Raw genomic sequence first — 57,671 nt, 5'->3', positions numbered from 1 at the left:
AACCTGCTCAACCAACAGCTTGCGGTCAATCGCCAGAGCAAATGCTTTGCGGATATTTTTGTTTTGGAACGGTTCCATTTTGGTATTCATGCGATAGTAATAGATTGAAGCCTCGGGAATTGATTTTGCTTCACCGGAGTCCAGCAGCCGTTTTTTCAAGTCGGGCGGAACTTGCTCAATCGCATCAAGCTGATTGGTTTGATACATCTGGTAGGCCGTATTGATCTCGGCAACGATGGACCAGTTCACTTCATCAATTTTAACGGCATCTTTGTCCCAGTAGTTCTCATTTTTGACTGCCTTTAATGATTGATCGTGTTTCCATTCCTTCAGTACAAACGGCCCGTTTGAAAGAATGGTGGGCGCATCCGCGGACCAGTTTTTATTCTTTTCCACAGTAGCCTTATGAACCGGGAAGAACGAAGGAGTTGAAACGAGGTCCAGGAAAAATCCGGTGGGCGCACGCAGCGTCACTTGTAATGTTTTATCGTCCAGAGCTTTTACTTTTACATCATCAACTGAGCCTTTGCCTGAGTTGTACGCTTCCGCCCCTTCAATGTAGTGGCCGAGAAATGCGGAAGGAAAGGCGTTATTCGGATCAAGCATCCGCTTCCAGGCAAATTCAAAATCATGGGCGGTGACCGGGTCTCCGTTAGACCATTTGCTGTCCCGCAACGTGAAAGTATAAGTTTTTTTGTCGGGGCTTATTTCCCATTTTTCTGCCATCGCCGGTTGTGGTTCGTGGTTTTTATCCAGACGGGTAAGACCTTCCATCACGTTATTTAAAATGTCGAACGAAACGCTGTCAAAACCTTTCGGCGGATCAAGGGACGGCGGCTCAGATCCCACTTCAAGATTCAAAACCGCATTCTGGGCAGTCCCGGAGCTGCTGTTCCCGCTGCAGCCGGCCAGAATACTGAATGCCATCAACACGCTTACAACCGCTAGTATGAGAAGCTTTCTCTTTTTCAAGGTGACTCCTCCTTATAATATGATCGTAAAATGCCAATTCAGACTCTTTCACTTCGTTTCAGCTGTCACGCGATCCGGCGGAAAAGGTTTCACCTCCTTCCATGACATACATCTGTGTGCGGTTACAGGGCGGCTTTCCTCTCACGGCGGAGGGTGAACTCGGTACGGATCGATCCGACTGATTTTCCGTTCATATTTTTAACATCCGGATTTGTATACGCATGCAAAGCTTCAAGTTCTCCGTCCGTACCGATTCCCAACTGGTACAGCACTTCATTCATAACGGCGTATGTTGCCCGTGCTCCGCCATCTTCGATTTTTACAGCGATACCAATTCCGCTCTGGCGGTCCCCGATACAGTAGACCGCTTCCGCACCCGCCTTGCCGATGATTTGCCCTTTAAACGCCTGCATCAAATCGGTGCAATACCGGTTGTGCCCCCCGACCATTTCCGGTGCCGCAACCATCGCATCCGTCACTCTCTGAACAGCTTCCCGGCGAACGGGGTTATCAAATACACTGGGGGTTGCCAGCCGGGCAAATGCCCACGCCAGGTTTACAAGCGGCAGCCGATGGGCCGGTACCCCGCACCCGTCAATCCCTATATGTATTTTATCTTTGGGATATCCTGTTACGTCGGCAACCGCTTCCAGAATGCGAATCTGTACCGGGTGATCCTGTTCATGATAAGTGTGCGGGTCCTCCCCCATATGTACAGCCGTCGCCACCATACCGGCATGCTTCCCTGAACAATTGCTGTAAACAGGTGTCAGTTCGCGTGATTCCTTTATTAACTGCCGGTAACTTGCTTCATCGCGGGGGACATGGGTTCCGCACTGCAAAACCGTTTCGCTTTGCCCGATTCGTGAAAGCATGGCTAAAACACGGGACCGATGGCGCTCTTCTCCGCTGTGAGAAGCACAACAAAGAGCCAGATCAGCTTCACTAAACGCAAACCGGTCGGCAGCCCCTGTCTCAACAACGGGAATCGTCTGAATCGGCTTCATGGATGATCGTGCATATGTCAGGCGATTGGGGTCTCCGTAGGAATATAATAAGGAGCCATTTTTATCCACAACGGCAACATGTCCAAGATGGGAGCTCTCAATGACGCCCCCGCGATAGACATTGGCAACAACATTTGACATTGAAACACCTCTTCCGCCAAATATTCATAAGCGGCTATGTGACATAAATCCTAACGCAAGAGAATATATACGCTCTTTCCCTAATTAGAAACATGTAAAATTTTTAGTTAATTGGGATATATCATACACCATATTTCAACCTATTTCAACCTATTATTTTTGTGGATAAACAGGATTTTATAAACATAAAAAATAGAGACGAATCTCCTTCGCCTCTGCCCAGTTTTATTTCATTTAGGGATGTTTCATCATTCCGGTCTCATATTAAACCATCGGTCAGTACAAGTTCTGATCAGAATCCGATGGATTGACAATATCAGCAATCGCAACATAAATATTCGGCGGATACTCGGCAAGCCGGTGGCACAAATACAGATACCATTCTGTTCCATAGGTCAGGTACACTCTCGCTTTAAAGTGGTCTTCCTTTAATTGTTTAAGCAAATCGGGGCGAATCCCGTAAAGCATTTCAACTTCTACATGTGGAAGAGAGAGATAGTCCCGTTTGTGCATCTCCCGGATCAGAGTTTCGTCATGGGTTGCAATGGATACAGCATGATTCGCCTGAACCAACAGATCAACAAGATGCAGATATCGCTCATTCAGATTTTGGGAGCGGGGAATCGTAACTCCCTCTGTCTCTTGATAAGCACCTTTTACGACTCGCACCTTTCCGGGATAATGAAGGAGCTCTTTCATATCAGTTACGGATCTTTCCAAATAAGCTTGAATGGTAATGCCTACATTTCGGTAATATTCCGACACCTTTTTATAAACGTCAAGTATTTTGTCCGTCTTCGCCGCTTCTTCCATACTTATCATGATCGAAACATTCAAGCGTTTTGCTTCTCTCGCCAGTTCGTCTATATGTTTATATGCCAGATCGGAATCGACAGAGAGTCCGATGTGTGACAAATCGAGAGAGACAGTGGTTTCTGTCAGTTGGGAACCGGCCTCTTTTATCAAGGCTAAAAATTCATTTTTGGCATAAACACAATCATCAATCGTTTTTGTGTTTTCTCCTATATATTCAAGAGAGACCATATATCCTCTGGCCGACAGCTCAAGGGCTTTTTTTATTCCTTCTTCTCTTGTTTCACCGCTTACAAAACGGTTTGCTGCGCGAAGAAGTAACGGATACAGGTCGGAAGATTGCTGAATATACTTTTTGATTTGTTGATCGCGGGCTATAGATTTTAAAGCATCGGCAGCTAAAAGCTCCTCATTTGTAAACATGGTTTCACCTCATTTTGAGTGCTTTTTTGATTTGGTATTTAAAATGACAGTTTGATTGTTGGTCAAATTTCTTTTGCCGTCAAGATTAAAACAGAGCCCCCTGCCTGTGGGGCTCTTGATTTCTGATACCTGATTAAGACATAAAGACACTTAAAACTCCCCAGGTGATGTTATAAGTGGCGTGGATGACCATGCTGACGACTGTGTTCAAACGCTTGCGAACAAACCCCAGGCAGAGACCGAGGAGCAGGACGACCAGAGTGGATAGGCTGAAGCCGTAATTGGCATGAACCATTGCGAACAGGAGAGAGGTGAAAATAATTCCGAAGCGGGGCTGAAGGGCTCCCCTGAAAATAATCTCTTCCCCTAAAGCGGCGGCCAGCCCTAATGTGAGAATCCCCGGGACGGAGTTAAATAAGGAACCGAGCATCTTTTCTGTTAATTCTTCCACATGGGGGTCACCTGCGACTCCAATCAGGGCGGCGATCCATTGGATAATCAATACAACAATGACCAGGGCGATGCCTGAACCAAAGCCGATGAGCAGCTGAATTGCAGTCGGTTTGACCAGTCCCAGACGTTTTAATGATTCAGATCCGTTTCTTCTCGTCAGCCAACCCACTCCGATCAATCCCAGCAGGGCGAGCAGGATATCCTGGGACCAGAGAAGGGCGAGAGTCCCGGCTTCGCTTGCTTGTCCCTGTACCTTGGTCAATGTTTCCAAACCAACTCCCAGTGTCACAAACAGATTGAGTAAGATTAACATGCTCATTGAGAGGGCAACGGCATGTGTACGCCGAAATGGATCGATTGGGATAAGGACGCTCAAACCCCTGCGGATCACAGGAATAAACATCAGGATGGCGAGAAGGGATGGAACCCAGAGGCCAAGCCCGATATTTTCAACCCGGGGGAATACCTCAGCCAGGCCGGACGGTGATTGCTGCAGACCTTCCGGAGCAGGGCCGTTTGACAACACCTGCATCAATTGTAAAATCTGTTTTCCCTGGAAGTGAAGAAGCAACCCCACCATCAGGGTAAACGAAAACCCTAAAATGACCAGAGCATAACTGATAATGCCCAATTCTTTTCCTTTCCCGGGGTTTTCCAATGTCCGGTCCCGTTCGGACAAGTTGACGAGAAAGAATAGAAAAATAATAGGCGCAAAGGTGATAATATTATTAATAATATTGATAATGACTTCTAGCATTATAAAAATCCCCTTAGTTTGGTTTAAATGAATCATACTCTCTTATCATAACATCTGTATGAAACAGATGTCCCGGATTTCTTCCAATTTCGTACTGTGATATGATACAATCATATGACGTGTGTATTTAAGTGGAAATCGATGTTCAGGAGATAAATCGCATAGAGGCTGACTTCATCCGGGCCATCATGTGGATTTGCTATATATTCGGCCCGGAGCTGACCTGAAAATGTGGTAAGCGGAGCAATCCTGTTTCCGGAGACTTGGCAAAAGGGAAGCAAGCGGGTTGATCCTGACTTCTTCATAACTGCATAAGCTATTTTGGAAATCACCCGCAGAGTAGAATGGGAGTGAAGAAATATGCTGGAACGATTGGAAGGGATACACCAGCGCTATGAAGAGCTCAGCCGGCTGTTGTGTGATCCGGAAGTGATCAATGATCCCAAAAAGCTGAGGGCTTATTCCAAAGAACAAGCCGGCCTGGAAGAGCAAAACCAGGCTTATCTGGAGTATAAACAAGTAGTTGATCAGCTTCAAGACGCCAAAACGATGCTTGAAGAAAAACTGGACGATGAGATGCGGGAACTGGTAAAGCTGGAAATCGAGGAATTGACCGCGCGAAAAAAAGAGCTGGAAGAACGGCTGAAAGTCCTCCTGCTCCCCAAAGATCCCAACGATGATAAAAACGTAATCGTTGAAATTCGGGGTGCGGCAGGCGGTGAGGAAGCGGCACTTTTCGCGGCTGACCTTTACCGCATGTATACACGTTTTGCGGAGCGCCAGGGCTGGAAAGTGGAATTGCTTGAAGCAAACGCCACCGGGCTTGGCGGCTTTAAGGAAGTGATTTTCTCGATTCAGGGACACGGGGCGTACAGCCGACTGAAGTATGAAAGCGGAGCGCACCGGGTCCAGCGGGTTCCCTCAACCGAATCCGGCGGACGCATTCATACCTCAACCGCCACAGTGGCGGTACTGCCGGAAGCGGAGGAAGTTGAAATTGAGATTCATGATAAAGATTTGCGCATTGACACATTTTGCTCCAGCGGGCCGGGCGGACAAAGTGTAAATACGACCAAATCGGCGGTCCGCATTACGCACTTGCCGACGGGAATCGTTGTTTCCTGCCAGGACGAGAAATCGCAGAACAGCAACAAAGATAAAGCGCTGCGCGTGCTGCGTGCCCGTCTCTTCGATATCAAGCAGCAAGAGGAGATGGCGAAGATGGCCGACGCGAGAAAGAGCCAGGTAGGGACCGGCGACCGCAGTGAACGGATTCGCACCTACAACTTTCCGCAAAGCCGCGTGACGGACCACCGGATTGGTTTAACGCTGCACAAGCTGGATTTTATTCTTGACGGAGATCTCAACGAAGTGATTGATGCATTGATACTAAACGAACAGGCAGAGTTGATGAAAAAAGCAGAATAACCTTCCAAGAAGTGCTGAGAAGGGAGCAACAGGATGGGATCAGTTTGTACAATCAGGCAAGCCTGGCAGTGGGCTTCCTCTTTTTTACAGGAAAAAGGAACCGCATCCCCTGAATTTGAAGCAGAGCTGCTGGTGCGCAGGTGTTTGGAAGTTGACCGGGCCCGCTTTTTTACGATGTGGAACCAACCCTGGCCGGCAGAGGTGCAGGAGCAATTGAGCGGTTGGCTGGAAAGGCGGGCTCAGGGGGAACCCATCCAGTATATCTTGGGGGATCAGGAGTTTTACGGACGTCTTTTTCAGGTCAATCCGTCTGTGCTCATTCCCCGGCCTGAAACAGAGATTCTGGTGGAAACTGTTTTGCAGGAGGCTGAAAAAGAATGGGGGGATCAACCCCTTCATGTTGTGGATGTAGGGACAGGAAGCGGAGCTATTGCTGTGACACTGGCAGCGGAACGCCCGCATTGGGAGGTGACAGCGATTGATGTTTCAAAAGAGGCATTAAACATGGCGAGACAGAATGCCCGACAGCATCAAGTGGAAGAGCGGATCATGTGGATTCATGGAGAGTATTTGACACCGCTTTTACAAGGAAAGGCCCCGCTTGATATACTGGTTTCCAATCCGCCTTACATCCCTTCGGCGGAAGTGCACGGGCTGGAAAAACAGGTGAGTCAATTTGAACCCCGTCTGGCCCTGGACGGTGGTGAGGACGGACTTGATCCTTACCGGGTCCTGACAAACCAGCTGGCTCAATGGAACCAGCCTGTCCAGCTGGTTTGTTTTGAAATTGGGGCGGACCAGGGCAAAGCGGTCTCAACATTGGTTGCCAACATCGCCGGACAGGGAGAAGTTTCTGTGCGGAAAGATCTGGCAGGGCTTGACCGGGTCGTTGCCGGATGGATTCGGCGTAAAGAAAGATAGCCTTGCCTGCCATCAGCCTAAATTTTGGAACAATTTGTTTAAACCTCCTCCACTCTGTTCATACTGTGAATAGGGACAAGAGGAGGGCTTAAACATGAAAGTTCGCACTTATTTTTTGCTGATCATGATCGCTGTCGGTGCCTGGTTGGGCTACACCGGCTCGGAGACCGGCCATATGCTGGCAGTACAGCAGTCAGCCAACCCTCATTCGGGCCAGAAGATACCTGAACAGGCCATCCGGCTTCGTATACTGGCCAACAGTGACCAGGTGAGAGACCAGTGGTTGAAAAGACAGATTCGTGATGAAGTGATTAAAGAGATGAAAACATGGGTCCACCAGCCTGAAACGATTGATGAAGCTCGCCGGGCTGTCAAAAAACAGATTCCCCGCTTTCAACAGATCGCTGAAGAAACCATTGCCCGCCACGGTTTTCATTATCCGGTGAAAGTTGATTTTGGACAGGTTCCGTTCCCGACCAAGCTTTATGGCGATCAGGTCTATCCGGCCGGGAATTATGAAGCGTTGCGTATTACCATCGGCGAGGGAAAAGGGGATAATTGGTGGTGTGTACTCTTTCCTCCTCTCTGCTTTGTAGATATGAGCAACGGGGATGCCGTACCGCAAAAAAACCAGAAAGTGCTGTCTGCATCCATTTCCCCTGAAAATCAAGTGCTGGCAGCTGCCGAGTCTCACATGGATCAATCAAAATCAAATCCGGTTGAAGTTCGGTTCTTATTTCTGGATCAACTATTTCAACTGTTTAAGTAAAAAGTCCGGCCAGGCCGGATTTTTTTGTTCTAGCAAAGCCTCCCCCTTCATAACGCTAATGAGAGGACAAGTTTGATTGGGGGAATCGTCAAGATGTTTGTGATTCGCCGCGCCGCGAAACGGGATATTTTTCAAGTGAGGAAATTGCTGAACGAAGCTGGCTTAAATGATCGGGGAGTTGACAAGCATTTGGAGCACTTCTTTGTAGTTGAAAGCCCGGGGGAAAATGGAAGTGCAGCGCGGATTACCGGGGCGGTGGGGATGGAAGTATATCGGCCCTGTGGATTGCTGCGCTCCTTTGTGCTGGAGAGAGCTTCATGGAACCCCAAAGTAGGATTGCAACTGATTCAAATTTTGCTTGCTTACGCCGGACACCTTCAATTATCCCACGTCTACCTGCTGGCAGGTGCTTCCGCCTCCTTTTTTGAACAAATAGGGTTTGCTGAAGTTCCGTTTGCTGATCTTCCTGAAGATATTTCGGGTTCCGAACACCTCGAGCATACAGGACCGAACGGAACCCCTATGGTTTATGCCTGCTTTCCAAGCGGACAACACTAGAGGAATTCCCTTGCCTGTTTGTGGTATGATAAGGCAACAAGAAGGAGAGTAGAAAGGGAATGTCAGTTGAAATCAAGAATGACCCGCTGGTTGGAAGTGCATGCCTCCATGGGATTGGACCAGGCCAAACAAACAGATGAATTGATTCGGGCCGCAAAATGTTTGCGTGAAGGCGGGCTGGTTGCTTTTCCGACGGAAACGGTCTACGGCCTCGGGGCCGATGCCACTTCGGAAAAGGCAGTTGCCGCCATTTTTGAGGCCAAGGGGCGCCCTTCGGATAATCCCCTCATCATACATATCGGAAGCTTGGATCAACTGCCTTTATGGGTAGCTGACCTTCCTGTTGCAGGCCAAAAATTGGTCAGCCGTTTCTGGCCCGGCCCGTTAACGCTCGTGCTTCCCCATCGCGGAAATATCGCTCCCAATGTGACGGCCGGACTGCCGACGGTTGCTGTTCGTATGCCTTCCCATCCCGTCGCCCTGGCCCTGATTCAGTTGGCTGAAGTGCCGGTTGCCGCACCGAGTGCCAACCGTTCGGGCCGGCCCAGCCCCACCGAAGCGAGTCATGTATGGAACGACCTGGCAGGCCGGATTGATCTTCTGTTGGATGGAGGAGCGGCAGGAGTAGGAGTGGAATCTACGGTGGTTGATGTAACCGGGAAGACCCCCGTGCTGCTGCGCCCTGGAGGAGTATCTGTCGAAGAGTTGGAGCAGGTGGCGGAGACAATTGTCATCGGCTCTAGTGAGCAGTATGAACAGGGTGTTCCCCGTTCCCCGGGAATGAAATATCGCCACTATGCTCCGCGTGGAGAAGTGTGGCTGTTGCAGGGCAAAGAGGAGAATGTACATGTGTGCATGCAGAAGATGGCCAGGGATGCACAAGGAGAGGGGCACAGAGTAGGGATCTTAACAACAGAGGAACATAAAGACAAATTTGACGCGGATGTCATTGTTGCCTGCGGCCGGCGCTCCGACCCTGCCAGTGTGGCCAGGGAATTATATCGTGCCCTGCGGGTTTTTGATGAGAAACAGGCAGATTTGATTTTAGCAGAAACCTTTCCGGAGCAAGGCATCTTTTATTCGGTTATGAACCGCCTGCGCAAAGCCGCAGACGGGAGAGTCATTCAAGTTTAAGCATGGTGAAGAATCAGGGGATTGAAGAACCTGGTTCTTTTTTAATTGGACGAGGCATACCATGTGACAACAAGAATGGACAGGGGAGGATAAGGCATGGAGCTTTCTATACCGCATTGGGGACAGTTCATTACCCTTTTGATGATCGCCGTTGCTCTGGGAATGGACGCATTCTCACTTGGAATCGGCCTGGGCATGAAAAGGCTCCCTTTGCGAAAAGTTGCATGGTTGAGCCTGTCCATTGGTTTATTTCACGTATTAATGCCACTCGCGGGGATGATGTTGGGGAAGTATTTAAGCGTTGTGATGAAAGATATTGCGGCAATGGTTGGAGGAGGAATGCTTTGCTTCCTGGGAGCCGGAATGCTGTATCAAGTGATCAAGGGTGAGGAAGAAGCAAACAAGTTCAATGTGAACTCATTTATCGGGGTTCAGCTTGTTTCTTTAAGTGTCAGTATGGATTCCCTGTCAGCGGGTCTGAGTATGGGACTATTTTCCGCAGATCTCTATCTGGCTATTTTTTTGTTTGGATGCGCAGGTGCTTTGATGGCTGCCTGCGGATTGTACCTGGGGAGATTTGTGGGCAATTGGCTGGGGAGTTACGGGGAGGCACTGGGCGGGTTTATTTTGCTCTTGTTAGGGAGTAAGTTTTTATGGTGAGTAGTCTGCCGGAAGCCGTTATATATAGTGCATGGACCGGAGCATCCATCTTATTGGGAACCATACTCGTTCTTTTTTTCTCTCCCACAAGAAAAACGGTCGCTTTTTCTCTGGGAATGTCGGGAGGAGTAATGCTTTTCGTCTGCTATCTCACTTTGCTTCCCTCTGCCTTTAAACACGGCGGTTTCCTCCATCTTTTAACAGGAATGGGTACAGGTACGCTCTTAATGCTATTGCTCCATCATCTTCCTTTCAGTAAAGTAGGAAGTAAAGGGGAATCCTCTCATCTCACCAGACTGGGTTTTTTGCTGGTGATCGCCGTGGCGGCACATAATGCCCCGGAAGGAGCGGCGCTTGGGATCGGCTTTAAGACGGGGGACCATGTCGGGCATACACTGGCGCTTGCGATGGCGGTTCATAATATTCCCGAGGGAATCGGCCTGGCAGCCCCTCTGGTTGCGGCAGGGCGCCACCCGCTTCTGATCGTGTTTCTCAGTTTGTTATGCGGAGCCACATTGCCGCTGGGAACCTGGATCGGCCTTAAATATCTGACCGGATCACCGGATATTGTATCGGCAGGGCTGATTTTTGCGGCTGTGACGATGATCTGGGTTGTCATTTGCGAGATTTGTCCCAGAGCTTTTACTTTGCATAAACCGATTGCATGGGTTGGTATGGGATTTGGAGCCCTTTTTATGTATATCATCCATCTGTTCCACTGATACTGAAAACAGAAGAAATGAGGTGAGCGATTGTGTTGCGTGTTTTGTTTGTGTGTACGGGAAATACATGCCGCAGTCCGATGGCTGAAGCCATTTTGAAGAAAATAGCCGGGGATAAGCAGCTAGAAGTAGAAGTTCGGTCAGCAGGAGTATCTGCGGTCAACGGATCGCCGGCTTCCGGTAATGCCACCCGGGTGTTAAAGGAAAAAGGGATTGATCATTCTCATCGCTCACAGATCGTGGAAACGGAACTGGTGAACTGGGCTGATCTCATTCTTACAATGACTCGCAATCATAAGATTTTAATCATCAGCGATTTTCCGGAATGTGCTGATAAAGTGTTTACTTTAAAGGAATACGCGAGTTCAGGCCCCGACAGGACAGAGCTTTACCGCCGGATTGACCGGCTGCTCACCGAGATGGAGGCAAAAAGGGCAGAGGTTCAGTCGCGCTTTTCCTTGAAAGCGGATGATGAGTGGCATACCGAAGCGATCGAAGCGCTGCAAAAAGAGATACAGCCACTGCAACAGGAACAGAGCAAATTGTTGAAACAACTTGAGGGAGAATCGTCAGACCTGGATGTCAGCGACCCTTTTGGCGGCTCTGTCGAGATTTATCGCCAGTGTGCAGGTGAATTGGAATCTGTGATCAGGCAAATCGTGAAAAAGTGGAAAAAGGAGTCGGACAAAGAGTTGTAATGGCAAAGCAAAACCTTCATAACCTGGGGACATCACCCAGGGATGAAAGTTAAATCATCCGGGGAATCAGAATTCTGCCTTCCCCCCTTCAGACACACACTTTCACAGAAAAAAATACAGGGGAGTTTGATCATGCGAATATTGTTAGGATCGGATCATGGCGGAATCCGCTTAAAAGAAGAGATTAAAAACCTGCTGCGTGAAATGGGCCTGGAATATGACGATGTCGGGTGTGATTGTGAAAGCTCCGTGGATTATCCGGATTATGCAAGGCCGGTCGCGGAAAAGGTGGCACAGGGTGAGTATGACCTGGGAATCTTAATCTGTGGCACCGGAATTGGCATGTCGATCTCGGCCAATAAAGTCAAAGGGATTCGTTGTGCAGTGGTGAGCGACGAGTTTTCCGCCCGCATGAGCCGTGAGCACAATAATGCCAATATCCTGGCGCTGGGTGAACGTGTGATTGGCCCGGATCTGGCAAGATCAATTGTTCGTACCTGGCTGACTGCAGAATTCCAGGGGGGACGCCATGCCCGCCGTGTGGCAAAAATTCATGAGCTGGAAGGAAGCGGCGTGAAGTGAGCTCCCCGATACAAATTCAATCAGAGATAAAACAGGTGATTGAACAACTGCTGGAAGCAATGCCGCTCACCGACAAACATGTCCTGGTGTTTGGAGTTAGCACCAGTGAAGTGGCGGGCAGAAGGATTGGAACGGGTGGAAGTGAAGAGATTGCCGCCGCGCTGTTTGAAGGTATCTGTGAAGTCCGGCAAAAACACGGATTTCACCTCGCCTTTCAGTGCTGTGAACATCTCAACCGGGCCGTGGTTGTCGAGAGAGTGACGGCTGAAAGATTTGGCTGGCCGGAAGTGACGGCAGTCCCGATTCCTCATGCAGGCGGTGCAATGGCTGCTTACGCTTTCCGCAACCTGAATGATCCGGTACTGGTTGAACAGATCCAAGCCGATGCCGGAATTGACATCGGCGATACATTAATCGGAATGCATCTAAAGCCGGTGGCTGTTCCCGTACGCCCGCGCTGCCTGAAGGTGGGGGAAGCCCATGTGACAATGGCCAAAACCCGCCCGAAATTGATCGGCGGTGCCCGGGCCGTATATCAAATCCAGTCACCTGTACGGGAATGAGTTTGCTAGAATAGAAGTTGTTGCATCATTCCTGCCTGTTCCGGGTACGATCCGTTTTGTGAGCCGCTTTGCCCGCGGGGCTCAAAGAGGGACAATGATTGGAAACCGTTCAGACAAAGGATTGCAACAGATTCGCAAATAGGTCGAGTGGACTTACACAGAGGGGGAGAATGGTATGGAACAACTGCGACAAAAAGATCCGCAAGTGGCTGAAGCGATCGCCGCAGAGCTGGGGCGGCAGCGAAATAAAATTGAGTTGATCGCCTCGGAAAACTTTGTGAGCGAAGCGGTGCTGCAGGCGTTGGGAACCGTTTTAACCAACAAATACGCCGAGGGTTATCCGGCTAAGCGCTATTATGGCGGCTGTGAATATGTAGATGTGGTGGAAGATCTGGCCAGAGAGCGGGCAAAGAAATTATTTGCCGCCGAACATGCCAATGTCCAGCCTCATTCCGGTGCCCAGGCCAATATGGCTGTCTATTTTGCCGTGCTGGAGCCGGGGGATACGGTACTGGGCATGAACCTGGCTCATGGCGGGCACTTAACCCATGGAAGCCCCGTCAACTTCTCCGGAAAATTGTACAATTTCGTCGCTTACGGAGTGGATGCCGAAACTCATCGCATCAACTATGATGAAGTGCGCCAACTCGCTCTTGAGCACAAACCAAAATTACTGGTGGCAGGGGCCAGCGCCTATCCCCGGATCATCGATTTTGCCCGGTTGCGGGAGATTGCTGACGAGGCCGGCTGTCTGCTGATGGTGGACATGGCGCATATTGCGGGCCTGGTGGCTACAGGCCATCATCCTAACCCGGTTCCGTATGCCGATTTTGTGACCACCACCACGCATAAAACACTGCGCGGACCCCGCGGCGGCCTGATTCTTTGCAAAGAAAAATATGCCAAGTTGATTGATAAATCCATTTTCCCGGGTGTACAGGGCGGCCCGTTGATGCATGTGATTGCCGCCAAAGCAGTCGCTCTGGGAGAAGCGCTTTCCGAAGAATTTAAAACCTATTCGCAACAGGTGGTCAACAATGCCGTCCGTCTGGCAGCAAGACTGAAACATAACGGTTTTAATCTTATTTCGGGCGGAACCGACAATCATCTGGTTCTGATCGATGTCCGCAACCAGAACCTGACAGGGAAGAAAGCGGAGCATCTGCTTGACGAGGTGGGGATCACCACCAACAAAAATGCCATTCCGTTCGATCCGGAAAGCCCGTTTGTCACCAGCGGAATCCGTATCGGAACAGCTGCCGTTACCAGCCGCGGCATGGATCTCGAAGCGATGGATGAAATTGCTGATATTATCACACTCACCCTGAAAAATCCGGAAGATGAAACAGCCCATCAGGAAGCCCGTCAACGTGTGGCTGTGTTAACGGAAAAGTTTCCGCTGTATCCGGGCCTCATATATTAAGCGAAAAAGAGAAGATACCAAAGTGAATATGTAAAAACAGACCACGATTCCCGTTAGGGTGAATGAAAAAGGTCCAAATCGAATCAGAAGGCTTGTCCCTGCCGGCAAACAGGGAAGAGATCCCCAGAATCAATTCAGCTCTCGTCGCCGCCGGAATCAATGTATCTGCCATTCAAACAGCAACCCAGTCGCTGGAAGAGAAATTCCTGCAGGTAACAAGCAGGGAAAATGCAGGGTAATCCGGCGTTAAAAGAAAAAGTCTGGAATCCGCAAAAGAGAGGGTTCCAGACTTTTGTTTTTTTGACAGAAAAGCCTCATGACTTGCCGGCACAACCCAGGGATGAAAGTTTAATCATGCCGGGGAGGCAAAATTCGGGGAGCGGCCATTTCTGCTTCCTCGCAGGGCGCCAATCGGGAGCGAGTCAGAATTCTTCCCTCCCCCGATGACACACAACACTTTCGCAGAAAAGCTTGTAGGGCATCCGGTTATATGATTATATATCATTTGGGTAAGCTTAGATAAAAAAGCAAATATTAAGAGGTGAACATCGTGGGAAACGTATATGTATTTGACCATCCGCTCATTCAGCACAAGCTGACTTACATTCGCGACAAAAACACGGGAACAAAGGAATTCCGCGAATTAGTCGATGAAGTGAGTACCTTGATGGCCTATGAGATTACCAGAGATATGCCGCTTCAGGATGTAACGGTGGAAACACCGGTAGCCACGGCAAAATGCAAAGTCCTGTCCGGGAAAAAACTGGGTCTGGTCCCCATCCTGCGAGCAGGTCTTGGCATGGTGGACGGGATCTTAAAATTGATTCCGGCCGCTAAAGTGGGGCATATGGGCCTTTATCGCGATCCAGATACACTGGAGCCGGTCCACTATTATTCCAAGATGCCCACAGATATCGGGGAACGCGACCTGATTGTCATTGATCCCATGCTCGCTACAGGGGGTTCCGCCTCGGAAGCGATTCGCTCGTTAAAAGAACTGGGTGCAAAAAGCATTAAGCTGATGTGTTTAATTGCCGCGCCCCCCGGAATTGAACGAGTCCGGAAAGATCATGGTGATGTTGATATCTATGTTGCTGCCGTCGATGAAAAATTGGATGAAAAAAGCTATATCATACCGGGACTGGGTGATGCAGGGGACCGTCTTTTTGGAACAAAATAGGCATAAAATCATAGACTTGCTCATGTAATGGAACTAGACGAATCCATCACCGAAATGGGAAATTCTGCTATTTGGGAAAATCTGTATTTATTGCTTTTGCCATGCTAAACTTACATGAGAAGTATCTAAAACTCTTTTTCCTGAGGGTGATAGAATTTTCTTCACAAATTCAACAGTGTATAAATGTGACGAATTGTTCAAATCTCAAGTTTGGGAAAGCGTTGACAACAACTATCATGCTTCGTTACTATAGGCAGGGGAAAGACATGTACCCATCAACCAATCACCTCTTCGTTTAACCCCTCAGTTTGATCCTTTCCTCAACTAAAAAATTCCAATGGGGGATTTTTGTGAATAAACAAAAAGGGAACCCTTGGCAAATGGTTGCTGTGGTTGGTTCAATGGGTATGGAGGTAATTCTCCTGACGATAGGCGGGGCATGGTTGGGCAGATGGTTGGACACTGTCTGGCAAACCAAACCCACCATGCTGATCATAGGAGTGCTGGTAGGAATCGTACTGGGATTTGTCAGTGCGGCCTACACATTAAAAGCATCATTAAAGGAATGACTCCTCATGGATCCCATGAAATCCATTTGCCGTCGAGTTTTGGTCTTCACTGTTGGACTCATTATCGCGTTATTGATCTTATGGTTTTCAACTTCTTATCAACAAGCAATAGCAGGGCTTATTCTCGGAATCCTGGTCAGTTTGTACAATGTTCTTTATCTGGCCAGAAAGCTCCGTATCGCGGGTGAATATGCAATAGCCACTGGCTCTCCCAAAACTCCGGGCGTTGGCATGTTAAACCGGTTTCTCATGGTAACCCTGGCTGTTATGATTACTGTCAAATACCCGGGAACATTTGATTTCAGGTCAATGGTGTTGGGGTTGCCGGTTTGCTATATACTTTCAGTTTTTATGTACTTTTGGTGTTCGAAAAGAGAAAAGAGATTGAACGAAGGGGGTGAACAAAGGGAATGGAATTAACACCAAAGGTGGAGTTTTTAGGCCTTACCTTTGATTTAACAGTAATCATCGGTTCACTTTTAACGGCTGTCATTGTGCTTTTAATCACAATCGCAGCGACTCGCGGTCGGAAAATGGTACCGACGGGATTGCAAAACCTTGTTGAAATGATTATCGACTTTTCCCGCGGGATGGCGCGGATGAGTTTTGATGACAAAACAACAGAAAAGTTTCTCGGCTTTACTTTTACCCTCTTCCTGTTTATCTTTGTGGCCAATCAGCTGGGTGTCATCATGATGGTATCTGCTGAAGCAGAACATCCGATCCCTGCGCTCGGGATTACGGAAGAGGCAATGAAAGAAGGAAACACAAGAGATGTGGCATGGTTAAAATCCCCGACTGCTGACATGAATGTAACGTTTGCGATGGCGATCGCGATTGCCTTATTCGCCAATTATATGGGGATCCGTGCCGGCATAAAAAAATACCTGGGGCATTTTTTCAGCCCGCTGGGCTTGTTGCATGTGATTGAAGAGTTTGCCAAACCGGCCACACATGCCATGCGTTTATGGGCAAATATCTTTGCCGGTGAAGTTTTGATTTTGATCATGTTAACAAAAGGTCCTATTTGGTTAACGGGTGCACCATTACTGCTTTGGATGGGCTTCTCGCTCTTTGTGGGTACCATTCAGGCTTATATCTTTACAGTTCTTGCAAATGTTTATATCGGACAAAAAATGGCAAGCCACTAAGCGGTGTTCCAAACAAATAAGGAGGATTTGATACAAATGGATTTGAACATTCTTTCAGGTGCAATCATGATTGCTTTTGCTGCTCTGGGTGCGGCGATCGGTAACAGTAACTTGTTCGGTAAATATATCGAAGGGATCACTCGTCAACCTGAGGCAAGAGGCGTATTGTTCGGACAGTCTATGATCTTGTTCGGTCTGGTAGAGGCCTTACCCATCATCGGTATTGCTTTAGGGATCCTGTTGCTCTTCGGTGTTATCGGCGGGTAAACGATTCTGCAAAGAGATGAGGCGGGGGAAGGGAATCAATTCTCCCCCGCTATTATTTTAAGTTTGAAGGGAGTGACTTGATTTGCTGGAGTTTCACTTGGGAACGATGTTATCTCAGCTAGTCATTTTTATAATCTTAATGCTCCTTGTTTCAAAATTTGCTTTACGCCCGATATTGGGGACGATGAAAAAGCGCCAGAGCCATATTGAAAATCAAATCTCCGAAGCGGAGAAAAACCGTGAGGATGCTATCAAATTAGTGGAAGAGCAAAAAGAAGCATTAAACAAGGCCCGCCTGGAAGCAAAGGAAATGATCGAACGGGCCAAGTCACAAAAAGAGCGTGAAGCGGAAGAAATTATCCAAAAGGCTCAAGAACGTGCAGAACGGATGATTCAAGAGGCGACGACTGAAATCCAGCGGGAAAAAGAGAAAGCGCTTGCCGATCTGCGTGATGAGATTGGTGCTCTGAGCGTTCAACTCGCATCCAAAATGCTGGAACAGGAGCTGGACCAGAAAGGGCAATCCAAACTGGTGGACCGTTACCTTGAACAGGTAGGGCGATTGCAATGAGCGGATCCGTTGTAGCGAAGCGTTACGCAAAAGCGATGTTTGAAGTCGCCATGGAAAAGAACCTGTTGGATCAAGTGGAAACAGAGCTGACACAGATTGTTGAAACCTTTTCCGCCTCCCCGGAGTTAATGGAGTGGTTCAGCCACCCCAATACAGACTCTGCTCAGAAAAAAGAATTGTTTTCCACCCTCTTTAAGGAATTGAATGAAATCACACAGAACCTGCTCTTTTTGCTGGCTGATCGTCACAGAGAAGGATATATCGGAGAAATCGCAGCTGAATACAAGGAATTGGCCAATGAAGCAAGAGGAGTGGCTGAAGCGATTGTAACCTCGGCCACACCTCTCACCGAAGAAGACAAGCAGCAGTTGACAGAGGTATTCCAGCAGATGGTCGGAAAAACGATTCACATCAATAATGTCGTCGATTCGGATATTCTCGGTGGTGTCATTGTCCAGATCGGTGACCGCCTGTACGATGGAAGCTTAAAAACAAAACTGGTCCGCTTTCAAGAGCGCTTGAAAGGATCAAGAGTCGGATAGAACAACGTGAAAGATAGGGGTGACATCACTTATGAGCATTAAACCGGAAGAGATCAGTTCGCTGATTAAGCAACAGATCGAAAACTACCGTACCGAAGTCGAAGTAACCGACGTCGGAACTGTCATCCAGGTGGGTGACGGGATCGCTCGCGTTCACGGTCTGCAAAATGCCATGGCCGGTGAACTTTTAGAGTTTAAGGGTGGCGTCATGGGAATGGTTCTGAACCTGGAAGAAAACCATGTCGGGGCTGTTATCTTAGGTCCGTACACCGAAATTCGTGAAGGGGATCAGGTAAAACGGACCGGACGCCTGATGGAAGTGCCTGTGGGTGAAGCACTGTTGGGACGTGTGGTGAACCCGCTCGGACAGCCGCTTGACGGAAAAGGTCCGATCGAAACCACCGAATTCCGTGCAGTTGAATCTCCGGCCCCCGGTGTTATTGACCGTAGATCGGTTCATGAGCCGTTGCAGACAGGGATTAAGGCGATTGACTCCATGATCCCGATTGGACGCGGCCAGCGTGAGTTGATCATCGGTGACCGGCAAACGGGTAAAACGACGATTGCGATTGACACGATTATCAACCAAAAAGATCAAAATATGGTTTGTGTCTATGTGGCAATCGGACAAAAGCAATCCACGGTTGCTCAGGTTGTGGAAACACTGCGCCGCCATGGGGCGCTTGAATATACGATTGTGGTTGTGGCAAGCGCTTCTGATCCGGCACCGCTTCTCTTCCTGGCGCCGTATGCGGGTTGTTCCATGGGTGAATACTTCATGTATAAAGGCGGGCACGTTCTCTGCGTGTATGACGACCTTTCCAAGCAAGCGGCTGCATACCGGGAGCTTTCCCTCTTGCTCCGCCGTCCGCCGGGCCGTGAAGCGTATCCGGGGGATGTATTCTACCTTCATTCCCGCCTTCTTGAACGTGCGGCTAAACTTTCTGATGAGCGGGGTGGGGGATCGCTGACTGCCCTGCCGTTTATCGAAACTCAGGCGGGAGACGTTTCCGCTTACATTCCAACCAACGTGATCTCCATCACCGATGGGCAAATCTTCCTGGAGTCTGACTTGTTCTACTCTGGTATTCGCCCGGCGATCAGCGTCGGTACATCTGTATCCCGGGTAGGGGGAGCCGCGCAGATCAAAGCGATGAGCAAAGTTTCCGGTACCTTGAAACTTGACTTGTCTCAGTACTACGATTTGGCGGCATTTGCCCAGTTCGGGTCTGATCTGGATAAATTTACGCTTGCGAAACTGGAACGCGGAAAACGGGTGATCGAGATCCTGAAGCAGGATGAGCATCAGCCGATGGCGGTTGAAAAACAGGTTGTTTCCATCTACCTGGTAACCAAAGGCCATCTGGATGATATCCCTGTCGAGGATGTCCGCCGTTTTGAAAGCGAGTTCCATGCGTTCCTGGATGCGAACCATGCTGACATCTATGCAAGCATCCGCGATAACAAGAAGATTGAAGAAGACAATGAAGAAAAACTGAAAAAAGCGATTGAAACCTTCAAAAAAGGATTTGTTGTCTCCGAGTAATGTGTAATTGCGTCTCCAACTCTGGCTGAACATCTGGCGGGCTGCTAAAAACGGGAGGCGGCCCGGACAGATGTCAGTGGATGAAAGGCGGTGAACATTCACATGGCACAATCGATGCGGGATATTAAACGGCGCATTCGTTCTTTTGAAAACATGAGGAAAATCACCAAGGCGATGAAAATGGTAGCTGCCGCCAAGTTGCGCCGTGCTCAGGAACAGGCAGAAGCAGCCCGTCCCTATGCGGATAAATTGCGGGAAGTGATCATCAATCTGGCCCAGGGAACGAACAGCAAACATCCGATGCTTATTTCCCGTCCGGTGAAAAAGACGGGATATCTGGTGATTACCTCTGACAGAGGTCTCGCCGGCGGATATAACAGCAACTTGCTCCGCATGTTGACGCAAACACTGAACAAGCGCCATAAAAGCAAAGACGAGTATGTCATTTTTGTGATTGGCCGGAAAGGGCGCGACTTCCTTAAGAAGCGGAATTATCCGGTGATTGCTGAAAGAACCGGCCTGCCGGACTCACCGGTCTTTTCCGATGTGAAGGAGATTGCCGGTCAAGCGGTCGGGTACTATGCGGAAGAAAAATTTGATGAGCTCTACATTATGTATAACCAGTTTGTCAATCCGGTTGTTCAGCGTCCGGTTGAGAAACGCCTGTTACCGCTGGAAAGTGATGATTTGCAGGAAACTTCCCCGGGAGTAAAAACATTTTACGAGTATGAACCATCAGAAGAGCAGGTTCTGGCGGAAATTCTCCCCCGGTATGCCGAGACGTTGATCTTCAGTGCTTTGCTGGACGGAAAAGCGAGTGAGTTTGCGGCGAAGATGACTGCGATGAGCAGTGCCACCGATAACGCGACGGAAATGATTGCTGATCTGACCATTCAGTTTAACCGTGCACGCCAGGCTGCGATTACCCAGGAGATCGCCGAAATTGTGGGTGGAGCAGCAGCACTCTGATTCACTTTTGTTAGGACTTATCTTTTCTTTGGACGGATCTATCAGCGATTTACTTATCTTTAATTAAGTAAGAGATGCAGTTAAGGAGGGAATTTGATGAGCACTGGACGTGTTCTTCAGGTAATGGGTCCGGTTGTGGACGTCGAGTTTGAGCGCGGACACCTGCCTGAAATCAACAATGCCATTAAAGTAAAACGCCCGGACGGCAGCGAGCTGGTTTTAGAAACAGCTCTCCATCTGGGAGATAATACTGTGCGTACGGTTGCCATGGCCTCTACCGATGGCCTGGTCCGCGGTATGGAAGCAGTGGATACCCGCGCCGCGATTTCTGTCCCGGTCGGACGTGAAGTGTTGGGGCGTGTATTTAATGTGCTGGGTGAACCGATTGATGAAGCCGGACCGGTAAATGCCAAGGTAAGACATCCGATTCATCGCCCGGCTCCGGACTTTGAACAACAATCCACCGCACAGGAAATGCTTGAAACCGGAATTAAAGTGATCGACTTGCTTGCCCCGTACGCCAAGGGGGGTAAAATTGGCCTTTTCGGTGGTGCGGGTGTAGGTAAAACGGTTACAATTATGGAATTGATCCACAACATTGCCCAGGAACATGGTGGCTTGTCCGTATTTGCCGGTGTGGGTGAACGGACCCGTGAAGGGAACGACCTGTACCATGAGATGAAAGACTCTGGCGTAATCAGCAAAACCGCGATGGTCTTCGGACAGATGAACGAGCCTCCGGGTGCGCGGATGCGCGTGGCTCTCAGCGGTTTGACCATGGCGGAACACTTCCGTGACGAGGAAGGCCAGGATGTACTTCTGTTTATTGATAACATTTTCCGCTTTACCCAGGCCGGTTCCGAAGTATCTGCCCTGTTGGGCCGGATGCCGTCTGCGGTAGGTTACCAGCCGACCCTCGCTACCGAGATGGGTCAATTGCAAGAACGGATTACCTCAACCAAAACAGGTTCGGTTACTTCCATCCAGGCAATCTATGTACCGGCGGATGACTATACCGACCCGGCTCCGGCGACTGCGTTTACTCACCTGGATGCAACCACCAACCTGGAGCGCCGCCTGACGCAAAAAGGGATTTTCCCGGCGGTAGATCCGCTCGCATCTACTTCCCGGATTCTCTCTCCGGCCGTTCTTGGAGAAGAACACTATCAAGTGGCCCGCGGCGTACAACAATTGCTGCAACGCTATCAGGAACTTCAGGATATCATCGCCATCCTCGGTATGGATGAGCTGTCCGAAGAAGATAAACAGCTGGTAGCACGGGCCCGGAAAGTAGAAAGATTCCTGTCTCAACCGATGCACGTTGCCGAACCGTTTACCGGCCGTCCCGGTGTCTATGTGCCGGTGAAAGAGACTGTTCGGAGCTTCAAAGAAGTACTCGAAGGAAAACATGATGATCTGCCTGAAGAAGCTTTCTATATGGTCGGGTCGATTGACCAGGTACTGGAAAGAGCCAAAGAACTCGGTTATACACGGACTATTTAATCATCCCAACAACAAAAGCTTGATCAGTTCCCCGGCAGAGCCGGTAAGGACACGGCTCTGTCAGGACTTTTTTTCAAGTTTTCCATTGTTGAGGTAGCATTTTACGAAAAAGAGGTGATGTCCGCATGAGTAAAATGCAGCTGGATATCGTGACACCGGAGCGGCTCGTCTACTCTGATGAAGTAGACATGGTGATTACACGTGCTGCTGCAGGGGACATCGGTATTTTGCCTAGACATGCTCCTCTCGTCAGCCCGTTAGGAGTCACAACCGTTCGTGTGAAAAAGGACGGACAGGAAGAAAAGATTGCCGTTTCCGGCGGTTTTTTGGAAGTTCGCCCGGATAAAGTAACTATTTTGGCGGAAGAGGCAGATCTTCCCGGCGAATAGATAAAAGTGCACATGCAAAGTATGGGCAGCTGTTCTTTAAGCCCGCAGTAAAGGCTACAAAGGGCAATTCCCTGACAGGATACCCGATGAACCGTATGAATGCAAGAAAGAACCGTTGATTAAAATTTAAAAGCACTCTTTGCGCAGATGACGCGAAGAGTGCTTTTTTACACCTGCAGAAGCACTTGATGGCGTATACTTCTCACAATTGGAAAAGTGGTGTATAATCAATCAATAGAGGCCGGATGATTTTTTTACAACTATTATTTGGTTTACTTTGCCAAAATATATCTTGCGTATCTAGCAGGGTTGGCAATAAAGCCGGGGGAAGCGGACAATCGTCGGCAACGGGCTCTCATGCAAAATGAACTTTTGATTGTAATGTTAAGAATTATAAAAAGCGTTTGGGTAATTTTATTGTACTTGAAAAGAATCGCCAAACTTGTCGGTTGGGCTTTTTTTCTGTTTACTGCACAATCTCTCGTCTGAAGCAGTGCTCTTTCTGCTCTCCTGTGCGGTGTTCACGAGCGGCAGCCATATGGACGGGGATGTTTAGTGAACTGTTTCATCAAGATTATTCTATTTAAACGCTTTATTACAGATTTTCCGCGGGTCCGCTGAACATGTAGCTTCCCTGTAGTCAATATGCCAAGCATAATCTGTAGGCGGAGGGTTGATTGGATGAGTCTGGATGCTAGTTTTGTAAGTATAGCGATCTTTTTTCTTGTTGGGATCGCCTTGCCGGTAGGGGCTTTAACTGCAGGACGTCTGTTGCGCCCTCACCAGCCATCTGCGGATAAGTCGATCACCTATGAAAGCGGTGTCGACCCTACCGGAGACAGCTGGATTCAGTTTAATGTCCGCTACTATCTGTTTGCTTTGCTGTTTGTCATCTTCGATGTTGAGACCGTTTTTCTGTATCCGTGGGCGGTTGCATATGACTCGTTGCGTGAGAGTATCGGTTTATTTGTGCTGGTGGAAATGCTGGTGTTTGTACTGTTTCTTGTCATCGGGCTCATCTATGCCTGGAAAAAGAAGGTGCTGGAATGGAAATAAACTTGGAGAATATTACACCGTTTGAAGAGCAAGAGTTGAACAGAAATGTGCTGACAACCAATTTGGAGATGATCAAGGCATGGGCTCGCAGCAACTCGATGTGGCCGCTTACTTTCGGTCTGGCCTGCTGTGCGATTGAAATGATGGGAACCGGTGGTTCTCATTATGATTTGGACCGTTTTGGAGTTATATTTCGCGCTTCGCCAAGACAGTCTGATGTTATGATTGTCGCCGGCACGGTAACGAAAAAAATGGGCCCGTTGCTCCGCCGTCTCTATGACCAAATGCCCGAACCAAAATGGGTAATTGCGATGGGTTCCTGTGCTACAGCGGGCGGACCCTATGTAAAATCATACTCAGTTGTGAAAGGTGTCGACCAAATTGTTCCGGTGGATGTTTATATCCCGGGCTGTCCGCCAAATCCGGCGGCTCTCATCTACGGTATTCATAAACTGCAAGAGAAAATCCGCTATGAAGCCAGGCACGGAAGGAAGGTGACCAATCAATGACAGACAAAGATGAGAAAAAGAAAACACCTTCCGGGGAGGAAACATCATCTTCCGTAGAAAAAAAACAGGTAAAATCTGAGCAGGACGGAAAAGAAGACGGAAGTGAAGCACCCCTCTTCGAAAAACAAACGTCTTCTTCAGCGGAGAAGTCCGGTAAAAAGCAGCAAAAGTCTGTTGGTTTTGACCCAGCCGGCGGGGAGAAGCCGGTACCCAGAGCTCCCCGTGCCGCCGCAGCCGGAAGAGCACGCCCGGCCGCCGGAACGAGGCCGCGTCCGGGGGCAGCCAGAGCACCCAAAGAGGAAAAGCCGGAAGAGCCTTCTCCGAAGCAGCCAGTACTTGATCGTTTTGTGGCGCTCATCAAAGAGAAAGCCGGAGCGGACTCTATTGAGGATGCTTATATTAATCGCCCCAATGCCCATCTGCCAACATTAGTCATAAAAAAGAATCACTGGTTAGAGGTAGCAACCTTGCTCAAAGAGGAACCTGCTCTTTCTTTCGATTATGTAAGAAATCTGTCGGGTGTGGATTACGAAACCCATCTGGAAGTTGTCTATCATCTGATTTCTTTTACTCACTCTCACCAAATTGGGATTCGTGTCAAAACGGACCGGGAACAGGCAAAGGTCCCAACCGTATCCCATCTGTGGAAAACGGCTGACTGGAATGAACGGGAAATCTATGACTTGCTCGGTGTTCATTTTGAAGGTCATCCCAACTTAAAGCGGATTCTCATGCCGGATGATTGGGTAGGTCACCCTTTGCGCAAAGATTACGAACCGCTGGATAAGGAGGTATAATCCTTGCTGCGAACAGAAGAAATGCTGCTAAACGTAGGCCCCCAGCATCCGAGCACTCACGGAGTTTTGCGCCTGGTCGTCAAAATGGACGGGGAGACGATTGTCGATGCAGAACCGGTGATTGGCTATTTGCACCGGGGAACGGAAAAATTAGCGGAAGACCTCAATTACACGCAAATTATACCGTATACAGACCGGATGGATTATCTGGCTGCCATGACCAATAACTATGCCATCGTGCATGCGACGGAAACGCTGATGGGTTTGGAAATCCCCGAGCGGGCCGAGTTTTTGCGCGTCATTGTGATGGAGTTAAACCGGATCGCCAGCCATTTGGTATGGATGGGAACATACCTGCTGGATATCGGCGCGATGAGCCCTTTTCTGTATGCTTTCCGCGACCGGGAGCAAATTCTGAACCTGTTCAATGAACTTTGCGGAGCCAGATTAACCTATAATTATATGCGGGTTGGCGGAGTCAAATGGGATGCTCCTCCGGGCTGGATCGAAAAAGTGGCAGGGTTTGTTGAGTATATGAAGAAACAGATGAAGGAGTATCACGGACTGATCTCCGGAAATGAAATCTTCATTCAACGGACAAAAGGGATCGGGATCTACGATCGGGACACGGCAATCCAATTTGCTCTGTCCGGAGCCAACCTGAGGGTGACCGGGATCAAATGGGATTTGCGAAAAGATCAGCCTTACTCGATTTACGACCGTTTTGACTTTCATATTCCGGTTGGAAAAACAGGTGACCTATATGAGAAATACCATTGCCGGATGCAGGAAATAGATGAATCGCTCAAAATTGTGGAGCAAGCTGTCCATCAGTTTCCTGAAGATGGGCCCACGATGGGGAAGGTGCCGCGTGTCCTTCGTGTACCGGAAGGTGAGGTATACGTAGGGATTGAATCGCCGCGCGGAGAACTAGGCTGCCATATCGTAAGCAAAGGGAAGGATAAACCGTGGCGGCTGAAGTTCCGTCGGCCCTCGTTCTATAATCTGCAAATCCTGCCTACTCTTTTAAAAGGGGAGAATATTTCCAACCTGGTTGCAATTCTGGGTGGTATTGATATTGTACTTGGGGAGGTGGATTGCTGATGAACCTCATCATCATCCTGGGCCCCGTTTTGTTGCTCCTTGTCGTGCTGGGTTTTGTCACCTATGCGATTTTGTTTGAGCGGAAAGTGATCGGTTGGATTCAAAACCGGGTTGGTCCGGTGCGCGTAGGGCCGTGGGGATTGCTGCAAACCGTGGCTGATGTTTTTAAACTCCTGATCAAAGAGGATATTGTCCCGAAAAAGGCAGATGAGGCCCTGTTTAAAATTGCGCCTGTCATCGCTTTTGTACCGGCGTTTGCCGTTCTCGCTGTGATCCCGTTTACGGACAAGATCAAATTTGCCGATTTTGCCGTCGGGCTTCTGTACTACATGGCGATCTCCAGCATCACCATCATCGGAATTTTGATCGGCGGCTGGGCCTCCAATAACAAGTATGCCCTTTTGGGAGGCATGAGGTCGGCGGCTCAGATGATCAGCTATGAAATCCCGCTCGTCATGTCTGTCGTAGGGATTATCATGAGTGCCGGATCATTAAATTTACACGAAATTGTGGCTGCCCAGGAAAAAGTCTGGTTTATTTTCCCGCAATTTATCGGGTTTGTTGTTTTTCTTATCGCCTCCATCTCGGAGTTAAACCGGACACCGTTTGACCTGCCGGAAGCAGAATCAGAACTGGTCGCCGGTTATCATGTGGAATATACAGGTTTTCGCTTTGCCTTCTTTATGCTGGCAGAGTATGTATATGTCTTCGCCATGGCCTCCTTAACTACGGTCCTTTATCTGGGTGGATGGAATGCACCGTTCGGGCTCACATTTATTCCGCCTGTGGTCTGGTTCATTCTGAAGTTTGGACTGATCGTGTTTTTCTTGTTCTGGGTTCGGGCTACCATGCCGCGGATTCGTGTTGACCAACTGATGCAGTTTGCCTGGAAGGTACTCCTGCCGCTCGCCCTGTTTAACATTTTTTTGAGCGCAGTTTTAAAAGAAGTTCCGATGATCGGCCAGCTGTATTAAAAAGGATAGGAGGGAAGAGAAGACATGTTTGGGTTAGTTAAAGGTCTTGGCATCACCCTGAAAAATATGACCAAACCGAAAGTGACCTACAGTTATCCGGATGAACCGTTAAAGATGCCGGACCGGTTTAGGGGGATCCAGTATTTTGACCCGGAAAAATGTATTGTCTGCAATATGTGCGCCCGGATCTGCCCCACTGATTGCATTACCTTAACGGGCAAGAAGCATCCGGACCCTGACAAAAAGGGAAAAGTCATCGAAACGTATGATATCAATTTTGAAATTTGCATTTTGTGTGATTTATGTACGGAAGTTTGTCCCACCGAGGCGGTAGTGATGACAAATAACTATGAACTGGCGGTTTACAGCCGTGACGAGCTGTTTAAAGATATGGAGTGGCTGCATGCCAATGATCAAAATATCCGGGTGGAGAATAACTCGGCGAAGCCTAAAAAGCCAGGAGGGAAGGCATCATGAACCTGACTGGTGAATTTATCGCTTTTTTCATTTTATCTGTGATGGCGATTGGCGGAGCCGTGTTTATGATCAACTTTACCCGCGTCATCCATATGGCGCTGGCTCTGGCCTTTACCTTTTTCAGTATTGCCGGAATCTACCTGCTCTTAAATGCTGAATTTTTGGCTGTTGTCCAGATCCTCATCTATACCGGAGCCGTTTCCATTCTGATGTTATTTGGGATTATGTTAACGAAGCATAAAGATGAGGATCAAGGCAGCATCCGGCCCATGCACTCCGTCCTCAGCTTTATAGGGGTAGCGGCATTTTTCGGTGTAGTGATGTGGATTATCTACCAAACGCCAATCGCCGGCGGAACGGCAGATCCTAAACTGTTTGGGGTTGCTAAACTGGGAGAAACAGTTTTTAAACAATATGTCATTCCGTTTGAGTTAGCATCCGTCCTGTTGCTCGTCGCCCTGGTAGGAGCTGTCATCCTTGCCAAAAAGGAGGAGAAATAGATGTATCTCACTTCTTATCTGGCACTGGCTGCTATTTTGTTCAGCATTGGATTGTACGGGGTGTTGACAAAACGGAATGCCGTCATTGTCCTCTTTTCGATTGAATTGATGCTGAACGCAGTCAATATCAATCTGGTTGCCTTTTCTAAATATGGATTGTTTCCGAACATTACGGGGCAAATATTTACTTTGTTCACCATCACAGTAGCTGCGGCGGAAGCGGCGGTGGGAATCGCCATCTTAATTGCTCTTTACCGCAATAAGGGAACGGCAGAAGCAGATAAATATGACTCAATGAAAGGTTGACGACATCTCAAAAAACATTTCGGAAGAAGGATGGGTAAACATGAAGGCTTTATTCATTCCCCTCTTTCCCTTGATCGCTTTTCTTCTGCTCACCGTGGGAAGAAAGGTGTGGAGTAAAGGAGCGTCTGCCCTGATCGGCATCATCGCCACCTTTATTTCCTTGCTCCTTTCGCTCCCGGTCTTATGGGAAAGTATAACCAACACCGGGCAAACTTACTGGAAAGTGCCCTGGTTTCATATTGATCAAACCGTCATCAATTTCAGCATCGATGTTGCGCCGTTAAATGTCTTGATGTTAGTGATCGTAAGTTCGGTCAGTTTTCTTGTCCAGCTTTATTCCTGGGGGTATATGAAAAAAGATAAGCGGTTAAATACCTTCTATGCTTATCTCTCTCTTTTCACCTTCTCCATGCTTGGGCTGGTGATCTCGTCCAACTTGCTTGGGATCTATATTTTCTGGGAGCTGGTGGGGGTTTGCTCGTTCCTGTTAGTCGGCTTCTGGTACTTTAAGCCTGAGGCAAAAGCGGCGGCGAGAAAAGCATTTATCGTAACAAGAATCGGTGATATAGGCCTGTTTATCGCGATCTCCCTCCTGTTCTGGCAAGCGGGAAGCTTTGAGTTGAGAGACCTTAAAGAGGCTGTCGCCGGAGGTGTGATCGAACCCTGGATGATCACATTGACCGCGATTCTCATATTTGTGGGTGCGGTCGGTAAGTCAGGCCAGTTTCCCTTACATACCTGGTTGCCCGATGCGATGGAAGGTCCGACTCCGGTCAGTGCTCTCATCCATGCCGCTACGATGGTGGCCGCAGGTGTTTATCTTGTCGCCAATCTCTTTTTCCTGTTCCAGGCATCAGAGACGGCCATGAGTGTGGTGGCTTATATCGGTGGCTTCACAGCGATTTTTGCCGCTTCAATCGGATTGGCTCAAAACGATATCAAACGGGTTCTTGCTTATTCAACCGTCAGCCAGCTGGGGTACATGATGCTGGCCCTTGGATCGGCCGGTTATGTTGCGGGGGTTTTCCATCTGATGACTCATGCTTTCTTTAAAGCACTGTTGTTCCTCGGAGCGGGAGCCGTAATTGTCAGCCTGCACCACGAACAGGATATTCGCAAGATGGGCGGATTGTGGAAGAAAAATCGATGGCTGGGCATCTGGTTTCTCATCGGATGTCTCTCGATCGCCGGTATCCCGCCTTTTTCAGGATTTTTCTCCAAGGATGAAATATTGCTGTCCGCCTATACCGATGGCCGGATGGGGCTGTTTGCAGTGGGAGTGATTGCGGCATTCTTCACCGCTTTTTATATGTTTCGCCTGTTTTTTATGGTGTTTACCGGGGAAGCCCGCGGAGATCATAAGGCGGATCGCGTTCCCTGCGTAATGATGATTCCAATCATGATCCTGGCTCTTTTCACCACGGTGGCCGGATTTTCAAATACCCCCGGGCATTGGCTGGAACACTGGCTGACTCAAGGCTTGTCGATCCATCAGGCTTCGCTTGAGCAAACGCCGCTGTGGATTCCGTTCCTGGCGATCGCGGTTGCCCTGTTGGGAATCGGGTTGGCCTATGTGATGTACGGGCAAAAACGAATTTCTCCTGCATCTGTGACCAGAGCAGTTCCCTGGCTCTACCAGCTGGTCTACCGCAAATATTATATTGATGAAGTTTACCATGTTCTATTTGTTTTGCCGCTGAAAGGGTTTGGCTGGTTTTTAAACGGGATCGACCGCTTCATTGTGGGTGGACTTGTCTACTTGAGCGCCTGGGTTTCCTCGGTGATCGGACAACTGGGTTCCCGCTTGCAAAACGGTCAGGCCCAGACCTATGCCCTGGTCAGTTTGATCGGGTTTGTCTTGTTGATTGTCGGCTTGACGGCGGGGAGGTTATTTGAATGGAAATGATCATGGATTGGTCTCCAACTTTGGTTACATTTGCGCCACTCATTGGTGTTTTTCTCATTCTCTGCCTTCCCCGGAAAAAGCAGGGGTGGCATCGTCTCACAGGCATCCTGGCTACCCTTCCGTCCCTGGCTCTGTCCGTCCTGATGTACGCTGCTTTTGATACAGGGCAAAATGGAATGCAGTGGCTGAAGTCTTATGTATGGTTTCAAGTCCCGTTCCCGCAGGCAAACCCGTGGGTTTTTCATTACAGTATGGGGGCGGACGGCTTGTCCGTGCCACTTGTTCTGCTCACCAGTATCGTAAGTACACTGGCAGCGGTGGCCTCTTTGTACATCAAAAAGAGAACGAAAGAGTACTATCTGCTTCTGTTATTATTGCAGACAGGGATGCTGGGAGTATTCCTTGCCCATGACTTTTTCTTGTTCTTTATCTTCTTTGAGATTACTCTGGTCACTACATTTTTTCTCATTGGGATCTGGGGGTATCTCGGTAAAGAAAAAGCGGCAAATCACTTTTTGCTTTACAACGGATTGGGATCGGGCTTTATGTTGTTTGCCCTGGTCGGTTTTCTGCTCCTGTTTGGATCGCTGGAGTATTCCGCGATTGAAAAGGGCATGAGCGAGATTATTGCTCAGGCGGATCTGTTGAACGACCAGTTTAAAGTGATGTTATGGCTGATCTTTATATGCCTCATCATCGCCTTTGGCATCAAATTGCCAATGTTCCCGTTCCATCCCTGGATGCTCCGCGTTCACACGGAAGCACCAACTCCTGTGGTGATGATCCATTCGGGAATTTTGCTGAAGATGGGAGCTTATGGCTTGATTCGTTTCGGGGTGGGCTTTTATCCGGCCTATATGAAAGAGGCGGCAACTGTACTTGCCATCCTCGGATTGATCAACATTCTGTACGGTGCAATTCTCGCTTTTGTAGAAAAAGAGCTGAAAAAAGTGTTAGCCTACTCCAGTGTCAGCCATATGGGGATTATCCTGCTCGGTGTTGCCGCACTTAATGGTACGGGCCTGCAAGGAGCTATTTTTCAGGCCATCTCACACGGATTGATTTCAGCGCTGCTGTTTTTCCTCGTGGGAAGCTTATATGAACGGACCAAAACGACCCAGCTGGATGAGTTGAGCGGATTAGCCAAATCGATGCCGCTCTTCTCGGGAATCATGATGGTGGCCGCACTGGCACTTCTCGGGCTGCCTGGTTTATCCGGATTTATCAGCGAATTTATGGCGTTTTTAGGGTTGTTTAAGGTGAAACCGGTTATAGCTGCGATTGGAACCCCTGGATTGATCCTGGCAGCTGTCTATACACTGAGGGCTGTGTTAAAAACTTCCTTTGGGCCGATTCGGGAACGGTTTGTACAACTTTCAGATATCCATATCAAAGAAAGTGTTCCCATGATGATATTCGTTGGGCTCATCGTCCTGATTGGTGTCTATCCGGATGTTCTGGGCAATCCGATGCAGCAAACATTACAACTTATCGTGTCAAGGATCGGAGGGTAGGCACATGGAACAATATCTGCTCGATTTTGATTTGAAGGTAATGGCTCCGGAGCTGGTCATCGTCTCTGCCGCCGCCCTTCTGTCAGTGATCGATTTAGTGTTGAAGGAATCGGTTCCGCGCAAGATCATCGGTGTTTTAAGCCTGCTGAGCGTTATTGCGGCCGGAGTCTTTGTCGGTATGGGCTTTGACCACCCAAGTTATCAAATTTTGGGGGATACCTATCGCATTGATCCCTACAGCTTAACTTTTAAGGGAATCATCCTTGCCGGAACAGCCCTTGTGCTCCTCTTTTCTCTGGGACAGAAAAAAGAAGACCCGGAAGCCAAAGAAGGAGAGTACTACTATCTCCTGTTAACCGCGGTCCTCGGTGGAATGATCATGGTTTCTTCCGCCGACTTGATCACCCTGTTCGTCGGGCTGGAACTATTAAGCCTTTCTTCTTATATTCTGGTGGGGATTCGCAAAAAAGAATTGCAATCAAATGAAGCGGCCTGGAAGTACGTTGTGCTGGGAGGCGTTTCCTCTGCTTTTATTCTGTACGGGATGTCATTTGTCTACGGATTGACCGGTAGCACCAATCTGTTTACGATCCAGCAGAGGATGATGGAGGCATTAAACGGCGGATATGAGCTTATCATCTTTCTTTCCCTGTTCTTGATGGTAGTGGGCTTTGGCTTCAAAATCGCCACTGCTCCCTTCCAAATGTGGACACCTGATGTCTACCAGGGAGCCTCCACTCCGATTACGGCATTTTTATCCGTCGTTTCCAAAACAGCTGCTTTTGCCTTTGTAATGCGTATTTTGCTGATCGCCTATGTCCCTCTTATCAACACGGGGGCCTGGGAAGAAGTGGTTGGACCCCTCTTGATCATCATCGCCGCCCTTTCGATGATAGTGGGAAATACAGTTGCTCTCAAACAAACCAACGCGAAGCGGCTGATGGCTTATTCCAGCATTGCACAGGCAGGGTACATTTTAGTTCCTCTTGCCACCCTGGGCTTGATGCCATTTTCAAGTATGGCGTACTATCTTCTGGTCTACCTGTTTATGACTATGGGCGCATTCTGCATCATTGATCTGGTAACCAGGGAATCGGAAAATGAAAAAATCAGTGCATTTGCAGGGTTGCATCGAAAATCGCCCTGGCTTGCTTTTGCCATGTCCGTCTTCTTGATCTCGCTGGCGGGAATTCCGGTCACAGCCGGTTTTTTCGGCAAGTTTTATCTTCTGACCAGCGCAGTCTCCAGCCAAAAATTCTGGCTCGCCGGCATTATGATTGTCACCACGATCATTTCTTATTACTACTATTTTGGCATCATTCGCCAGATGTATTTCCGATCAGCCCCCTCCGTCGCTGCCATCCCCGTCCCGTGGACAGCGGGTCTCGTTATTGTCATCGGCCTGGCCGGAACGATTGGATTGGGGATTTATCCCGATGCAGTTGTCCAGTTTTTGGGCAAAATCAACTGGGGCCTGGGATTGAGTCCCGCCGAAAATATGATGCAGCAATAAAGTTTTTGCCAGAAACAATTTCACCCCGCTCCTCCACATCAGGAAGCGGGGTATTATTCTACATGAAAAAAGGATTCTAAATCAGATTGATCTTTCACAGAAAACTCTCATGACCTGGCATGAAAGGTTAAATCATTCCTTCCTCACCACAATCCTAAACGATTCAGTTTTCAATATACAGCACATATGTACGTCATCATTGGATTTGATAAATATTCCTTTTTCTGTAAAAAAGTATGCTCCAGGCATCCCACAAGGGGATCAGGCATCCCACAAGGGGATCAGGCATCCCACAAGGGGATACCGAGTAAAGCTCACTTTCATCTACCCCATTAAAATAGGGAGTATGCTTGCAAGTCATAAAAATTTTTTTGCTCTCTACATCTTTTTCATGTACCATTGTTTCATGTGAAGAACCATTCAAAGAAGGAGTGCATATCATGGGAGGAGCGGCTCTGTTTGGATTAAACGCACTCATCAATATTTGTTTGTCACTGGTTTGCATCGTTGTTTGTTGGTGGGTATTGATGGGGATTCGTATTGAGATGGTTATGCGGGTCAAACGCACTGCCCAGGCCAAAGCGCTGATGATCATTTTGTCTATCATACTGGGCCATCAATTAGCCACTTTTTTGATTGATTATCTCAGCTGGTCGAGATCAATCAGTCAGCTGTTTACTTAGTCTAAATCGTATATTCTCTCCCCCATTTGTGAAAAATGGTAATGATAAAAACGAGCGGGAGAGGATATAATGAAGAAGTTGCAGTTATTCCAGGTTGGATTATGGATTTCTCTCAGTCTGTTTTTGGCAGGTTCACATACGGACCCGTCCGCAGAATCAGTTTTGTTGCGCGTATTTCAATCGGTGGGGGCAGATCCTGAGCAGTATGTCCTGCACCATGGAAGCCGTATCTCCAAACCTGTTGCCAGAGCACAAATGAACACCTTTGTGAAACGACTCCAAACATCTTTACAGCTTATGCCGGTAAACAGGCAAGTTAACAAAAATGCCATACAATACACAACTTCGGGACGAATTGGACGAAACTTAACGGCAGAATTAAACGTTATCAACGATGAGCCACTAAGAACGTGGAGTCAACCTTATATTTCCATTCAAGTAAGGGGTCGTGGAATCCCGGGGCAGGAATTGGCCCGTGTACGCAAACAGCTAGTTAATGTTCTCCATTCAAATGGAATTATTCCGCATTTTCATTTTACAATTCAAGGAAGCCAGCCACTTCGCTCCGGTCTGGAACAACCCATTGTTCAAGCGTTAAAAAAGTTACAGGCCAGCGAAGTTGAGTCAATGCGTACAAGCCATACGGTAAGTATCTCTGCCCATACTCCCATGTTGCCCGGAGGCCTGAAAACGGGAGGCGGTTTGATGAACATTCAAGCTGCGGCACGGGTTAACCACGACACTCATCGGCTGATATTTACATTAGGAACGCCGATTATCACCATAGAATACTAACTATGCGGAGGGAAGACACTTGGAAAAAATCATTGTTCAAGGTGGAGCACGGTTAAGGGGAAGAGTTAAAGTTCACGGGGCAAAAAATGCCGTTCTCCCTCTGATTGCTGCTTCGATTCTGGCTTCGCGCGGTAACATTAAAATTTTGGATGTTCCGATGCTTGAAGATGTGAAAACCATTACCCAACTGCTCCGGCGATTGGGGGTATTTACCGAACTCGGGGATGATCAGGTTACCATCAATGCTGAAAAATTAAATTTAACCGAAGCCCCGTATGAATTGGTTCGCAAAATGAGAGCCTCCTTTATCGTTATGGGGCCCCTTCTTGCCCGTAAAAAGCATGCCCGAATCCCCCTTCCGGGAGGATGTGCGATCGGAACCCGTCCCATTGATTTACACCTCAAAGGATTAGAGGCATTAGGCGTCAAATTTGAGATGGGTCAAGGATATGTTGAGGGACATGTACCGGATCGTCTTCGAGGAACCAGAATCTATCTTGACTTCCCAAGTGTAGGAGCCACGCAAAATATCATGATGGCGGCAACGCTGGCCCAGGGTCGTACCGTGATCGAAAATGCGGCCTGCGAGCCGGAAATTATTGATCTTGCAAACTTTCTCAATGCGATGGGAGCAAAAGTGCGGGGAGCCGGAACAGACGAAATCCGCATCGATGGTGTAGACTTCCTGCGCGGGACGGAATATACCGTCATCCCCGACCGCATTGAGGCGGGTACTTATATGGTAGCGGCTGCGATAACACGCGGTGAAGTGTTTGTTGAAGGAGCCATTTCTGATCATTTGGGCCCGTTGACTGCGAAAATGCGTGAAATGGGCGTTCATGTATTAGAAGGGGAAAACGGTATTCATGTCCGTGCCGAAGGCGAGTTGAAACCTGCCGATGTGAAAACATTGCCTTACCCGGGATTTCCTACAGATATGCAATCCCAGATCATGGCGTTACTGCTGACTGCCAAAGGAACCAGCTTACTTACCGAGACTGTTTTTGAAAACCGCTTTATGCATGTAGAAGAATTTAAGCGCATGGGTGCGGCCATTAAAATTGACGGTCGTACGGCGATTATTGAAGGGGGCCGTCCACTTTCCGGCGCCCAGGTAAAAGCCACTGATTTGCGGGCGGGTGCTTCCTTGATCCTGGCAGGTCTAGTGGCCGGAGGGGTTACTGAAGTGACCGAACTGCACCATGTAGACCGTGGATATGTGGATATCGTTGGCAAGCTTCGTGCATTAGGTGCCGTGATTGAGCGCGTGGCTGTAGATGAAAACAAAGATTCCGCTGTTCATCAACATTCTTACGCGTAACGTGGCAAAGCGGTTTACAAAACGGTTAGAATGGAACTGTGGGAAATAATCGTAATCTCAGGAAAAGCAGACGATAAGCGAGCCGTTTATCGTCTGCTTTTTCGGTTGTATAGAGTTTTTTGCCATGCTTTCTCTATTTATGGTTCTAAAGGATAGAAGGTTTCATAATAGTTTAATAGAGGCTGGATGAAGGTACTGCTATACGGGAGAAACCCTGATTCCAGCCGAGAGATCAGAGTTCAGGGAGAAGTGGCAATAAGCTTAAACAGTGAAATTGTCTCAAGGAAAATGGACGGAGGCGAAGATGGTTGCAAAAAAGACTGTTGTTTCTCACTGTTACCCTCATCATTGTCATTCTGATTATTCCGGCGTTGCTGGTTGCGTTTCAAACCGATCCTTCGCCGCAATCTGCTTCTGCCAGCACAGTCCGGCAGGTGAATTCCACCGCAAACAAGGATTCCTCGCCGGTCATCCGTGTCTATCTGACCCATGAGAAACGAGTGGAAGAAGTACCTTTAGAATCTTATATACGCGGGGTGGTCGCCTCCGAGATGCCGGTAAACTTTCATGTGGAAGCCCTTAAAGCCCAGGCATTGGCTGCTCGTACATATATCATCGACCGCCTGGTGAAAAAAGATTTTTCAGATATGTCCCGTTGGGGAAAAGCAGCCGAATCCGCAGTAGTTACCGATACAGTCCAGCATCAGGTCTATTCAACTGACCAACAGTTGCAGAAGAAGTGGGGCACCAATTATAAAAACAACATAAAAAAGATTGATGAAGCAGTTCGTGCCACCCGAGGAAAAATTATCACCTACAAGGGAAAGCCGATCTATGCAGCTTTTTTTTCAACCAGCAATGGCCGGACAGAGAACTCCGAAGATTATTTTTCCGCTAAGTATCCTTATTTGCGAAGTGTAGACTCCTCCTGGGATCAACAGTCTCCCAAATATGAAGGGGTGAAGACCTTGAGGCTGGATGACCTCACCAGGAAGTTGCAAAAGAAAACCGGAAAATCAATCGCGCTCCCAACCTCATCCGGACAGCGGATGATGCAAGTATTGGAGCGGACGAGCGGTAACCGGATCTCCCGGATTCAAATTGGTGATCAGAAGTTTACGGGACGGGAAGTCAGAGAGGCTCTGCAATTGCCCTCTTCTGATTTTAGTTGGGAGATCAAAGGCAAAAAGGTCGTGGTGAAAACACGGGGTTATGGCCATGGTGTGGGAATGAGCCAGTGGGGCGCCAACTTGATGGCACAACAGGGTAAAAAAGTGACGGAGATTGTTCAACATTATTATCAGGGGGTAAAGGTACAGAAAGTTCAGCTCACTATTTCTGAGAGAGGATAACCCGGCTTTGCCGCTGGCAATGAAAAATAACAGAGGAACGGGAAACTCACTGCTATTCCATAGGGTTTGCGAATTTACTAAAGATTGTTCACCTTGGGTATAAAAAGAGTTTTTGCTGTCGACAATGGTTCCTGAGGTGATTAGATAATGAAACCAGAAGAACCAAATAAAAACATCCCTTCCTTTGAAAAAGCGAAACGCCGCCTCAAATGGAAGCGGCTATTCGGAAAAAAGTGGTTTTTTCCGGCAGTTTATGTGACAGCGGCCGCACTGATTCTAAGCCTTGCCTGGTGGTATCAAAATTATCAGCTGGAAGAAGTAACAAAAACCACAAAAACAAAATTGGGTACATCAGATACCATTTTGCAAGAAGAGTATGTTCCTGATAACCCGATCGGGGAAGAAATGGTTTTACCAGCGGGGAAAAACTCTCAGGCTGTAAGAACCACAGGCTTCTACGATGAAGCAGGCTCCCAGAAAAGCAAAGAGGCGTCTTTAGTAAAGTATGCAAATACTTACTGGCCTCATACGGGAGTGGATTTTGCCCGCAAAGACGGGAAAACATTTGATGTGGTTGCTGTTTTGGATGGAAAAGTAACTCGTATCGAAGATAATCCCATTGTCGGGTATCAAGTGGAGATTCAGCATGAAAGCGGCATTACCACTGTTTACCAGTGTGTGGATGATGTAAAAGTCCGGAAAGGGCAACAAGTCAAACAGGGTGATGTCATCGCCAAAGCCGGCCGCAACAATTTTGAAAAGGAGGCCGGGGTTCATCTGCACTTTGAGGTACGAAACAAAAACAACCAGGCAGTGAACCCGGCTCAATATTTACCAGGCGAAAATGAATAAATGAAGCCGTCCTCGCGCAGAGGACGGTTTTTTCTTGAGTTGGAAGCTTGTCAGTGCTTGTTCATGGAGAATAACCCATAAAACGACTCATATAATGTACCAGACATTTGGAAAGGGGGAACAAGGCGAGTGCATGATTATATTAAAGAAAGAACCATAAAAATTGGACGCTACTTTGTAGAAACACGAAATACAGTTCGTACGATTGCCAAAGAGTTCGGCGTTTCCAAAAGCACGGTTCATAAAGATTTAACAGAGCGTCTGCCTGAGATTAATCCCGATTTAGCCAATCAGGTGAAAGAAATCCTTGAATACCATAAGTCTATTCGCCATATCAGAGGAGGGGAGGCAACAAAAATAAAATATAAGCGCAAATCGCCAGTGAAAGAGATAAGAGCCCGGGAAGTTCCCGTTAAAGTTTAATAACAAACACGCACCGGAAGCAGCTATGTGTCATTTTTAGAAGATCAGGGGCTCTTATCACGGAATACCATTCGCTCCGGTGCACTTCTTTGTGAGAAAAACGTTTGGAAACGATTATGACTAAGTGTAGACTTATGTCAACAGTTGCGATATATTCTATTTATACACAGTTGGAATTAGCCTGCAAGATCATGTATAGATATGTTGCGTTTCGTAGGACGAGCTTTTAATGAAGTTAGTTATTTGGAGAGGAATGGCAAATGAGTTATCCGGATAAAGAAAAGCCGATGAACGGTCATTCAGAACAGATGGAGAATGCTAAAAACCCGATGGAAAATGCAAAAAAAAAGACAAAAAAAAAGCCGAAAAGCTCGTTAAAAGAGTTAAGTAAAGACCTGGAATCCCGTCTGCCGATCGGTAAGCTAAAATGGAGCAAAAGTGATGAGGAAGACTTGGACACGCAGACAAATTTAGGGATCAAGGACAAAGAAAAGGACAGCCCGGCCGTTGATGTGTCGAAACATCCCGATGAACCCTCCCCTGCCATCGGACAGCTAAAACAAAAAGCAGATGAGGATTCAACGGAAAAAGCGGACAGTCCAAAGCCTGTGGATCACTTCGACAAGGCCTCTGCCAAACAGGTTGAACAGAAGCTGGAAGAAGAACAGAGAACAGGGAAACATCAAAGCGCTCCTTCGCTGGAAGACACATTAACGCCGATTGACTTTAAGGAGTATTCCATCGACCCTTTGCCCGAGCCCAAAGAAAAACATGAGTACCAAACAGAGGTAAAAAAACCGGCGTTTAGTGTGGAACAAGATTGGGAAAACAATCATGATGATTCCTATTCAGATGACGGTAATCCCGATATTTCCGAAGGAAGCGGGACAGGAAAAAATGTTGTAAAATGGGCGGTTAAAATTCTGTGGTTACCGGTATTGTTGTTTGTTGTTCTAATCGTTAGTCTGATTATTGGCCATACTTTTATTGGAGACCAACCGGCGGGCGATGTTTTTGATATAGAGATGTGGGAGCATATCTATAATCTTATATATGGGTAAAAGAACCCGTCTGCGCTTTGGGTTAATTGCTTGAAGCGGGAAAGACGGGGTCTTTCGTGTCTGTTTCTGTTCATTTTAAGCAGATCTGTTTCTATTTTTAAATGGCAAGCTGTGAGAGGAGGATCCTGGATGAACTTGCCCAATTTATTAACAATGGTTCGCTTAGCTTTGATTCCTGTTTACCTCGTCGTCTTTTTCTCGGACCAGCCAATGAGAATGTACTGGGCTCTAGGGATAATCCTTCTCGCAGGGTTGACAGATGTTGTAGATGGATATCTGGCACGCCGCAATCAACAGATCACTCAGCTGGGGATTATGCTGGATCCTCTTGCCGATAAACTGATGATGATTGCTGTCTTTTTATCCCTGTTGATTTCCGGCAAAATCAGCTTTTGGGCCGCAGTTGCGATTTTCTTCCGGGATATGACGATGATCCTTTGCTCGGTGATCTTTCATTTCCGCGGGAAAAAAACCGTTCCTGCCAATATGTTGGGGAAACTGACAACTGTTCTCTTTTATATCGCACTGTTGCTGTTGATGATCAGCTCTCCGGGTGACTCAATGTGGGAAATTGCCCAGGTGTTTTTATGGTCAGTGATTGCCCTTTCCTATTTAACTTCCATCGTCTATATGTTTCAGCTCAAAATGGTGAATGAACGGTTTATGTAATGAAAGTGATTGTTTCTATGAAATCTTTGCCTATGATTTGGGGACCGGTACCAGATGGGACGGTTCTTTTTTTATGTCCGCAGATCTTGTATGATAGGGTGTTAGGAGGTGTGAGTGTGGCAGTACGCAATGTGATTCGAAGCATTATAGTGGAAACCCCATCAAAACCGGGAAACTTAGGGAAGGTTACGACAGCGATTGGAATGGCTGGCGGGGATATAGGAGATGTTACAACGATTAAGATTGGTCCTCTCTCTACAGTACGGGATATCACCGTTCATTGTGAGAGCGATGAACAGTTGGACGATGTCGTTGAAGCGATTAAGAAATTAGAAAGTGGCATCTTTGTCCATGCCGTTTCCGATGATGTGCTGCGGGCACATGAAGGCGGTAAGATTCATATGACCAGCCGCATGGATATCCGCTCCCTGGCCGATTTGCGCCGGGTTTATACTCCGGGTGTAGCTAACGTCTGCCGCGTGATTCAGGAAGATCCGGAAAAAGCGAGGTATTATACCAGCATTGGAAACAGCGTTGCCATTATTACAGATGGGACGGCTATTCTGGGACTGGGCAATATCGGTCCGCTGGCCGGCATGCCGGTAATGGAGGGAAAGGCCGCATTATTTGACCGGTTTGCAGGGATTAGCGGAATACCTATTTTATTGGATACGAGCAATCCGGACGAAGTGGTTCGCACTGTTAAAAATATATATAAAGGATTTGGCGGCATTTTGCTTGAGGATATCGGCTCGCCTCACTGCTTTGAGATTGAGGAACGTTTGAAAGAAGAGATTCCGATTCCGGTCATGCATGATGATCAGCATGGAACGGCGGTTGTTACTCTGGCGGCTGTGATTTCCGCTTGCCGCTCTGCCGGGGTCACATTGAAGGAGGCCGTTGTGGGACAAATTGGACTGGGAGCAGCCGGGCTGGCGATCTGCCGGATGTTTATGGCTTATGGTGTGCGGGAAATGTGCGGGGTGGACCGCCAGCCTGCCGCTTTGGACCGTCTGGCGGGTTATGGCGGAACCCCTCTTGACTCTCTGGAGGATTTAATGTCCAGGTGTAATATTGTTATCGCTACAACAGGAGTCCCCGGCTTGATTCGGCCTGAGATGATTTGCCGTGGACAGGTGATCCTTGCCCTTTCCAATCCCAAACCGGAAATCGAACCGGAGGATGCATTAAAAGCGGGAGCTGCTTTTGCCGCTGATGGCCGGTCTGTGAACAACGTACTCGGCTTTCCCGGTATTTTCCGCGGAGCACTCAATGCACGGGCATCACAGATTACACATTCCATGCTGGTAGCTGCCGCACGTGCCATCTCCAACTGCACCAGTCACGGCGAGATTGTCCCCCATCCGCTGGATCCCAAAGTGCATGTGGAGGTAGCGCGGGCAGTCGAACAAGTGGCTTCACAGGAAAATCCGAAGAAGAGTAAAGAGAAAGTGAACGGCTCTCCATTGAAGTGACAGAGCTTCTCGCTTCAACGAGTCTGAAGCGAGACTCTCCACGAGCGTAATTTCCCTTAGTCCCTACGGTACATGTTTAATGGTTGCACGTGACAGGAATCGCTTTATGTGGTGACTGTTCCTTCCTCCCCACAACCCCATACGATTCATTTTCAATGTACAGCACATATGCGTATCATTGGATTCGACAAATATTCCTTTTTCCTTCTTTCTGGAAAAAGTTTGCTCTAAGCATCCCACAAGGGGATCCCGAGCAAAGCACACTTTCATCTACCCCATTAAAATAGGGAGTATTCCTGTTCGCAAGTCATAAAAAGAGCGCCAGCACCCCGGCCGGCGCTCCTTTATCTAAACCCCGCAGGGAGTACTACTATTGTAAGAAAAAGCAAAGGCTTTCATACTGAACGGTACATAGCAATTTGAGGAACCATTGGTTATAATGGGTTCAAGTTTTCTTGGAAGGAGATTGGGCATGGAACTGGATATGAAACAAATTCAGGAGATTATCCCTCATCGTTATCCATTTCTCTTAGTTGATAAAATTGTGGAATTTGAACCGGCAAAAAGGGCGGTTGGCATTAAAAATGTGACCATCAATGAACCGTTTTTTCAAGGGCATTTTCCCGAATATCCGGTGATGCCGGGAGTTTTGATTATTGAAGCATTGGCCCAGGTCGGAGCTGTCGCAGTTTTGGGGATGGAGGAAAACAGAGGAAAACTGGCTTTCTTTACCGGAATTGACAAAGTGCGTATCCGTGAGCAAGTGAAACCTGGAGATGTGTTAACCCTGGAAGTGGAAATGGTCCGGTTAAGGGCAAACTTCGGAAAAGGAAAAGCGACTGCCAAAGTTGGCGATCAAGTGGTGGTGGAAGGGGAATTAATGTTCGCACTTTCCTGAGTAATGGCCATACAAAAAGGGAGAAGGTTGCAGTGGCGGCCTATTCAGCTTAAGGATAAATGAAAAAGAGCCGTTTTCCATCCGGCACGATTGGGGACCAGGCAAGGGGAAACGGCCCTTATCCCACTTCTAATCCTTTGTCTACCGATTCAGAAGGTCCACAAGCGGACCTTCTTTTCTTTGTTCACGAAATTGTTTAAATCAGGGATGTTTATGATGAGTGTTTTACCGTTACAATCCAAAAAAGAAGCGCAGAAAAAAATATATTAACCCCCATAAAGGAAGGCTCATAATCATTGCATTTAACAATCCGAATGCACAACTCAGGGAGTCATTGATAACCCTTTGCTTTTTCATTAGCGATCCGCTCCTGAGAGTGGTTTTGTAACCCTATTATCGCCAAATTGCATCCGGGTTATCCAATGCTGCCAGGAAACCGAAAAATGGGTTGAATGGTGATTTTGCGGGGCAAAATATACATATTTCCCGGGGGATTAGCAGAGCTGAGATACTAAGGAAAAGGCAGGGTTGTGAATGAGTCTGCATGTACTGGTTATTTCTCATATGTACCCCAATCCGGTTAATTCTATGTCGGGAATTTTTGTTCACAATCAAATGAAAGCTCTAAAAGAAGCAGGAGTCCGGATTCAGGTTGTTTCACCAATCCCATTCTTTCCCCTTTATCCAAAGTGGAAAGGTTACCGTCACCTTCCGCGGCAAACTGTTTTAGACGGCATTACGGTCCATTACGTTCCAACGTTGATGTTTCCCAGAGGAATGTTTTTTTCTGCTTACGGTCACCTGTACTGGAGATCGATAAAGCGAGTGATTGCCGAAATCCGCCGTGATTTTCCGTTTGACCTCATCCATTGCCATACAATCTATCCTGACGGGTATGCCGGAGCCAGGTTAAAAAATGATTTTGGAGTGCCTGTGATCAGCACGATTCATGGTTCAGACATCATGCTTTATCCCCGTAAAAACAGTTCCGTGCGGCAAAAAACCGTCGAAGCGCTGCGGGAAAACGATCAGATCATTACTGTCAGTGAGCGGCTGTTAACGGAAGCTGTTTCGATGACCCCCGGGATCGAGGTACAGACGGTATATAACGGCTTTGATCCCGCCCGCTTTTATCCGGTTGAACAAAAGAAAGCACAGGAACAGCTGGGAATCCCATTGACCGGAAAAAAACTGCTGTTCGTTGGGAACCTCTTGCCCGTCAAAGCCGTCCATGATTTATTATCCGCTTTTGCTGCAGTTGCAGCTCAAGCTGAAGATGTTCACCTTTATTTAGTCGGAGACGGCCCTCTGCGCTCTTCGCTTCATAACCAGGCCGCTCAGTTGGGGCTGCTTCAGAGGGTTACTTTTATGGGCAGGCGTCCGTACGAGGAGATTCCTGCCTGGATTAATAGTGCCGATGCAGTTGTTTTATCAAGCCTCAGTGAAGGTTTGCCCTCCATTCTCCTGGAAACGATGGGTTGTGGCAAAGCGATGGTGGCCACTGATGTTGGCGGGATTTCCGAGATATTACGGGATGGGGAGACAGGATTCCTGGTACAGCCGGGCAAACCTGAGCAGTTATCTCGCTGTCTGGGCAAAATCCTGGTTGAGCAGACGGAGCTTCTGAAGACGATGGGCGAAAAAGCACTTTCCGTTTCCAAACAACTCACGTGGCAACAGAATGCCCAAAATACGCGGGTCTTATATGATCGGGTGCTAAAACGGAAAAGTTTGTGATTTTTTTTGGACGGGGATACCCAAAAGATTTCAACTATGTTACAGTGTTAAGTAGGTTTGTAATGTTCCTGTAACAAATTAAAAACATGTAAATCAAGTTTTTGTTAAACGATATACGCAAAAGTGATTTTAAACTGGGTTAGTCATCGGCACTTGTCGGACAAAACTTTTCCGGCTCGTCGACACTTTCACAGAAAAGAGGGAGATTATTGATACGCTATGGAATTGTTGGCTGCGGGCATATCGCCAAAAAGCATGTAGCCGCGATTGAGGCGGTGGAAGGGGCTAAGCTCGTGGCTGTCTGCGATACCAATGCAGAGCGGCTCGCTGAATTTGCAAAGGATGGGATTGAAGGATACACCGATTTCGCGGATTTGTTGCAAACAGATATTGATGTAGTCTGTATTTGCACTCCGAGCGGATTGCACCCGAAGCTGACCATTCAGGCAGCTGAAGCGAAAAAGCATGTCATTGTAGAAAAACCAATGGCGCTTACTCTGGAAGATGCCGACCGCATGATTGAAGCATGTGAGAGAAATGGTGTAAAAATGGCGGTTGTTCATCCCAACCGTTTCCGGCCGGCAATTATGGAACTGCGCCGTCAACTAAATCAGGGGGCATTTGGAAAAATCGGACACGCCAATGCGACGGTCCGTTGGAATCGAAACCAGGCCTATTATGATCAGGCCCCCTGGCGCGGCACCAGAGAAATGGACGGCGGGGTGTTAATGAACCAGGCCATCCACAACATGGACCTTCTCCTGTGGATGATGGGCGACGTTGAGGAAGTTTTCTCTTATCAGGCAACCCGGCTCCGCAAGATCGAGGCTGAAGATACTTCCGTCTCGGTCATCAAATTTAAAAGCGGGGCACTTGGTGTATTAGAAGCAGCTGTTACCATCTATCCCAAAAATCTGGAAGAGTCCCTCAGCATTTTTGGTGAAAAAGGAACGGCGATTGTCGGCGGACCGACAGCCAATTGGATTAAACACTGGAAATTTGAAAACATAAACGACGAAGAAGCAGAAGCAGTGATCCGGCGGATTGAGAATGACCCGTTTGGAGTTCCCGGCCATCAATGCATTATTCAAGATTTGACCGATGCGATTAAAGAAGACCGGACTCCTGTTGTTTCCGGTAAAGAAGGGCGTAAAGCGTTAAGCCTGGTCGTCGCCTGCCAGCAATCGGCAGAGACTGGAAAAGCGGTACGCATGGATGATTTGGAGCGGAAAAAGTAAAAAAACCATAAAAGGAGCATCAATCACTATGAGCCAAATTCCTTTGATTGACCTGCAAGCGCAATATAAAACCATACGTGAAGAAGTTCGCAAGGCCGTTGATAACGTATTAGACGGCGGCAAATATATTCTTGGCCCTGAAGTGAAAGCTTTAGAGGAAGAAATTGCCGCGTACTGCGGGGTTAAATATGCGATTGGAGTAGCCAACGGAACAGACGCCCTCCTGCTCGCTTTGGATGCAGCCGGAATCGGCGCCGGGGATGAAGTGATCACCACTCCTTTTACTTTTTTTGCAACGGCAGAAGTTGTGTCCCAATTGGGGGCGATTCCCGTATTTGTAGATATTGACCCGAAAACCTATAATATCGATGTAGACCAAATCAAAGAAAAGATAAACTCTAAAACAAAAGCAATCATTCCGGTCCATATTTTCGGCCAGCCTGCCAATATGGATGAAATCATGGCAATTGCGAATGAGCATAACTTGTTTGTCCTCGAAGATGCGGCCCAGGCTCTGGGTTCAGAGTATAAAGGCCGTAAGGTTGGTTCCCTGGGCCATGCGGCTACGTTCTCCTTCTTCCCGACGAAAAACCTGGGGGGTTATGGAGATGGCGGAATGGTTGTTACCAATGATGAAGAATTGGCAAAGAAAATACGGATTCTTCGTGTCCATGGAAGCAATCCGAAATATTACCACAGCATGATCGGATATAACAGCCGTTTGGATGAGCTTCAGGCCGCTATTTTACGAGTTAAATTACGTTATCTGGACGAGTGGAACCAGGGGCGCCGCGAAAAAGCAGCCCTCTATAACGAATGGTTGAAAGAGGCACCTGTAGTAACGCCATTCGCCGCTGAGGACCGCAAACACATTTACCACCTCTATATCATTCAAACGGATGACCGTGAGGAATTGATGAAACATCTGAAGGAAAAAGGAATCGCCACCGGAGTTTATTATCCTGTTCCTCTGCATCAGCAGGAGGTTTACAAACATTTGGAATATGGAGAGGGCAGCCTGCCAAACTCCGAATTTATGTCAAAGCGCACCTTTGCCCTGCCGCTGTTTGCAGAGTTAGAGGATGTTAAAGTCCGCATGATTACGGAAACCATAAAAAACTATTATGCAAATAAAGCTTAAAGGATGAATCAACGTGACCACAAAAACGTTACTTCAAAAAATTGAAGATAAATCTGCAGTCATCGGGGTTGTTGGTCTGGGTTACGTCGGACTCCCGCTGGCTGTGGAAAAAGCAAAAGCAGGCTATAAAGTTGTCGGCTTCGATATCCTGGCACACCGGGTCGACATGGTCAACAAAGGGATTAACTATATCGGCGACGTGGTGGATGAAGAGCTGAAAGAGATTGTACAAAAAGGGCAATTGCAGGCGACCACCGATTATTCGCTTATTTCCAAAGTGGATGCGGTAGCCATCTGTGTCCCGACTCCTCTGGATAAATATCAGCAGCCGGATACTTCTTATGTGGAATCGTCCGGCAAAGAAATTGCCAAATACCTGCACCCCGGCGTACTTGTCGTACTGGAGAGCACCACCTACCCGGGAACGACAGAAGAAGTGCTGCAGCCGATTTTAGAAAAGACCGGGCTGAAAGTGGGGCAGGACTTTCATTTGGCTTACTCCCCGGAACGGGTTGACCCGGGCAATAAAGTATTTAACACCAAAAATACCCCCAAAGTTGTGGGCGGAGTAACCCCTGAATGCACTAGAGTGGCGGCGGCATTGTATCGGGGTGTGCTTGAAGGCGAAGTGCATGAAGTTTCCAGCCCAAAAGTTGCAGAGATGGAAAAAATTCTGGAAAACACTTTCCGCAATATTAACATCGGCCTCGCCAATGAAATGGCTATTCTCTGCAACAAGATGGGGATCGATGTCTGGGAAGTGATCGATGCGGCCAAAACTAAACCCTATGGCTTTATGGCTTTCTATCCGGGCCCCGGTCTGGGTGGACACTGCATTCCGATTGACCCGTTCTACTTGACCTGGAAAGCGCGTGAGTACAATTATCATACCCGGCTGATTGAAGTGGCTGGAGAGATTAACAACGAGATGCCCGCATTTGTCGTGGATCGGATGATGAAAATTCTCAACCGTTACGGCAAAGCGTTAAATGGGGCAAAAGTAGCCGTTCTCGGTGTGGCATACAAGAAAGATATTGACGACATGCGCGAATCCCCGGTTCTGGAAATTGTTGAACTGCTCGAGAAATACAAAGCTGATTTTGTAACGGTTGATCCTCATGTCGCCACTTTCCGGGCCGGGAACAAAGAATATGAAACCGTGGAACTGACGGAGGAAGTTCTCGAGTCTGCGGATATCGTCCTGATCGCAACGGATCACTCTGCGTTTGACTATCAATGGATTGCCGATAAATCGAAAGTCATCTTCGATACGCGGAATGCCTTAAAAGAAGTAAAAGAAATCCGTGCAGATTACGAAAAATTATAAGGCGGTTTTGTTCATGAAAAACTTTGTCCATGCATCTGCTCAGCTGGGAAACAATGTCTCCATCGGGTATTTCTCAGTGATTGAGGAAGGTGCAGTCCTGGGAGACAATGTAACGATTGGGAATAACGTAACGATTCATGCCGGAACGGTCATCGGGTCCGGTGTAACGATCTCTGATAATTGTGTGGTCGGACGCTGGCCAAAACCGGCCAAATCATCTACCGTCAAAGTGGATGCCGATCTGCCGCCCCTGAAAATTGGGAACGGGACAACTTTGGGGGCCAATACAGTCTTGTATCGCGGGAGTACTTTTGGCAAAGAAGTGATGATTGGTGATCAGGCCTCGGTACGCGAAAAATGTACCATCGGAGACCGCGTGGTGATCGGCCGGGGAGTAGCAGTGGAAAATCAGGTGGAAATCGGCTCATTCACTAAAATCCAGACCAATGCCTATATCACAGCATATACCACTCTTGAGGAGCGCGTATTTATTGCTCCAACTGTGACAACGACCAATGACAACTTTATGGGACGTACCAGGGAACGGTTTAAATTTGTGCGTGGTCCCTTAGTGAAAAAGGGGGCACGTGTGGGGGGAGCGTCCATCCTGCTTCCGGGTGTAACGGTGGCTGAAGAGAGTTTTATTGCAGCGGGTGCCCTGGTTAATAAAGATACAGAGCCGGCAAAGCTGTATGTCGGTGTGCCTGCCCGTCCGCTCAGAGATGTCCCGGATCGTGAAAAGTTGGAAAATCAAGAGTAACACCTAATTTTTAGAAGGTGTATAAAAGATGAACCATCTTAAGAGATTGTTTTCAGATTCTGCCGCTTTTGCTGTTGCGATGATGGGGAACAAGCTGGCCGCTTTATTGCTTGTTCCCATTTACACACGTTATTTGAAAGGTGACGGCCAACTGGCTGAATGGGGTTTAACCAATACCATTACCCTTATTTTGACGTACCTCTGCATACTGGGAACAGATGCGGCAATGGCTTTTTATTTTTATGATGCAAAAGATAAAAAAGAGCGTGGAATTTATTTTACAAATGCTGTAATATTTAGTGCAGGAATGTGTGTAATTTTTACCATTCTCGTCCTGGTCGGGGGGGCGCCGTTAGCCGAACTGATCTACAAGGGAAAAGAAGAGTATACTTTATTGTTGCCAGTTGCTTTTCTGGCTACACTTGGAGCCATCGTCATTCAGCATATCCTGGGTTACGCACGCTACAGTCGAAGAGTTTGGCTGTTTAATATATTTAGTATGGCCTATGTGATCGGGTCTAATTTACTCAGCGTTTACTTTCTTGTCTTTAAGCACGCAGGGGTCATGGGAATCTTTTATGGTCAGTTGATCGGCCAAGTCGGTGTAGCGCTTATTCTGGTCTGGATTTTTCGCAAAGAGTTTGTTTTGCAGTTTTCCCGATCCCATTTGTCTCACCTTATTAAGTATGGAGCACCTCTCCTTCCTACGTTGATTTCATTCTGGGTGATGACCTCTGCCGGAAGGCAGATCCTGTATTACCTGAATTCTCCTCACTCTGCCGACATCTATGAAGCAGTTACGCGTATCGCCAGTTTTATTGTCTTAATCACAGCCCCTTTTCAGCTGGCATGGCGCCCGTTTTCCATGTCTATCAAAGAGCGGGAAGATGCCCCCGAGGTGTTCAGCCTGGTAGGGAGAGCACTGCTCATCGTCGGAACCATCGCTATTATGTGTCTCACCTTTGTCATGGACCCGATTTATCAGCTGATTATTGGAAGACCGGACCTTTCGGAGGGATATCTCTACGTTTGGACCCTTTCTCTCGGCACGCTGTTCAATGTACTGCATACAGTGTTCGGGGTGGGACTATTAATTAAAAAGGAAACCAAATTGATTTCCCGCGGCTTTTTGATCGCTGCTTGCGTCTATTTGATCGGAAATCTGGTTTTGGTTCCCGTCTTTCATATCTGGGGTGCCGTCAGTATGACGCTCATCGCCTATTTGATTGTTATTATTTGGGTTTATATACAAAACCAGAAAGTGTATCCGGTGAATTTCCGGTTCAGATCCGTCACAATCTACCTCGCGGTCTATCTCTCTTTGCTAATGGGAATCACGTGGGTTCAAGCGAATCAAATTGAAAATCCATGGATTTACTATGCGTTAGCCCTTGTGGTGATGATAACGACTATTTTTGCGACCCGACTTTTTTCAGTGAAGTATTTGTATCAAATTGGCAACTTTTTGCCCAAACTAGGAGGAAAAAGGTGAGAGATGGTGAACGAGCTTTTGGAACCCAGACAAAATCGTTTGGAAAACTTGTTTTATTTGATGATCGCTTTTGCCTTGCTGGGTCCTACCTTTGGAATCCCAGTCACTCAGGGGTTTAATCTGACCTTCTTCCGAGTCGCCTTTATTCTTTTGGCCGGGGGCATCATTATCAGGCTGGTGATGCGAAAAGAGCTTAAAACCTCATACATGTATCCGGTTCGCTGGTATGTGGGATTCTTTGTCTTCTGGTTAATTTACGCCCTTGTGTCACTTACCTGGGCCGTGAGCGTAAACGCCGGAATCAAATATCTGGTTTATCTGGGTATGATGAGTGTAATGGCTTTTTCGGTGCCCTTCTTCTGCTATAACGAAAAAAATTACTGGATGACCAAGCGGATCTTGTTCGGGGTATTTGCCACCATCGTCGTATTTGGTGTGTTTGAATCAATCGCACTGATCCACTTGCCCCCTTCACGTGCTGAAGTAGGTCAGGCTACCGTTACATCTGTTTTTACTAACCAGAATGATTTGGCCACCTGTATCACCTTGGGGCTGCCATTTATTATTACCGCTTTATTTATGTTGAAACTGCAGACGAAGCATCGCCTGCTGATCTATTTCACAGGTGTCTTCGCATTATATGTGCTGCTGGCGACAGGTTCACGCAGCAACACCCTTTTTGCCTTGCCACTTGCAGTACTCGCTCTTGTGATTACTGTTCCCTTTGCGATGGACCGGAAGAAATTTACCTGGAAGAACATTGGTAAAGGGATTGCCGCTATTCTGATAGCAGCAGTTATTGTCAATATGATGAGTGTCTCCTTCCTCTCAGACGAAGCCAGGCAGGATGCAAGAGAAAAGTTTCAAGGGACCTTTGGGTTTTTCAAGGATCTGCAAAAGGGTTCATGGGATGCTGATGACACTCAGGATGAATTTATCCGCGGCGAAACTGGAGAAAGTCCGACCAACCGGAAAAACTTGATTTTAAACGGATTATGGTTTTTACAGAAAAGCAACTATATGGGAGTTGGAGCGGGGAACATTGAACCGCTGATGGGCAAGAACCCTCCCAAAGCAGTTACCAAAGTTAATATGCATAACTGGTGGATAGAGATTCTGGTTAACTTTGGTGTGATCATTTTTGTCATGTATATGGCACTGTATGTCTGGATGTTATGGCGGCTGTGGAATTTGGCCCGCCTTAAAACATCTCCGCAGGTGAGCCCGTTGATTCGCTGGGGTGCTGTAGCCAGTCTGGCAGCATTAACAGGCTTTGTCTTTGGCGGTGTCGCACCCAGTACAGCTATTCATTTTACCCCGATGTGGGTTACTTACGGATTGGGGTTGGCAACCATCGTGCTGGGTGAAAGGCAAAAGCAGCAAAGAGAGATTGTTGCTGAAGAAGAACAACAGACCGCTTGAGTTGTGTAAGTTGGGGCTTTTTCATCCTTTTTGAGGGCATCATGCGGATGCCCTCAGCATTTTCCGAATACCGGTCATTTCCTTACAGTTTGAGGAAAGGGGGAGGGCTGTGGTTCAGAAAGTAATGATTTTTAGCTCGGTTCATCCTTATGATGATTCCCGCATTTTTCACAAACAAGCGAAATCCCTCGTTAAAGCGGGATTTGAAGTAGAACTGCATGCTGTAGCACCGTTTGCGGAAAAAAAGGTTGAAGGGATTCGTATTGTCGGTGTGAAACGGATGAACAAGAAATGGAAAAGGATTACGGCCGGCTGGATGTTGTTTCGGCGTGCAATCCGGAGCGGCGCTGATATTTACCATTTTCACGATCCGGAGTTGCTTCCATGGGGAGTTCTAATCGCCTGGCGTACCGGAAAGCCTGTCATCTATGATTCGCATGAAAATTTGCCGAAACAGATTTACACCAAGCCCTGGATTCCTGAACGATGGAGGGGGCTGATTTCTTACCTGGTACACCGGGTTGAAAAGAAATTAGCCAGACGTTTAGCCGCCGTGATTACGGCGACAGAGTCCATCAGCGACGAATTTCAAGAGGCGAAAAAAGTAATTGTGATTAAAAATTATCCCTTACCCGTTCCGATGATTGAAAAAACGGAAGAAGGGAAGAACCTGATCCTGTATGTCGGCGGGATCTCTTATCTCCGCGGCTATCGGGAAATGATTCAGATGATGGAATTTATCCCGCCTGACCTGAAAGCGGAACTTCATCTGATCGGCCCGTTACAGCATATTGCCCCGGAAGACCGTGACGTGGAACAGCTCAGACAGAAAAATATTTACTTACATGGCCGCATACCCTTTGACGATGTGCAAAAGTGGCTGGGTAAAGGAAAAGTGGGCCTGGTGTGTCTTCATCCCATTGAGAACTACCGTGAATCTCTGCCGATTAAAATGTTTGAATACATGGCAGCCGGGTTGCCTCTGGTAGCAACTGATTTTCCTTTGTGGAAAAAGATTGTAGAAGGAAGTCAATGCGGATTTACCGTTGATGCTCTTAATCCGAAGGATATTGCCGATCAAGTGGTCCGTCTGCTTTCAGATGACACTCTTCGTGTACAAATGGGGAAAAACGGAAGGCAGGCCCATGAAACAACTTATAATTGGGGAGTAGAAGAAAGAAAATTGTTGTCCCTGTACCAGACATTGCTCACAAATAAATAGAAGTAACCCCAGTCACCGGGTATGACTGGGGCTGTTATTTTGTGTAACATCCATTTCCAGGGGCTCCAGCTCAATATGGCCGGCTAAAATGTTGCGAACCCGTGAGATCTCTGCTTCGCTGATTTGAAAGTAGTAAATGCCGCCAATCGTGGTATCCCGGCCCCGAAAGGAAACGCTGGAGATATCATTTTCTTCAATATTGGAATAGATACGCTGTAAACGGAACAGGGTGAGAGGCCGGATATCTGTTTTCATATTGGTTCCCAATTGTTCCAGTAAGTTGTCCAATTTGGCAATCGATCTCAGTTGGGTCCCTTTTTGAATGATGCCCCGAATCACTTCTTGCTGGCGGCGGATTCGCCCAAAATCCCCATGGGGGTCTGCTTTCCTCATGCGGGCAAAAGCGAGGGCTTCTTTCCCGCTGAGTGTCATTTTGCCTTTTTTAAAGTCAAACCCTTCGTACGTAAAGTCAAAGGGTACGTTTACCACTATTCCATTCAGTTCATCTACAATCTTTTCCAAGCCTTGCATATTTACTTTTACGTAACCGTCAATCGGAAAATCCAAAAAGTTTTCTACGGTCTGTCGGGTTAATTTCACACCACCATAGGCGTAGCTATGGTTGATCTTGTCTTTCCCTGCCCGTCCGGGAATCTGAACAAGGGTGTCACGGGGAATGTTTGTCAGGAGCACTGTCTTTTGATGAGGGTTCATCGTAGCGATAATGATTGTATCGGACCGGCCAATGTCTCCGTTTCGTTCGTCTACCCCCAGAAGAAGCAGTGCTGCTGGATCCTGGTCAATAATAACTTTTTTTTCCCTTTTTTCAGATTTGGTTTGGGTGGGCGGCTCATAGACACGATTGGCAGTCAACCAAATCTTATACCCGAAATACAAAGTTACAATCAGTGCCATAAGGAGAAGGAAGAGAATCAACCGGAACCAAAATCGGCCTTTTCGTGATCGCTTTTCTGGCTTAATGTCTTCTCACTCCCGGTAAACAGCTCGCAGATTTGCAATCTGAAAAATTTTCTGGGGTGGTACCCCTATTATATGTATTGTTTTCCTCTTTATGAGAGTCTATACCTATGTGTTTGTCCCTGAAGGCATTGGAGATAAAAATATTGATCCGTAATCCGGCCGCCGTGGATCACTCCGGCTGACCGGCTGCACGGCTCTTGGGGCACGGTTGACAGCCTCTGGGAAAAATAAGGATGGGCGAAAGTTTCATGAAAAGATACAGGAACGGTTAGCCTACTTAAGGAGAGAGGGGTTTCATCAGATGATGAAAGTATTAGTTACGGGAGGAGCCGGATTTATTGGCTCTCATATTGTGGATCAGTTGATCGCCAGAGGAGATCAGGTGGCGATTGTTGATAACATTTCAACAGGCAAGGAAACGCAGATACATCCACAAGCCTCTTTTTACAAGATGGATCTTACCAGTCCCGGGTTACTTGAGGTACTGGAGAGAGAAAAGCCTGAAGCCGTCATTCATCAAGCAGCGCAAATTCATGTGAACACATCGGTTCTAGATCCGGTCTTTGATGCAAATGTGAATATTTTAGGAACGATTCGCCTGCTGGAAGCAAGTCGCCAGACAGGGGTAAAAAAAGTGGTTTACGCCTCTTCTGCTGCTGTGTACGGTGATCCTCAGTACCTGCCGATTGATGAACAGCATCCCGTTCAGCCTCTGTCCGGTTACGGAATCTCCAAGTATACACCGGAGCATTATCTTAGCGTGTACCATCATCTGTACGGTTTGGAATATACTATTCTCCGCTACGCCAATGTTTACGGTTTGCGCCAGGACCCGAGGGGAGAAGGTGGCGTAATCTCTATTTTCATCGATAAGGTGATCAATGATCAGCCGTTGACTATTTTTGGCGATGGAGAGCAAACCCGTGACTATATCTACGTGGAAGATGTAGCAAAAGCAAATCTGGCGGCAACAGCAGCAGGTGAAGGAGAAGTTCTCAACATTGGTACAGGGGTAAGCACCTCCCTCAATGAAGTGGTAAGATTGTTCAATGACATCTCCGGCAAGGAAAATGCCGTACAATACGGGCCGGAGCGTTCAGGAGATATTAAACACAGCTATTTTAACAATGAAAAAGCCTGTTCCGTTCTTAACTGGAAGCCCGCTGTATCCTTCACCGAGGGTTTACGGAAAACCTACGAATATTACTGCCATGAGTATCGTAAAATGGACAAATAAATGTAAGATAATAAAGCCGAAGCCGATTTTGTGCGTTTTTTGGCTTATCCGGGGCACTGAAGGACTGTTTTTTCATAAATAAGGGATTGTCATTTAGATGCATCTGCAGTATACTTGGTTACAGTTATCTGTTTGAAATATTGCTGTAATCTTACTGTCATTTTTGTAATCTAAGCCTATAATGGTTTTTTCTATACTATATACAGCAGGAGTGGTTAGCGGATGCGTTCAAAAATGGCTTATGAAAGCAATTCGCACTCATTTTCCAACGGGATCAGCGGTTCTTCTCTTTACCCGCTTTTGAAGCGGGTCTTGGAAGTGATTCTTTCCATTGCATTGTTACTGTTTACCTTGCCTGTTCTCGTCCTGGTAGCAATTGCCATTAAGCTGGAATCACCCGGGTCTGTATTTTATAAGCAAGAGCGTGTCGGTTTAAATGGAAAATGCTTTAACATCATCAAGCTTCGTTCTATGCGCAACGACGCTGAAAAGAATGGCCCCCAATGGGCGGCTAAAAATGATCCACGTGTAACGGTTGTGGGCAAGTTTATCCGTAAAACACGGATTGACGAAATCCCGCAGTTGATTAACGTTTTACGCGGTGATATGAGTTTGATCGGCCCCCGTCCGGAGCGCCCGATGTTTACTGAGCAATTTGACAAAGAGATTCCCGGTTTTAAAAAGCGTTTACTGGTGAAGCCAGGTTTAACAGGTTGGGCTCAAGTCAATGGCGGTTATGAAGCTACCCCTGCTGAAAAGTTAAAGATGGATTTGTTTTACATCAGAAATCAATCGTTTCGACTGGACTTACAGATCATGCTCCGTACTGTCTGGGTAGTTATTTCCGGCAGTGGAGCCCGTTAATGCAAAACGGGATGCCTCACTATACGGGCAGCCCGTTTTGTGTATATATACCAAACGGTCATATTCATTTCATCCATAAACTTTCACAGGTGTCCCAATTCATGTTTTACCTTAGAAAACAAGGCGTAAGCAAAGGTAAAACAAAAGCCACAACGGTACGCTCAAACAAGTGGCGTTTATAATGCCGATCCAAAACGATTTGCTGACGACCGTGCAGTCCATCTTGGGCACCTCCAAATATTTGTTGAGTGTAATGTTATTATACGCTAATCTGATGAAACATAGTTGAAATTGCCCGTTTTGTTAACGAAATGTAATGTCGGGGTAACAGTTAACAAAAATATGACAGAATAATGAAAAGCGCCGGTTCCAAAAAAACCGTTTCCTGCCTGAGGAAACGGTCAGCTTGTCGACCTGTTAAGAAAACAGACTTTGTCGACAAGCTGCGCCAAACAACACTTGTTGTTTGGCGTGTTTTTTCATAATGCTTTTCATCCAGAATAGCAATTGTTGAAACCCTTGTTGCGTATTGGCAAATACCAATGGCTTTGCCAGCTCTTTGCCTCGATCATCTACCACTCTGGCAATATGATTGTGCTTTGCTATGTCAATTCCTACAATAACAGTGTCAGAGTGAATTTGATCGATTTGATGATTTAGTTTAAAATTCATTCTTGGAGTACCTCCTCTGCTATTTAAGGGTCCACTGGCCAGTGGGACACCTCGTATGTTAGCAGGAGGTACTTTTCTTTTTCAAACCCCTTTGTTTTTCATTACTGGAATGCTCCTTACATTAGCAAAGTCTTACTTGATGATGGGGTCCGGCCGGTTATGCCTTATAAAAGACCCCAAACGAAAAAAGGATTTTTTCGAAAACATGAATATGTTTATGATGAATACTATGATTGGTATATCTGCCCTGCTGGTCAAACGTTAACCTACCGGACTACCACCCGAGAAGGCTATCGTCAGTACATCTCTGATCCAAAAATCTGTAAAGGTTGTCCGTTTCTTTCTCAATGTACAAACAGTCGAACCCATACAAAGCAAATTCACCGCCATATTTGGCAGGACTATTTAGATGAAGCCGAACATCTTCGGCATGCGGAACAGAATAAACAAATTTATAAACAGCGAAAAGAAACGATTGAGCGAGTTTTTGCCGATATGAAGGAGAAGCATGGAATGCGTTGGACGACGCTTCGTGGGAAGCGTCGAGTTCAGCGCAGGCGATGCTTCTTTTTGCTGCCATGAATTTAAAGAAGCTGGCCAATTGGCGATGGCGCAACCGTCGCCTTCGTCGATTTTTTATTCAGTTAATTAGAAAAACCACTTCTGGACAGTTTTCAGAAAT

59 protein-coding genes and 2 pseudogenes (1 of these 61 running past the window's edge) are annotated in these 57,671 nt (G+C 47.5%); 55 read left to right on the top strand and 6 right to left on the bottom strand.

Features of this window, described 5'->3' with window-relative positions; all coding sequences use genetic code 11:
• The 4 genes from I8U27_RS16825 to I8U27_RS16810 form a co-directional block, all read right to left on the bottom strand.
• On the bottom strand, positions 1 to 927 hold the 5' portion of the coding sequence (locus I8U27_RS16825) for a peptide ABC transporter substrate-binding protein (RefSeq protein ID WP_181754005.1). 645 nt of this gene lie to the left of the window's left edge; only the first 927 of its 1,572 coding nucleotides appear in the window; the start codon lies at positions 925 to 927; its stop codon lies off the left edge, out of view.
• Between the two features lie 167 nt (positions 928 to 1,094).
• Positions 1,095 to 2,120: an asparaginase gene (locus tag I8U27_RS16820; RefSeq protein WP_181753909.1), complete on the bottom strand. Its 1,026-nt coding sequence runs from the start codon at positions 2,118 to 2,120 to the stop codon at positions 1,095 to 1,097.
• A 276-nt stretch (positions 2,121 to 2,396) separates the two neighbouring features.
• Positions 2,397 to 3,356 carry a proline dehydrogenase family protein gene (locus tag I8U27_RS16815; protein WP_181753911.1) on the bottom strand — a complete coding sequence of 320 codons (960 nt, stop codon included), beginning with the start codon at positions 3,354 to 3,356 and terminating at the stop codon, positions 2,397 to 2,399.
• A gap of 133 nt (positions 3,357 to 3,489) precedes the next feature.
• Positions 3,490 to 4,566, bottom strand: a complete 1,077-nt coding sequence (locus I8U27_RS16810) for a CPBP family intramembrane glutamic endopeptidase (protein WP_181753913.1) — start codon at positions 4,564 to 4,566, stop codon at positions 3,490 to 3,492.
• Between the two features lie 360 nt (positions 4,567 to 4,926).
• Here I8U27_RS16810 and prfA point away from each other — a divergent pair, with 360 nt between their 5' ends.
• The 52 genes and pseudogenes from prfA (at position 4,927) to I8U27_RS16550 (ending at position 53,235) form a co-directional block, all read left to right on the top strand.
• Positions 4,927 to 5,994 carry a peptide chain release factor 1 gene (gene prfA, locus I8U27_RS16805; protein ID WP_181753915.1) on the top strand — a complete coding sequence of 356 codons (1,068 nt, stop codon included), beginning with the start codon at positions 4,927 to 4,929 and terminating at the stop codon, positions 5,992 to 5,994.
• Between the two features lie 33 nt (positions 5,995 to 6,027).
• Positions 6,028 to 6,915 (top strand): peptide chain release factor N(5)-glutamine methyltransferase, encoded by an 888-nt coding sequence (prmC, locus tag I8U27_RS16800; RefSeq protein ID WP_181753918.1) that lies wholly within the window; start codon positions 6,028 to 6,030, stop codon positions 6,913 to 6,915.
• Positions 6,916 to 7,009: 94 nt separating this feature from the next.
• Positions 7,010 to 7,684, top strand: a complete 675-nt coding sequence (gene spoIIR / locus I8U27_RS16795; protein WP_181753920.1) for a stage II sporulation protein R — start codon at positions 7,010 to 7,012, stop codon at positions 7,682 to 7,684.
• A 93-nt stretch (positions 7,685 to 7,777) separates the two neighbouring features.
• Positions 7,778 to 8,242 carry a GNAT family N-acetyltransferase gene (locus I8U27_RS16790; protein WP_181753922.1) on the top strand — a complete coding sequence of 155 codons (465 nt, stop codon included), beginning with the start codon at positions 7,778 to 7,780 and terminating at the stop codon, positions 8,240 to 8,242.
• 108 nt (positions 8,243 to 8,350) lie between these two features.
• Positions 8,351 to 9,376, top strand: coding sequence for an L-threonylcarbamoyladenylate synthase (locus tag I8U27_RS16785; RefSeq protein WP_181754007.1), 1,026 nt, complete (start codon positions 8,351 to 8,353; stop codon positions 9,374 to 9,376).
• Positions 9,377 to 9,472: 96 nt separating this feature from the next.
• Complete coding sequence (locus tag I8U27_RS16780) at positions 9,473 to 10,036, top strand: manganese efflux pump MntP (RefSeq protein ID WP_181753924.1); 564 nt, start codon at positions 9,473 to 9,475, stop codon at positions 10,034 to 10,036.
• Positions 10,030 to 10,758: a ZIP family metal transporter gene (locus I8U27_RS16775; protein ID WP_181753926.1), complete on the top strand. Its 729-nt coding sequence runs from the start codon at positions 10,030 to 10,032 to the stop codon at positions 10,756 to 10,758. Before I8U27_RS16780 ends, I8U27_RS16775 begins: the two co-directional genes overlap by 7 nt.
• Before the next feature lie 35 nt (positions 10,759 to 10,793).
• Positions 10,794 to 11,456: a low molecular weight protein arginine phosphatase gene (locus I8U27_RS16770; RefSeq protein ID WP_181753928.1), complete on the top strand. Its 663-nt coding sequence runs from the start codon at positions 10,794 to 10,796 to the stop codon at positions 11,454 to 11,456.
• A gap of 132 nt (positions 11,457 to 11,588) precedes the next feature.
• Positions 11,589 to 12,038, top strand: coding sequence for a ribose 5-phosphate isomerase B (rpiB, locus tag I8U27_RS16765; RefSeq protein ID WP_220186026.1), 450 nt, complete (start codon positions 11,589 to 11,591; stop codon positions 12,036 to 12,038).
• Complete coding sequence (locus I8U27_RS16760) at positions 12,035 to 12,601, top strand: TIGR01440 family protein (RefSeq protein WP_309506170.1); 567 nt, start codon at positions 12,035 to 12,037, stop codon at positions 12,599 to 12,601. Before rpiB ends, I8U27_RS16760 begins: the two co-directional genes overlap by 4 nt.
• A gap of 175 nt (positions 12,602 to 12,776) precedes the next feature.
• Positions 12,777 to 14,024 (top strand): serine hydroxymethyltransferase, encoded by a 1,248-nt coding sequence (locus tag I8U27_RS16755; protein ID WP_181753931.1) that lies wholly within the window; start codon positions 12,777 to 12,779, stop codon positions 14,022 to 14,024.
• 62 nt (positions 14,025 to 14,086) lie between these two features.
• Positions 14,087 to 14,263: a hypothetical protein gene (locus I8U27_RS16750; RefSeq protein WP_181753933.1), complete on the top strand. Its 177-nt coding sequence runs from the start codon at positions 14,087 to 14,089 to the stop codon at positions 14,261 to 14,263.
• A 311-nt stretch (positions 14,264 to 14,574) separates the two neighbouring features.
• On the top strand, positions 14,575 to 15,204 hold the full coding sequence (gene upp, locus I8U27_RS16745; RefSeq protein WP_181753935.1) for a uracil phosphoribosyltransferase: 630 nt from the start codon (positions 14,575 to 14,577) through the stop codon (positions 15,202 to 15,204).
• Positions 15,205 to 15,554: 350 nt separating this feature from the next.
• Positions 15,555 to 15,773, top strand: a complete 219-nt coding sequence (locus I8U27_RS16740) for an AtpZ/AtpI family protein (RefSeq protein WP_181753937.1) — start codon at positions 15,555 to 15,557, stop codon at positions 15,771 to 15,773.
• Positions 15,774 to 15,779: 6 nt separating this feature from the next.
• On the top strand, positions 15,780 to 16,193 hold the full coding sequence (locus tag I8U27_RS16735; protein WP_181753939.1) for an ATP synthase subunit I: 414 nt from the start codon (positions 15,780 to 15,782) through the stop codon (positions 16,191 to 16,193).
• Positions 16,184 to 16,924 (top strand): F0F1 ATP synthase subunit A, encoded by a 741-nt coding sequence (gene atpB, locus I8U27_RS16730; protein ID WP_181753941.1) that lies wholly within the window; start codon positions 16,184 to 16,186, stop codon positions 16,922 to 16,924. The genes I8U27_RS16735 and atpB overlap by 10 nt, the downstream gene beginning before the upstream one ends.
• Before the next feature lie 42 nt (positions 16,925 to 16,966).
• Positions 16,967 to 17,191, top strand: a complete 225-nt coding sequence (atpE, locus tag I8U27_RS16725) for a F0F1 ATP synthase subunit C (protein WP_232345603.1) — start codon at positions 16,967 to 16,969, stop codon at positions 17,189 to 17,191.
• 82 nt (positions 17,192 to 17,273) lie between these two features.
• On the top strand, positions 17,274 to 17,762 hold the full coding sequence (gene atpF, locus I8U27_RS16720) for a F0F1 ATP synthase subunit B (RefSeq protein ID WP_232345599.1): 489 nt from the start codon (positions 17,274 to 17,276) through the stop codon (positions 17,760 to 17,762).
• The gene (locus I8U27_RS16715; protein ID WP_181753945.1) at positions 17,759 to 18,304 is read left to right on the top strand and encodes a F0F1 ATP synthase subunit delta; all 546 of its coding nucleotides are present in this window, start codon (positions 17,759 to 17,761) and stop codon (positions 18,302 to 18,304) included. The genes atpF and I8U27_RS16715 overlap by 4 nt, the downstream gene beginning before the upstream one ends.
• A gap of 31 nt (positions 18,305 to 18,335) precedes the next feature.
• The gene (atpA, locus tag I8U27_RS16710; protein ID WP_181753947.1) at positions 18,336 to 19,850 is read left to right on the top strand and encodes a F0F1 ATP synthase subunit alpha; all 1,515 of its coding nucleotides are present in this window, start codon (positions 18,336 to 18,338) and stop codon (positions 19,848 to 19,850) included.
• Positions 19,851 to 19,952: 102 nt separating this feature from the next.
• On the top strand, positions 19,953 to 20,819 hold the full coding sequence (gene atpG / locus I8U27_RS16705; protein ID WP_181754016.1) for an ATP synthase F1 subunit gamma: 867 nt from the start codon (positions 19,953 to 19,955) through the stop codon (positions 20,817 to 20,819).
• Positions 20,820 to 20,915: 96 nt separating this feature from the next.
• Positions 20,916 to 22,322, top strand: a complete 1,407-nt coding sequence (atpD, locus tag I8U27_RS16700; RefSeq protein ID WP_181753949.1) for a F0F1 ATP synthase subunit beta — start codon at positions 20,916 to 20,918, stop codon at positions 22,320 to 22,322.
• Between the two features lie 125 nt (positions 22,323 to 22,447).
• A pseudogene (atpC, locus tag I8U27_RS16695) lies at positions 22,448 to 22,708 on the top strand (ATP synthase F1 subunit epsilon); the annotation flags it as partial.
• Positions 22,709 to 23,392: 684 nt separating this feature from the next.
• Positions 23,393 to 23,767, top strand: coding sequence for an NADH-quinone oxidoreductase subunit A (locus tag I8U27_RS16690; protein WP_181753953.1), 375 nt, complete (start codon positions 23,393 to 23,395; stop codon positions 23,765 to 23,767).
• Positions 23,758 to 24,276, top strand: coding sequence for a NuoB/complex I 20 kDa subunit family protein (locus I8U27_RS16685; RefSeq protein WP_181753955.1), 519 nt, complete (start codon positions 23,758 to 23,760; stop codon positions 24,274 to 24,276). Before I8U27_RS16690 ends, I8U27_RS16685 begins: the two co-directional genes overlap by 10 nt.
• Positions 24,273 to 25,073: an NADH-quinone oxidoreductase subunit C gene (locus I8U27_RS21070; protein ID WP_181753956.1), complete on the top strand. Its 801-nt coding sequence runs from the start codon at positions 24,273 to 24,275 to the stop codon at positions 25,071 to 25,073. The genes I8U27_RS16685 and I8U27_RS21070 overlap by 4 nt, the downstream gene beginning before the upstream one ends.
• Positions 25,074 to 25,076: 3 nt before the next feature.
• Positions 25,077 to 26,177, top strand: coding sequence for an NADH-quinone oxidoreductase subunit D (locus I8U27_RS16675; RefSeq protein WP_181753957.1), 1,101 nt, complete (start codon positions 25,077 to 25,079; stop codon positions 26,175 to 26,177).
• Positions 26,177 to 27,151 (top strand): NADH-quinone oxidoreductase subunit NuoH, encoded by a 975-nt coding sequence (gene nuoH, locus I8U27_RS16670; RefSeq protein WP_181753958.1) that lies wholly within the window; start codon positions 26,177 to 26,179, stop codon positions 27,149 to 27,151. Before I8U27_RS16675 ends, nuoH begins: the two co-directional genes overlap by 1 nt.
• Positions 27,152 to 27,175: 24 nt before the next feature.
• The gene (gene nuoI / locus I8U27_RS16665) at positions 27,176 to 27,628 is read left to right on the top strand and encodes an NADH-quinone oxidoreductase subunit NuoI (protein ID WP_181753959.1); all 453 of its coding nucleotides are present in this window, start codon (positions 27,176 to 27,178) and stop codon (positions 27,626 to 27,628) included.
• A gap of 2 nt (positions 27,629 to 27,630) precedes the next feature.
• Complete coding sequence (locus tag I8U27_RS16660; RefSeq protein ID WP_181754018.1) at positions 27,631 to 28,128, top strand: NADH-quinone oxidoreductase subunit J; 498 nt, start codon at positions 27,631 to 27,633, stop codon at positions 28,126 to 28,128.
• Positions 28,129 to 28,434, top strand: a complete 306-nt coding sequence (gene nuoK, locus I8U27_RS16655) for an NADH-quinone oxidoreductase subunit NuoK (RefSeq protein WP_181753960.1) — start codon at positions 28,129 to 28,131, stop codon at positions 28,432 to 28,434.
• A gap of 40 nt (positions 28,435 to 28,474) precedes the next feature.
• A complete protein-coding gene (gene nuoL, locus I8U27_RS16650) occupies positions 28,475 to 30,340 on the top strand; it encodes an NADH-quinone oxidoreductase subunit L (RefSeq protein ID WP_181753961.1) in 1,866 nt (621 codons plus the stop codon).
• Positions 30,331 to 31,854, top strand: a complete 1,524-nt coding sequence (locus I8U27_RS16645; RefSeq protein WP_309506171.1) for a complex I subunit 4 family protein — start codon at positions 30,331 to 30,333, stop codon at positions 31,852 to 31,854. Before nuoL ends, I8U27_RS16645 begins: the two co-directional genes overlap by 10 nt.
• A 4-nt stretch (positions 31,855 to 31,858) precedes the next feature.
• Positions 31,859 to 33,367 (top strand): NADH-quinone oxidoreductase subunit N, encoded by a 1,509-nt coding sequence (locus I8U27_RS16640; protein WP_181753963.1) that lies wholly within the window; start codon positions 31,859 to 31,861, stop codon positions 33,365 to 33,367.
• 440 nt (positions 33,368 to 33,807) lie between these two features.
• Positions 33,808 to 34,050 (top strand): DUF1146 family protein, encoded by a 243-nt coding sequence (locus tag I8U27_RS16635; protein WP_181753965.1) that lies wholly within the window; start codon positions 33,808 to 33,810, stop codon positions 34,048 to 34,050.
• A gap of 69 nt (positions 34,051 to 34,119) precedes the next feature.
• Positions 34,120 to 34,845, top strand: a complete 726-nt coding sequence (locus I8U27_RS16630) for a YwmB family TATA-box binding protein (protein ID WP_181753967.1) — start codon at positions 34,120 to 34,122, stop codon at positions 34,843 to 34,845.
• A 19-nt stretch (positions 34,846 to 34,864) separates the two neighbouring features.
• A complete protein-coding gene (gene murA, locus I8U27_RS16625) occupies positions 34,865 to 36,166 on the top strand; it encodes a UDP-N-acetylglucosamine 1-carboxyvinyltransferase (RefSeq protein ID WP_181753969.1) in 1,302 nt (433 codons plus the stop codon).
• A gap of 308 nt (positions 36,167 to 36,474) precedes the next feature.
• Positions 36,475 to 37,518: a stage II sporulation protein D gene (gene spoIID / locus I8U27_RS16620; RefSeq protein WP_181753971.1), complete on the top strand. Its 1,044-nt coding sequence runs from the start codon at positions 36,475 to 36,477 to the stop codon at positions 37,516 to 37,518.
• Positions 37,519 to 37,665: 147 nt separating this feature from the next.
• The gene (locus I8U27_RS16615; RefSeq protein ID WP_181753973.1) at positions 37,666 to 38,370 is read left to right on the top strand and encodes a M23 family metallopeptidase; all 705 of its coding nucleotides are present in this window, start codon (positions 37,666 to 37,668) and stop codon (positions 38,368 to 38,370) included.
• A 129-nt stretch (positions 38,371 to 38,499) separates the two neighbouring features.
• Positions 38,500 to 38,793, top strand: a complete 294-nt coding sequence (gene spoIIID, locus I8U27_RS16610) for a sporulation transcriptional regulator SpoIIID (protein ID WP_181753975.1) — start codon at positions 38,500 to 38,502, stop codon at positions 38,791 to 38,793.
• Positions 38,794 to 39,053: 260 nt separating this feature from the next.
• Positions 39,054 to 39,854, top strand: a complete 801-nt coding sequence (locus I8U27_RS16605) for a DNA-directed RNA polymerase subunit beta (protein ID WP_181753977.1) — start codon at positions 39,054 to 39,056, stop codon at positions 39,852 to 39,854.
• Between the two features lie 129 nt (positions 39,855 to 39,983).
• The gene (gene pgsA / locus I8U27_RS16600) at positions 39,984 to 40,523 is read left to right on the top strand and encodes a CDP-diacylglycerol--glycerol-3-phosphate 3-phosphatidyltransferase (RefSeq protein ID WP_181753979.1); all 540 of its coding nucleotides are present in this window, start codon (positions 39,984 to 39,986) and stop codon (positions 40,521 to 40,523) included.
• A gap of 203 nt (positions 40,524 to 40,726) precedes the next feature.
• Positions 40,727 to 41,998, top strand: coding sequence for an NAD-dependent malic enzyme (locus tag I8U27_RS16595; RefSeq protein WP_232345601.1), 1,272 nt, complete (start codon positions 40,727 to 40,729; stop codon positions 41,996 to 41,998).
• A 472-nt stretch (positions 41,999 to 42,470) separates the two neighbouring features.
• Positions 42,471 to 42,896, top strand: coding sequence for a 3-hydroxyacyl-ACP dehydratase FabZ (gene fabZ / locus I8U27_RS16590; RefSeq protein ID WP_181753983.1), 426 nt, complete (start codon positions 42,471 to 42,473; stop codon positions 42,894 to 42,896).
• Between the two features lie 534 nt (positions 42,897 to 43,430).
• The gene (locus I8U27_RS16585) at positions 43,431 to 44,633 is read left to right on the top strand and encodes a glycosyltransferase family 4 protein (protein WP_181753985.1); all 1,203 of its coding nucleotides are present in this window, start codon (positions 43,431 to 43,433) and stop codon (positions 44,631 to 44,633) included.
• A gap of 209 nt (positions 44,634 to 44,842) precedes the next feature.
• Positions 44,843 to 45,871 carry a Gfo/Idh/MocA family protein gene (locus I8U27_RS16580; RefSeq protein WP_181753987.1) on the top strand — a complete coding sequence of 343 codons (1,029 nt, stop codon included), beginning with the start codon at positions 44,843 to 44,845 and terminating at the stop codon, positions 45,869 to 45,871.
• 28 nt (positions 45,872 to 45,899) lie between these two features.
• Positions 45,900 to 47,012, top strand: coding sequence for a DegT/DnrJ/EryC1/StrS family aminotransferase (locus I8U27_RS16575; RefSeq protein WP_181753989.1), 1,113 nt, complete (start codon positions 45,900 to 45,902; stop codon positions 47,010 to 47,012).
• A 13-nt stretch (positions 47,013 to 47,025) separates the two neighbouring features.
• Positions 47,026 to 48,339, top strand: coding sequence for a nucleotide sugar dehydrogenase (locus tag I8U27_RS16570; RefSeq protein WP_374057943.1), 1,314 nt, complete (start codon positions 47,026 to 47,028; stop codon positions 48,337 to 48,339).
• Positions 48,340 to 48,352: 13 nt separating this feature from the next.
• The gene (locus I8U27_RS16565) at positions 48,353 to 49,099 is read left to right on the top strand and encodes an acyltransferase (protein WP_181753990.1); all 747 of its coding nucleotides are present in this window, start codon (positions 48,353 to 48,355) and stop codon (positions 49,097 to 49,099) included.
• A gap of 28 nt (positions 49,100 to 49,127) precedes the next feature.
• Entirely contained in the window at positions 49,128 to 50,591 is a 1,464-nt protein-coding gene (locus I8U27_RS16560) for a lipopolysaccharide biosynthesis protein (protein ID WP_181753992.1), read from the top strand.
• Positions 50,592 to 50,594: 3 nt separating this feature from the next.
• A complete protein-coding gene (locus tag I8U27_RS16555) occupies positions 50,595 to 52,013 on the top strand; it encodes an O-antigen ligase family protein (RefSeq protein WP_181753994.1) in 1,419 nt (472 codons plus the stop codon).
• Between the two features lie 109 nt (positions 52,014 to 52,122).
• Positions 52,123 to 53,235, top strand: coding sequence for a glycosyltransferase family 4 protein (locus I8U27_RS16550; protein ID WP_181753996.1), 1,113 nt, complete (start codon positions 52,123 to 52,125; stop codon positions 53,233 to 53,235).
• A gap of 12 nt (positions 53,236 to 53,247) precedes the next feature.
• Here I8U27_RS16550 and I8U27_RS16545 read toward each other — a convergent pair whose 3' ends face one another.
• Positions 53,248 to 54,108: an LCP family glycopolymer transferase gene (locus tag I8U27_RS16545; RefSeq protein ID WP_181753998.1), complete on the bottom strand. Its 861-nt coding sequence runs from the start codon at positions 54,106 to 54,108 to the stop codon at positions 53,248 to 53,250.
• Between the two features lie 409 nt (positions 54,109 to 54,517).
• Here I8U27_RS16545 and I8U27_RS16540 point away from each other — a divergent pair, with 409 nt between their 5' ends.
• Entirely contained in the window at positions 54,518 to 55,453 is a 936-nt protein-coding gene (locus I8U27_RS16540) for an NAD-dependent epimerase/dehydratase family protein (RefSeq protein ID WP_198065897.1), read from the top strand.
• A 222-nt stretch (positions 55,454 to 55,675) separates the two neighbouring features.
• Positions 55,676 to 56,317 carry a sugar transferase gene (locus tag I8U27_RS16535; protein ID WP_181754000.1) on the top strand — a complete coding sequence of 214 codons (642 nt, stop codon included), beginning with the start codon at positions 55,676 to 55,678 and terminating at the stop codon, positions 56,315 to 56,317.
• Positions 56,318 to 56,734: 417 nt separating this feature from the next.
• Here I8U27_RS16535 and I8U27_RS16530 read toward each other — a convergent pair whose 3' ends face one another.
• Positions 56,735 to 56,989, bottom strand: coding sequence for an IS110 family transposase (locus tag I8U27_RS16530; protein WP_181754002.1), 255 nt, complete (start codon positions 56,987 to 56,989; stop codon positions 56,735 to 56,737).
• 105 nt (positions 56,990 to 57,094) lie between these two features.
• Between I8U27_RS16530 and I8U27_RS16525 the strand changes: the two are divergent.
• Positions 57,095 to 57,671, top strand: a pseudogene (locus I8U27_RS16525) (transposase); the annotation flags it as partial.

The organism is Paenactinomyces guangxiensis, assembly GCF_016055185.1.
GTDB lineage: Bacteria > Bacillota > Bacilli > Thermoactinomycetales > Thermoactinomycetaceae > Paenactinomyces > Paenactinomyces guangxiensis.
Note: the sequence above shows the minus strand (reverse complement) of the source record. Positions and strands in the feature narration are given on the sequence as shown.

Excerpts from the sequence above, each read along its gene's own strand:
- I8U27_RS16540 (WP_198065897.1), top strand. The coding sequence starts at position 54,518 with ATGATGAAAGTATTAGTTACGGGAGGAGCCGGATTTATTGGCTCTCAT.
- I8U27_RS16820 (WP_181753909.1), bottom strand. The coding sequence starts at position 2,120 with ATGTCAAATGTTGTTGCCAATGTCTATCGCGGGGGCGTCATTGAGAGC.
- nuoI (WP_181753959.1), top strand. The coding sequence starts at position 27,176 with ATGTTTGGGTTAGTTAAAGGTCTTGGCATCACCCTGAAAAATATGACC.
- I8U27_RS16530 (WP_181754002.1), bottom strand. The coding sequence starts at position 56,989 with ATGAATTTTAAACTAAATCATCAAATCGATCAAATTCACTCTGACACT.
- pgsA (WP_181753979.1), top strand. The coding sequence starts at position 39,984 with ATGAACTTGCCCAATTTATTAACAATGGTTCGCTTAGCTTTGATTCCT.
- I8U27_RS16645 (WP_309506171.1), top strand. The coding sequence starts at position 30,331 with ATGGAAATGATCATGGATTGGTCTCCAACTTTGGTTACATTTGCGCCA.
- I8U27_RS16615 (WP_181753973.1), top strand. The coding sequence starts at position 37,666 with ATGAAACCAGAAGAACCAAATAAAAACATCCCTTCCTTTGAAAAAGCG.
- I8U27_RS16635 (WP_181753965.1), top strand. The coding sequence starts at position 33,808 with ATGGGAGGAGCGGCTCTGTTTGGATTAAACGCACTCATCAATATTTGT.
- I8U27_RS16560 (WP_181753992.1), top strand. The coding sequence starts at position 49,128 with ATGAACCATCTTAAGAGATTGTTTTCAGATTCTGCCGCTTTTGCTGTT.
- atpD (WP_181753949.1), top strand. The coding sequence starts at position 20,916 with ATGAGCACTGGACGTGTTCTTCAGGTAATGGGTCCGGTTGTGGACGTC.
- I8U27_RS16575 (WP_181753989.1), top strand. The coding sequence starts at position 45,900 with ATGAGCCAAATTCCTTTGATTGACCTGCAAGCGCAATATAAAACCATA.
- prmC (WP_181753918.1), top strand. The coding sequence starts at position 6,028 with ATGGGATCAGTTTGTACAATCAGGCAAGCCTGGCAGTGGGCTTCCTCT.
- nuoH (WP_181753958.1), top strand. The coding sequence starts at position 26,177 with ATGAACCTCATCATCATCCTGGGCCCCGTTTTGTTGCTCCTTGTCGTG.
- I8U27_RS21070 (WP_181753956.1), top strand. The coding sequence starts at position 24,273 with ATGACAGACAAAGATGAGAAAAAGAAAACACCTTCCGGGGAGGAAACA.
- I8U27_RS16605 (WP_181753977.1), top strand. The coding sequence starts at position 39,054 with ATGAGTTATCCGGATAAAGAAAAGCCGATGAACGGTCATTCAGAACAG.
- I8U27_RS16815 (WP_181753911.1), bottom strand. The coding sequence starts at position 3,356 with ATGTTTACAAATGAGGAGCTTTTAGCTGCCGATGCTTTAAAATCTATA.
- atpG (WP_181754016.1), top strand. The coding sequence starts at position 19,953 with ATGGCACAATCGATGCGGGATATTAAACGGCGCATTCGTTCTTTTGAA.
- I8U27_RS16595 (WP_232345601.1), top strand. The coding sequence starts at position 40,727 with ATGGCTGGCGGGGATATAGGAGATGTTACAACGATTAAGATTGGTCCT.
- I8U27_RS16630 (WP_181753967.1), top strand. The coding sequence starts at position 34,120 with ATGAAGAAGTTGCAGTTATTCCAGGTTGGATTATGGATTTCTCTCAGT.
- I8U27_RS16585 (WP_181753985.1), top strand. The coding sequence starts at position 43,431 with ATGAGTCTGCATGTACTGGTTATTTCTCATATGTACCCCAATCCGGTT.
- I8U27_RS16790 (WP_181753922.1), top strand. The coding sequence starts at position 7,778 with ATGTTTGTGATTCGCCGCGCCGCGAAACGGGATATTTTTCAAGTGAGG.
- I8U27_RS16785 (WP_181754007.1), top strand. The coding sequence starts at position 8,351 with ATGGGATTGGACCAGGCCAAACAAACAGATGAATTGATTCGGGCCGCA.
- rpiB (WP_220186026.1), top strand. The coding sequence starts at position 11,589 with ATGCGAATATTGTTAGGATCGGATCATGGCGGAATCCGCTTAAAAGAA.
- prfA (WP_181753915.1), top strand. The coding sequence starts at position 4,927 with ATGCTGGAACGATTGGAAGGGATACACCAGCGCTATGAAGAGCTCAGC.
- I8U27_RS16535 (WP_181754000.1), top strand. The coding sequence starts at position 55,676 with ATGCGTTCAAAAATGGCTTATGAAAGCAATTCGCACTCATTTTCCAAC.
- spoIIR (WP_181753920.1), top strand. The coding sequence starts at position 7,010 with ATGAAAGTTCGCACTTATTTTTTGCTGATCATGATCGCTGTCGGTGCC.
- atpA (WP_181753947.1), top strand. The coding sequence starts at position 18,336 with ATGAGCATTAAACCGGAAGAGATCAGTTCGCTGATTAAGCAACAGATC.
- nuoL (WP_181753961.1), top strand. The coding sequence starts at position 28,475 with ATGAAGGCTTTATTCATTCCCCTCTTTCCCTTGATCGCTTTTCTTCTG.
- I8U27_RS16685 (WP_181753955.1), top strand. The coding sequence starts at position 23,758 with ATGGAAATAAACTTGGAGAATATTACACCGTTTGAAGAGCAAGAGTTG.
- I8U27_RS16810 (WP_181753913.1), bottom strand. The coding sequence starts at position 4,566 with ATGCTAGAAGTCATTATCAATATTATTAATAATATTATCACCTTTGCG.
- I8U27_RS16775 (WP_181753926.1), top strand. The coding sequence starts at position 10,030 with ATGGTGAGTAGTCTGCCGGAAGCCGTTATATATAGTGCATGGACCGGA.
- I8U27_RS16755 (WP_181753931.1), top strand. The coding sequence starts at position 12,777 with ATGGAACAACTGCGACAAAAAGATCCGCAAGTGGCTGAAGCGATCGCC.
- nuoK (WP_181753960.1), top strand. The coding sequence starts at position 28,129 with ATGTATCTCACTTCTTATCTGGCACTGGCTGCTATTTTGTTCAGCATT.
- I8U27_RS16715 (WP_181753945.1), top strand. The coding sequence starts at position 17,759 with ATGAGCGGATCCGTTGTAGCGAAGCGTTACGCAAAAGCGATGTTTGAA.
- fabZ (WP_181753983.1), top strand. The coding sequence starts at position 42,471 with ATGGAACTGGATATGAAACAAATTCAGGAGATTATCCCTCATCGTTAT.
- I8U27_RS16640 (WP_181753963.1), top strand. The coding sequence starts at position 31,859 with ATGGAACAATATCTGCTCGATTTTGATTTGAAGGTAATGGCTCCGGAG.
- I8U27_RS16555 (WP_181753994.1), top strand. The coding sequence starts at position 50,595 with ATGGTGAACGAGCTTTTGGAACCCAGACAAAATCGTTTGGAAAACTTG.
- I8U27_RS16690 (WP_181753953.1), top strand. The coding sequence starts at position 23,393 with ATGAGTCTGGATGCTAGTTTTGTAAGTATAGCGATCTTTTTTCTTGTT.
- I8U27_RS16750 (WP_181753933.1), top strand. The coding sequence starts at position 14,087 with ATGAAAAAGGTCCAAATCGAATCAGAAGGCTTGTCCCTGCCGGCAAAC.
- I8U27_RS16565 (WP_181753990.1), top strand. The coding sequence starts at position 48,353 with ATGAAAAACTTTGTCCATGCATCTGCTCAGCTGGGAAACAATGTCTCC.
- atpB (WP_181753941.1), top strand. The coding sequence starts at position 16,184 with ATGGAATTAACACCAAAGGTGGAGTTTTTAGGCCTTACCTTTGATTTA.
- I8U27_RS16735 (WP_181753939.1), top strand. The coding sequence starts at position 15,780 with ATGGATCCCATGAAATCCATTTGCCGTCGAGTTTTGGTCTTCACTGTT.
- I8U27_RS16780 (WP_181753924.1), top strand. The coding sequence starts at position 9,473 with ATGGAGCTTTCTATACCGCATTGGGGACAGTTCATTACCCTTTTGATG.